This is a genomic window from Proteus sp. HMSC14B05, assembly GCF_001808035.1.
GTDB classification, from domain to species: Bacteria; Pseudomonadota; Gammaproteobacteria; order Enterobacterales; family Enterobacteriaceae; genus Proteus; species Proteus mirabilis.
This window is the reverse complement of the sequence record NZ_KV791989.1, coordinates 1-57,671: the sequence shown is the minus strand read 5'-3', so window position 1 is coordinate 57,671 and position 57,671 is coordinate 1. Positions and strand designations below refer to the sequence as shown.

Genomic DNA, 57,671 nt, shown 5'->3' with positions numbered 1-57,671 from the left:
AGCTGCCCGTGGTATCTGCACACTGGAAGATCTTGCCGAACAGGGTATCGACGACCTAACTGATATTGACGGTTTAAATAGTGAGCGCGCAGGCGAACTCATTATGGCTGCTCGTAATATCTGCTGGTTTGGGAATGATGCGTAACAACTGAGCAGGAAGGAACAGAATGACAGATGAAACAGTAAAATCACTTGCAGAAGAGATTCAGACACCGGTTGAACGTTTGGTACAGCAGTTTGCTGATGCCGGTATTAAGAAAACCGTCTCTGATTCTGTCTCCCAAAAAGAGAAAGAAACCTTGCTGGCTTGGTTGAACCGTGATAAAGAGTCAACCAGCCAACCAGAAAAATTAACGTTACAGCGCAAAGTGCGTAGTACGTTAAGTGTTCCTGGTACAGGTGGCAAAAATAAATCAGTAGCCATCGAAGTCCGCAAAAAACGCACTTATGTGAACCGTGATGCAGTTGAAAAAGCACAAGCGGCAGAGCAAGCTCAGCGTGAAGCGGAAGAAAAGGCGCGTCGCGAAGCAGAAGAAAAAGCACAGCGCGAAGCACAAGAGAAAGCACAGCGCGAAGCTGAAGAAAAAGCAAAACGTGAAGCTGAAGAAGCCAAGAAAAAGGCTGAAGAAAAGGCAAAACGTGAAGCTGAAGAAGCAAAACGTGAAGCAGCGGAATTAGCTAAGCGCGAAGCAGCGGAAAAAGACAAAGTGAAACAAAACGAGAAACCAAAAGCTGATAAGGCTGATCAGGAAAAAGCACGTCGCATAGCCGAACAGGCTGAACTGAAACGTAAAACAGAAGAAGCTCAGCGTCGTAAAGCTGAAGAAGAAGCTCGCATTGCAGCAGAAAAAGCGCGTCGCTTAGCGGAAGAAAATGCTGAAAAATGGACTTCAGATACGTCATCTGAAACAGAAGGTACTGACTATCATGTGACGACATCTCGCTATGCGCGTGATGCAGAAGATGAAAGTGATGCTGAGGTTGAAGGTGGCCGTGGCCGTGGTCGTGCAGCAAAAGCCCCTCGTCCAAAGAAAAATAACCGTCACTCTGAAAAAGCAGATCGTGAAGAAGCTCGCGCTGCTGGCCGTTCTAACAAGAAAGGCAAAGGACGTAAAAACAGCACATTACAGCAAGGCTTCAATAAGCCAGCAGCTGCTGTAAACCGCGATGTTGTCATTGGTGAGACTATTTCAGTTGCTGATTTAGCAAACAAAATGGCAGTGAAAGGTTCTGAAGTCATTAAAACAATGATGAAAATGGGTGCAATGGCAACCATCAATCAAGTTTTAGACCAAGAAACGGCACAACTGGTTGCGGAAGAAATGGGTCACAAAGTTATCTTACGTCGTGAAAACGAGTTAGAAGAACAAGTGATGAACGACCGTGATACTAGCGATGAAATGGCTGTATCTCGTGCGCCTGTTGTGACTATTATGGGTCACGTTGACCATGGTAAAACCTCTTTACTCGACTACATTCGTTCAACGAAAGTGGCTTCAGGTGAAGCAGGTGGTATTACTCAGCATATCGGTGCTTATCACGTTAAAACCGACAAAGGTGAAATTACCTTCCTAGATACTCCAGGTCACGCCGCATTTACTTCAATGCGTGCCCGTGGTGCTCAGGTAACGGATATCGTTGTTCTGGTTGTTGCTGCTGATGATGGTGTGATGCCACAAACTATCGAAGCTATCCAACATGCCAAAGCAGCAAATGTGCCTGTTGTTGTTGCCGTGAACAAAATTGATAAACCAGAAGCTGATCCTGATCGTGTTAAAACTGAGCTGTCTCAATATGGCATTCTGCCAGAAGATTGGGGTGGTGAGACTCAGTTTATCCATGTGTCAGCAAAACAAGGCTTAGGTATTGACGAGTTGCTGGATGCTATCTTATTACAAGCGGAAGTTCTTGAACTGAAAGCAGTAAAAGAGGGTATGGCAAGCGGTGTTGTTATCGAATCTTACCTCGATAAAGGCCGTGGTCCTGTTGCGACTATCCTTGTTCGTGAAGGTACCTTGAATAAAGGTGATATCGTTCTGTGTGGCTTTGAATACGGTCGTATTCGTGCAATGCGTAACGAATTAGGTAAAGAAGTACAATCTGCCGGCCCATCAATGCCTGTTGAGATTTTAGGTCTGTCTAATGTACCTTCTGCGGGTGATGAAGCAACCGTTGTTCGTGATGAGAAAAAAGCGCGTGAAGTTGCCTTATATCGTCAAGGTAAATTCCGTGAAGTGAAACTGGCTCGTCAACAGAAATCTAAACTGGAAAACATGTTTGCTAACATGGAAGAAGGTAAAGTTTCTGAACTGAACATCGTACTGAAAACGGATGTTCAAGGAACTTGTGAAGCCATCACTGATGCATTAGTTAAACTTTCTACAGATGAAGTTAAACTGAAAATTATCGGTTCTGGCGTGGGTGGTATCACTGAAACAGATGCGACTTTAGCGGCTGCTTCTGATGCTATCATTCTTGGTTTCAACGTTCGTGCTGATGCTTCTGCACGTCGTATTATCGAACAAGAAAGTGTTGATTTACGTTACTACTCCGTTATCTATAGCTTGATTGATGAAATTAAATCAGCAATGAGCGGTATGTTAGAGCCTGAATACAAACAAGAAATCATGGGTCTTGCTGAGGTTCGTGATGTATTTAAATCACCTAAATTCGGCGCTATCGCGGGTTGTATGGTGGTTGAAGGTAATATCAAACGTAACAATCCTATTCGCGTATTACGTGATAACGTGGTTATTTACGAAGGTGAGCTTGAATCACTGCGTCGCTTTAAAGATGATGTCAACGAAGTCCGTAATGGTATGGAATGTGGTATCGGTGTGAAAAACTACAACGATGTCCGTGTTGGCGATATGATTGAAGTGTTCCAAGTTATCGAAATTAAACGTTCTATCGATTAATCGAGTACGTCTGATTTAAAAAGGAAGGGAGCTTAATGGCTCCCTTCTTATTCCTCTCTTTATGCTATTCCCCCTTTATTCTTTTCTGTATTTTTCAATATAAGCGAAATAGATTGGCTTTCAGTAATTTATGTCATTAAAAGAACAAGGTAAGATAACGCTAAAGAGCAGATTTATTGCTAAAGAGAAAAAAAGCGTAAAGCGGTTGTGAAACGTGACTTTATGTATACTCTTTAGATATCATCGATTTTAAAATTGGATCAATAATGACAATAGAGTGATAACGACATTGTCAGGGAGAGATAAAATGGCAAGAGATTTTAGCCGTGCTCAGCGTGTTTCTCAGGAAATGCAAAAAGAAATCGCCATCATTTTACAGCGCGAAGTAAAAGATCCACGTATTGGAATGGCCACCGTATCCGGTGTTGAAATTTCACGTGATCTGGCTTACGCCAAAGTATTTGTCACCTTTTTAAACCTATCAGCAGGTGAAGAAAGCGATGAAGAAATGGTAGAAAATGGCTTAAAAGCCCTTAACGAAGCAGCAGGCTTTATTCGCTCTTTATTAGGTAAAGCGATGCGCTTACGTGTTGTTCCTGAGCTAACATTTGCTTATGACAATTCATTAGTTGAAGGTATGCGTATGTCTAACCTTGTGTCAAATGTTGTCAAAGATGATGAAAAACGCCGTCATAAAGAGGAAGAGTAATGGGGCGTCGTCGTAAAGGGCGTGAGATTAACGGCGTATTATTGCTTGATAAGCCTCAAGATATTTCATCGAATGACGCTTTGCAAAAAGTACGCCGCATGTTTAATGCAAGCAAAGCGGGGCATACCGGCGCTTTAGATCCTTTAGCGACAGGTATGCTTCCTATCTGTTTAGGTGAAGCGACAAAGTTTTCACAGTTTTTATTGGATTCAGATAAACGCTATCGAGTGATTGCCAAATTAGGTGAAAGAACAGATACCTCTGATGCTCATGGACAAGTGATCCAGCAACGACCTGTACAGTTTAACCAGCAAGCGCTCGATGCTGCGTTAGAGAGTTTTCGTGGTGAAACATTGCAAATTCCTTCAATGTATTCAGCCCTTAAGCATCAAGGTAAACCACTTTATGAATATGCAAGACAAGGTATTGAAGTTGAGCGAGAAGCAAGACCCATTACCGTGTATGAATTGCAATTTATTCGCTGGGAAGACGATGAATTAGAACTAGAAATTCATTGTTCTAAAGGTACTTATATTCGCACTATCATTGATGATCTGGGTGAGAAATTAAACTGTGGTGCCCATGTGATTTTCTTACGTCGTTTAGAAGTCGCAGATTATCCGAAAGAGCGTATGGTGACGCTTGAGCAATTGCGTGCAATCATTGATGATGCTCAGCAACAAGATGAGTCACCATTTCCTGCGTTAGATGCCTTATTATTGCCTATGGATACTGCGGTTGCACATTTCCCTGTGGTGCATTTAACCGCCATTATGGCGGGTTACTTAAAACTGGGGCAACCGGTTCGGGTAAATCACACCTTGGATGAAGGGGAATGGGTCAGAGTCACCGAAGGCGATGAGAAAAAATTTATTGGCCTTGCGATCATCAAAGATGGTCTAGTTGCACCGAAAAGATTAGTCGTGGATTATAAGGCACTCAATCACCCTGAATAGCAATTCTTGCGCTAAGTGTGTTTGAAGCGTAGAATAATGCGGCTATCTGTTTAGGTGGCTGAGTTGGATAGCTGAATTAGAGATTGGCTATCTGAAAATTTTACTTTTATTGGAGTTTTATTATGTCTCTAAGTACTGAAGCGAAAGCAAAGATCGTTGCTGAATTCGGTCGTGATGCTAACGATACTGGCTCAAGCGAAGTTCAGATCGCACTGCTGACTGCAGAAATCAACCACCTGCAAGGTCACTTTTCAGAGCACAAAAAAGATCACCACAGCCGTCGTGGTCTGTTGCGTAAAGTTTCCAGCCGTCGTAATCTGCTGGACTACCTGAAACGTAAAGATGTAGCTCGTTATACTGCACTGATTGAACGTTTAGGTCTGCGTCGCTAATCAAGTGAGTTTCAGTGAAAAGGGGCCCGTAGGCCCCTTTTCTACTAGAAAGTGCTATTTTTAAGAAAGTGGTATTTCAAAAATGAGTCGTTATGTTTTAATGTGGTGATGGTTATTTAGTCTCTCTAGTTGCGACAATTCGCGCGGCTAATGAAAGTGTTTAAACGTGGTTAAGTTAAATATTTCCATTAGTCGCGAGGGGACGTAGCGGAGAAAAGATTATTCATCGTCGCTAAATATCATGCGACAATAAGATAAAGGATATTATTTTGCTGAATCCTACAGTTCGTAAATTTCAATACGGTCAACATACCGTTACGTTAGAAACGGGCATGATGGCTCGCCAAGCAACGGCTGCTGTAATGGTTGACATGGACGGCACTGCTGTTTTTGTTACCGTTGTTGCTAAGAAAAAAGTGAAAGAAGGACAAGACTTCTTCCCACTCACCGTTAACTATCAAGAGCGTTCATACGCAGCTGGCCGTATTCCAGGAAGTTTCTTCCGTCGTGAAGGTCGTCCTGGCGAAGGTGAAACTTTAATCGCGCGTCTTATCGACCGCCCTTTACGCCCACTATTCCCAGAAGGGTTCTTAAACGAAATCCAAGTAGTTGCGACTGTGGTTTCTGTTAATCCACAAGTTAACCCAGATATCGTTGCTATGATTGGTGCTTCTGCAGCACTGTCATTATCAGGTGTACCTTTCAATGGTCCTATCGGTGGTGCTCGTGTTGGCTTTATTGATGGTCAATATGTACTGAACCCAACCGTTGATGAACTGAAAATTAGTAAATTAGACTTAGTGGTTGCAGGTACTGCGGGTGCGGTACTGATGGTTGAATCAGAAGCTGATTTATTATCAGAAGAACAAATGTTAGGTGCAGTGGTATTTGGTCATGAACAACAACAAGTTGTGATTGAAAATATCAATGCATTAGTTGCCGAAGTCGGTAAAGAAAAATGGGATTGGGCACCAGAGCCTATTAACCAATCTTTACATGATCGTATTGCTCAATTAGCACAAACTCGTATTGGTGATGCGTATCGTATTACTGAAAAACAAGAGCGTTATGAGCAAATCGATGCTATTCGTGATGAAGTGATCAGCACATTATTAGCAGAAGATGAGTCTTTAGACGAAGGCGAAATCATTGAAATTTTCTCTGGTTTAGAGAAGAAAATTGTTCGTGCTCGTGTATTAGCGGGTGAACCTCGTATCGATGGCCGTGAAAAAGACATGGTACGTGCTTTAGATATTCGTACAGGTTTATTACCACGTACACATGGCTCTGCGCTATTTACTCGTGGCGAAACGCAAGCATTAGTAACAGCTACTTTAGGTACTGCACGTGATGCACAAACCATTGATGACATCATGGGTGAGCATACCGATACCTTCTTACTGCACTACAACTTCCCTCCATATTCTGTCGGTGAAACAGGTATGATGGGTTCGCCAAAACGTCGTGAGATTGGTCATGGTCGTTTAGCAAAACGTGGTGTATTAGCCGTTATGCCAACGATTGAAGAATTCCCATACACAGTACGTGTAGTGTCTGAAATTACAGAATCCAATGGTTCATCTTCAATGGCATCTGTTTGTGGTGCTTCTTTAGCACTGATGGATGCGGGTGTACCAATTAAAGAATCTGTTGCTGGTATTGCAATGGGTCTGGTAAAAGAAGGTGAAAACTTCGTTGTTCTTTCTGATATTTTAGGTGATGAAGACCATTTAGGTGATATGGACTTTAAAGTTGCGGGTAGCCGTAACGGAGTCAGTGCATTACAAATGGATATCAAAATCGAAGGTATCACTCGTGAAATTATGCAAGTTGCATTAAATCAAGCGAAAAGCGCACGTCTGCATATTTTAGGGGTAATGGAAAGTGCAATTAGCCAGCCTCGTGCAGAAATTTCTGAGTTTGCACCACGTATTCACACTATCAAAATCAATGCTGATAAGATCAAAGATGTTATCGGTAAGGGTGGTTCAGTTATCCGTGCATTAACGGAAGAAACGGGTACCACTATCGAAATCGAAGATGATGGTACAGTGAAAATTGCAGCTACTAGTGGCGAACAAGCAAAACAAGCTATCGCTCGTATCGAAGAGATCACGGCAGAAGTCGAAGTTGGCCGTATCTATAACGGTAAAGTAACACGTATCGTTGATTTCGGTGCATTTGTTGCTATCGGCGGTGGTAAAGAAGGTCTGGTGCATATTTCTCAAATCGCAGACAAACGCGTTGAGAAAGTAAGTGATTACCTGACTATGGGTCAAGAAGTTCCAGTGAAAGTACTGGAAATTGACCGCCAAGGCCGTATCCGCTTAAGCATGAAAGAGGCTCAAGCAACCCAGCAGGAAGCAGCTGAAACTTCTTCTGAAGATCCTGCAAATTAATGATATTCTACTACCGATATCTAGACATAGGTATCGGTAGAGACTTATTATGATTGACAAGTAGGACGTCATAAAACGCTTTTTGTTGAAAGAGTCTGACTTTGGGAGTGAGAAATGAAAACATTTCTGCGCGGTTGTTCTATTGCTGTTTTCATCTTTATTTCCGGGTGCAGCACTAGTCCAGAATGGCGTAAGAATGCTATTTTTGCTACTCCACTACAGCCTTCTTTACAACAAGAAGTGATATTGGCTCGTATAGAACAAATTCTGGCGAGCCGTTCATTAACCGAAGATGAATATGCACAGCTTTTATATGAGCGTGGTGTGCTGTATGATAGTCTCGGTTTAAGAGCATTGGCGCGCAATGATTTTTCAATGGCGCTGTCAATGAGACCAGATATGCTAGAAATTTTTAATTTTCTAGGTATCTATTTTACGCAAGCAGCGAATTATGATGCTGCTTATGAAGCGTTTGATTCTGTTTTAGAGCTTGATCCAACTTACAATAATGCGCGTTTTAATCGTGGTATCGCTTTATACTATGGTGGCCGATTGAAATTGGCGCAGGATGATCTGCAGGCGTTTTATCAGGTCGATCCAAATGATCCCATTCGTTCGCTTTGGTTATATCTTGTTGAAAAAGAGATAGACTCTGATTCTGCTAAAAAACAGCTGAAACAGCGATACCTACAGGCGAATAAAACGGGACAATGGGGATGGAATATAGTTGAGTTTTATTTAGGTGACATTAGTGAAAAAACATTAATGGAAAGGCTAAATGAGACGTCAACCGATAACACTTCGCTCGCTGAGCATCTTAGTGAAACTAACTTCTATTTAGGTAAATATTACCTAAGTCTGGGGGACATGGATAGCGCTGAAGCGTTATTCAAGCTGACGGTTGCCAACAACGCACATAACTTTGTTGAGCACCGCTACGCATTGTTGGAATTAGCACTGTTAGGCCAACAAGAAGACCTAGCGGAATCGGACCAGCAATAGCTGACGAACATTTCTTTGATCAGTTTGAAAGCCATCATCTGCATAGGATGAGGGCTTGTTTGTTCGTTTAATAATATAATTTGAGCCAGTTCACATTTTAGATGATAAAGACCGACAAACCATGCGGTATGTTATGTCAACTGGCCGCCATAATGAATGAGGCACAGTGACATGACTACTGAAACCGATATGACTTTTGCTGATCTAGGTTTATCAGCACCTATTTTGACTGCACTGAATGATTTAGGCTACGAGAAGCCTTCTCCAATTCAGCAACAATGTATTCCTTTCCTTTTAGATGGCAATGATGTTCTAGGTATGGCACAAACCGGTAGTGGTAAAACCGCTGCGTTTAGCTTACCGTTATTACACAATCTAGATGAATCATTAAAAGCACCACAAATTTTAGTGTTAGCACCAACCCGTGAACTTGCGGTTCAGGTTGCCGAAGCCATTGAAGATTTTTCTAAACATTTACCAAAAGTGAATGTCGTTGCTCTGTATGGTGGCCAACGCTATGACGTTCAACTACGTGCATTACGCCAAGGGCCACAAGTTGTTGTGGGTACACCGGGTCGTTTATTAGATCACTTAAACCGTGGCACATTAGATTTATCTAAACTAAAAGGTTTAGTATTAGATGAAGCTGATGAAATGTTACGTATGGGCTTTATTGAAGATGTTGAGAATATCTTGAGTAAGATCCCAGCAGAGCACCAGACCGCATTATTCTCTGCGACGATGCCAGAAGCTATCCGTCGTATTACACGTCGCTTTATGAATGATCCAAAAGAAGTACGTATTCAAAGCAGTGTAACTACACGCCCAGATATTAGCCAAAGCTATTGGATGACTTATGGTGCACGTAAAAATGAAGCATTAATCCGTTTCTTAGAAGCAGAAGATTTCGATGCAGCTATTATTTTCGTTCGTACAAAAAATGCGACCTTAGAAGTAGCAGAAACCTTAGAGCGTAATGGCTATAACAGTGCGGCATTGAATGGTGACATGAATCAGTCTCTGCGTGAGCAAACATTAGAGCGTCTGAAAAACGGCCGTTTAGATATCCTTATCGCAACGGATGTTGCTGCGCGTGGTCTGGATGTTGACCGTATCAGCTTGGTTGTCAACTATGATATCCCTATGGATTCAGAGTCTTATGTACACCGTATTGGCCGTACTGGCCGTGCTGGTCGTGCGGGTCGTGCAATTCTATTTGTTGATAATCGTGAGCGCCGTTTACTGCGCAATATCGAGCGCACGATGAAGATGTCTATTCCTGAAGTTGAGTTACCAAACGCAGAGCTGATTAGTCAGCGTCGTCAGGAAAAATTTGCTCAGCAAATCGCTCAACAGTTAGAAACAAGTAACCTTGACCAATATCGTGCATTGTTACCAAAATTAGCGCCACAAGGTGAAGAAGCGTTAGATATGGAAACATTGGCGGCGGTATTACTGAAAATGGCTCAAGGTGAGCGTGCACTTATTCTGCCACCTGATCCAGTACGTCGTCCTCGTCGTGAATTTAACGATCGTGACGATCGCGAACGTTCTCCACGTCGTGAGCGCCGTGATGCGGGTGAAATGGATCTTTATCGTATTGAAGTGGGTCGTGATGATGGGGTTGAGGTTCGTCATATTGTTGGTGCTATTGCCAACGAAGGCGATATCAGTAGCCGTTATATTGGTAATATCAAATTATATGGCTCTCACTCAACCATTGAGTTACCAAAAGGGATGCCAGGCGATTTATTAAGCCACTTCACTCGTACTCGCATTATGAATAAACCATTGAATATGCAGTTAGTGGGTGATGCACAACCTTACCGTGAGCGCCGTAATAGCAGCCGTCGTGATGGTCAGCCACAAGGTGGTCGTCGCTTTAGTAAAGGCGATCAACCACCACGCCGTGGTAATGGCGAGCGTGGTAACTTCCGTGGTCGCGGTAATAACGAAAATGCACCACGTCGCCGTAGTAGTACTCATAATCAATAAGAAACTTAAAGTTTATTCAATTTTAAGCTGAATTGATAAAAACCAGTCCATACAATGGACTGGTTTTTTTATAGTATGCTGAGCATGGTGTTTGGCGCCTTATATGCAGCCGTAAGTAGGGCGCTGTTAGAGGACGACAGGAGTGATCCCATCTCCTACTAGACAATAAGTAAATCTTATTATTATTTCTTGCTTAAATTTCTTAAATGCTTATAAATTGTTGCTGAGCTTATGCCTAATTCGGCGGATACTATTTTATGTGTTGCTGAAAATTCAAAAAGTCCACTTTCATTTAATTCTTTAATTATCTCTAAATTCTTGTATTTACTTGGAATATTTTTATTTCCGTAAACTCTCTTTTTAATTGGTTCTAGATGATTCTGTACAAGATTATTCACATCTTGTGAAAAATTTTCATGTTTTAAATTATTTGTATCAGTAAAACTATCTATTAATGCATTTAATGGCATATCGAGAGCAAAGTTCATACAAATCATACCAATAGGTGTACCTGCATTATTTACAATTAAAGTAGATGATGATTTAAATGGCCGAACACTTTTTGTATTGAAATAAACCTCCCACATTTGATCTGTTCGATTAAATTTTGAGAGTTTTTCTAAAGCAATATTTGTTACGGGGGCACCTAATCCACGACCAGTAACATGTCCATTAACTATGTGGATAACGGAATGGCGTAAATCCTCAAAACTATGTAGCACTATTTCACAATAATCACCGAGAAATTGCCCCAAATTATCGAGAAAAGGAATATAAGAGCGGAGTAGATGCCGATCTTCTTCAGTAATCTTTTGGTTTGTAGGAAGGTCCATAAGAAATTTTACCCATAATTACAGTTAAATAATTCTAACGTTAAAAGTTGTCGAAATCCATATTTAGTATACTCGGATAATACTGAGTAAAATATTTTTATACTAAGTTAAGTTTTATGATCCTAAGCACATACTTTATTTTCTTAATATGGCTAAATACGGGTATAGGAATTCGAGGAAGAAATTATGAAACTAGGTATTGAAACAGAGTCCTATCACCTATTTTTTCAGCAGGGTGTAATGGATGTTTTTGATTTTATAAATAAAGCAACTGAATTAGGGCTGGATGGGGTCGAATTAAATATCATTCCTGATGAAGGATTACACCCAGAATTTGGTGTGTTAACAAGTGATAGCCCTGAATATTTAGCAAAAGTACGTCAGGCAATTGAAGATAAAAATCTTTATTGTGAATTAGATACACGTTTTACAACACCAAAGGCATTAACAAAAGCAATTGATATCGCTCGAGGAATTGGTGCTGATGTGATACGTACTTATATGTTTCGTCGAGGACAATACAATCCGAAACAATACCCTAAAATTATTCAAGATATTAAGTCTATTGTTCCATTATTAAAAAAATATCGTATACGTCTTGCAATAGAAAATCATGAAGATGAAACGGCTGATGAAATCTTAAATATTGTAAAAGATATTGATTCTATTTGGGTTGGTGCACATTGTGATATTGGTAATGGCATGATGGCGTGGGAAGATCCTATAGTAACAGTGAGCAAATTAGCACCTTATACATATAGCACTCATTTTAAAGATCATATTGTTACACATGATGATGAAACACTGGTAATTACAGGAATGCCTCTTGGTGAAGGGAGTATTGATATCGATGAATGTTTTCGTTTATTAGTTGAACATTCGCCTGTAACACGTATTAACTTAGAAAACTGTTTTCCCTATACATCTCATTTTGCTAGAGATAAAGGAACGGGGGGAGTATTTGAATTAAGTGGAAGCTTTGAAGTTAAATCACCACCTTTTGATACGCAATTAATTAACCCCTTGGAATATTATTATCCAGCTAAAATTTCTCCTGTTGCATTAAAAACATTAATGGACGCACAAGAGCGTTGTGTACAAGTTTCTGTTAATAAATTAAAAGAACTAAGAAAAAAATATTGTTATTAATATATAAAAATAGTTATCAAATATTGGAGTGATCTCATGATTATTAATACTACATCAGCACCAGAAGCTATTGGTCCTTATTCACAAGCAATTAAAGTTGAAAATCATATTTATATTTCAGGTTGTTGCCCATTCAATACTCATGATGGTTCTGTTATGGGAAATGATATTGAAACACAAACATTAAAAGCTATGAATAATTTAAAAGCTATTATAGAAGCTGCCGGTGCATCAATGGATGATATTGTTAAAACGACTTGTTTTATTAAAGATATAAAAGATTTTCCTATTTTTAATAATATTTATTCTTCTTTTTTTACATCAGGAAAATACCCAGCTCGTTCATGTGTGGAAGTTTCTCGTCTACCTAAAGATGTTTTAATTGAAATAGAAGCTATCGCTTATAAAAAATAGGAAATATGATCATGAATAAATGGGGAAAATTATGTTTTCTTATTTTGGGTGGTGGGACTATATTCAAACTATCCAGCATGAAAGATGTATTTTATGTGCCAATGCAACAAGATTGGGGATTATCTAACACCCAAATTGGTTTTGGCTTTACTATTTATGCCATTATTCAAACAATCGGATTATTTTCATCATTGTATATTGCCGATCGTTTCTCTAAGAAAATTTTATTACCAGCGGGCTTAATTGGAGTAGGTTTATGTGGTGCTTATTTAAGCACATTGCCTCCTTTTACGGGTTATTTAATTGCATTTGGTGCAATGGCATTTTTCGGCGAGGTTGTTTATTGGCCTGTTTTACTAAAATCGGTACGTTTATTAGGAAATAAAGAAGAACAAGGACGTATGTTTGGTTTTCTAGAAGCTGGGCGAGGGGTTGTTGATGTTCTAGTAGCTTCGGGAGCTCTTTATATATTTGTTTTATTTGGTGAAGGTAAAACAGGTATGCAAGCAGGATTAATTTATTATACGCTTGCTACAATAATAGTAGGTATAATTACATATTTTATTGTGGATAATGACGATAAGAAGGAAACCTCCTCAGCAAGTGAAGCTAATCGCCAAGTTTTGGAAGGGATTAAAAATGTCGTAAAATGTCCTAACTTATGGTTAGCATCAATGAGTATCTTCTTTGTTTATTCTGCTTACTGTGGGTTAACTTATTTTATTCCTTTTTTAAAAGATATTTACGCACTACCAATAGCCCTTATCGGTGCCTATGGCATTATTAATCAATATGCACTAAAAATGATAGGTGGTCCATTAGGCGGATTTTTAGCTGACAAAGTTGCAAAATCGCCAACAATATATCTGAAATGGACATTTTTATTATCTGCGATTGCAATGGCTATTTTCATTATGTTGCCTCATGACTCAATGAATGTCTATTTAGGTATGACTGCAACATTAGGTTTCGGTGCAATCATTTTCTCGCAAAGAGCTATTTTCTTTGCACCAATGGATGAAATTGGAACACCAAGACAATATGCAGGTTCAGCGATGGCGTTTGGGTGTATTATTGGTTATATGCCTTCCATGTTTGCTTATGCTCTCTATGGGTCATTATTAGATAATTTTGAGGGCATTCAAGGATATAACTATGTATTTAGTATTATGGTCACTTTTAGTTTGCTTGGTTTTATTTGTGCAACCATATTAGCTAAGCGTATTAAAATGATAAATAACACTTTAAATATAGCTTAAAAATAGACACCGCTTAATTGTGATCTAGCAAACACTGCTTCATCGATTGGCATTAGCTAAATACGGCTATACCTAGTACAAGGAATGCACTTTAAGCGTTCTTCTGGTGGCGATAATAAATCAATATTTTGTTTATTGCCTTGGCGTAAACGACTTAATGTTTTGGCTAAACGCTCTTGCTCTAATGGATTAAGCAAATTGTTCAGGTAAATGGTGAGCGAGGGCGGTAATAACGAAAATGTACCACGTCGCCGTAGTAGCACTCATAATCAATAAGAATATAATTCACTCAGTATTCAATTGAGTTGATGATATAAATTGAAAAACCAGTCAACAAAAATTGGCTGGTTTTTTCTATATAAAGTAGAAATAAATAATTACTCAATTGGGTACATTTTATTGGCATATTCCAAGAGTGCATTAATTTCTATATTGATGGTAAGGGATTAGACAAATGGTTGGGGTTTGATCGGCAAACGGATTGGCGGTTTTTAGATTTTGATTTTGATATTTTTATTGTTGATAAAGATAACTTTCCTAATTACAATCGTAATAAAATAATTTACAGTAAAGCCGAACAATATTTAGGTATTAAACCTGTTTATAGTCAATTAGAGAATAATCGATTAGTGCTTTATCGTTGCCATTGTGGTAGTGATTATTGTTCTGTGATTTCTTGTACTTTAGATATTACAGAACATTAGGTGAAATGGAATAATATTGCATATAAGGATGGATTAGATAGAGAGGAGGCTTTAGATTTGGATAAGCATGGAATAACACCTATTAAACAATTTATATTTTCTAGAAAACAATATCAGCAGGTTTTTAATAAGTATTTAGACACTTATTTGTAAATGGTTAAATACTGATTTTATATAGAGTTATGATTTATTGATTAATTCAATCACCTCTGCATCCATAAGTGGTGTGAGTTTTGCACTAATAACGATTTTTTTGTATTTGTTATTCAACCCACCGGCAATGACTTCATTGAATAATCGAATTTCTACTTGGGATAATCCATCTTCGGTACGTTCTAAAGGATGAATTACCACATTTCTTTTTCGACAAAAAAAGGATAATGGGTTAATACCTATTTGAGTAAGTGCTGTTCGTATCGCTTCAATAGCAGGGTAAAAATCACCAATTAACATTCGGCTATGAGTAAAATGACGTTCTACAGAAAATTCTTTTTTGGTGTGAAGATCACGAACTTCGATGCGATTAATATAAACTTTAATATAAATGGGTTCCATCTAGCTTATTCCTTTTTACTGATTAAATTAAGCCAATCGCTTCTTTTAAGGGTTTAAGGTAACGTCGACTGACCGGAATTTGTTTATTATTATGTAAAATAAGTTCTGCTTGTCCATTATCACCAAATACAATTTCATTGACATAATCCATATTCACTAAATATTGACGATGGCAACGTACCAGCGGGGTGCGTGTTTCTAAAGTACGTAATGTAAGCTCAGTAAAACCTTCTTGCCCTTGATTATTGGTGACATAGACACCGCTTAATCGTGATGTAGCAAACACGGCTTCATCGATTGGCATTAGCCAAATACGGCTATGCCCAGTACAAGGAATGCACTTTAAGCGTTCTTCAGGTGGTGATAATAAATCAATATTTTGTTTATTGCCTTGGCGTAAACGACTTAATGTTTTGGCTAAACGCTCTTGCTCTAATGGTTTGAGCAAATAATCAAAAGCATGCTCTTCGAATGCTTGAATAGCATATTCTTCAAATGCCGTTAGAAAGACAATATAAGGGCGATGTTCAGGATCAAGCATTGAGACCATTTCTAAGCCAGTAATACGTGGCATTTGAATATCAAGAAAAACCACATCAGGTTTTTTACGATGTATTTCCCCTATCGCCTCAATAGCATTACTGCATTCACCAATAATATGAATATCTTTTTCTTCTTCGAGTAAACAACGTAAATTTTCACGAGCAAGCGGCTCATCATCAACGATTAATATATTCATTGTTATGCTGCGTTATCCATATTTTTTTCTAAGGGTAAACAGATTTTTATTTTGGTATAGTTATCAGGCTGACACTCCACAAGTACACCATATAGATCACCATAGCGTAATTTAATCCGCTTATCGACAAGTCTCATTCCTAAACCGAGCTGATGTGATGCGCCTTGCGAATGATAAAGCCCTGCATTATCACTAATTTCGATCACTATTAAGTGGTCTTCTTGATGCGCTCTAATTGTAATCTTTCCGATGCCTAATAACTGTGATGTTCCATGTTTAATTGCATTCTCAACCATAGGCTGAAGCGAAAATGCAGGAAGGCGCGCAGTGGCTAAATGTTCAGGTATCTGAATATCTATCTGTAAACTTTCTTGAAAGCGCGCTTTTTCAATTTGTAAATAAGCCGTGACGTGTTCAATTTCATCACTGAGTGTCACTATCGCTTCGGGTCTTTTTAAATTCTTACGAAAAAAAGCTGACAGAAATTGCACTAACTGTTTTGCTTGATCACTATCACGACGAATAACGGCTTGTAATGTATTTAATGCATTAAATAAAAAGTGGGGATTGACTTGTGCGTGTAGTAATTTAATTTCTGATTCTAATAGTGATTGTTTATTTCTTTCGTATTGTCCGGCAAGAATTTGTGCTGATAATAGACTGGCGATCCCTTCTCCTAAGGTTCTATTAATGGAGCTAAATAAGCGATTCTTTGCTTCATAGAGCTTTATGGTGCCAATAACGCGATTATTTTCTCCTCGTAAAGGAATAACCAGTGTCGAGCCTAATTTACAATGTGGAGAAAGGGTACATCGATAAGGTGTCTCATTGCCGTCCGCATACACGACTTCGTTATTATTAATGGCTTGTTTAGATTGTTCTGAGGAAATCGGTGTACCCGGCAAATGATGATCAGCGCCAATACCAATAAAAGCGAGTAGTTTATCTCTATCCGTAATGGCGACAGCACTGACTTTTAATTCTTGGTAGATAACTTTTGCAACACGAGTACTATTATCTTGGTTAAAGCCTTTACGTAAAATACCTTCAGTGCAAACCGCAATTTTTAATGCTTGAGCGGAGAAAGCACTGGTATATTTTTCAAAAATGGCACGTCTATCTTGTAATATCCTAATAAACATCGCAGCACCTATTGTATTTGCTACAATCATAGGAGCGGCAATATTTTTTACTAAAGAAAGTGCTTCATCAAAAGGACGAGCGAGTAATAAAATAATACTCATCTGTATTATTTCGGCAAAAAAGGTGACGGTAGCCGCTGTCCAAGGATTAAATATGCGGTGCATTTGTCCATGTTTTACATAATAACGATGAACTAATCCACCAATTAATCCTTCTGCGATAGTGGATACCATACAACTTAACGCTGTCATCCCGCCGAGGGAATAGCGGTGTAAGCCACCCGTGAAGCCAACGAGAAAGCCTACATACGGGCCACCTAATAATCCGCCTAATACGGAGCCAATAGCACGGGTATTAGCAATAGAGTCATTAATATGCAATCCAAAATAGGTGCCCATAATGCAGAAAATGGAGAAAATCACATAGCACATTAATTTATGTGGAAGTTTGATAGTCACTTGTAAAAGAGGCGTAAATAGCGGCGTTTTGCTGAGAAACCACGCAATAATGAGATAAACGCACATTTGCTGTAATAACAGCAAAATTAAATCAAATTCGTACATAAGTTGTGTGTACCACTTTCTGTGTTTATTTAATAAATTAAAAAAACGTAGATAAAATGAGGCTATTCATGGAGTAATAAAATTTGGTATAAGAATAACTTAATCGCACTATCAAAGAAAATCTTCCTCTGAGTCAGTGATCTAGCGCACAAAATTCTTAAAGAAATAGCCAGTTATTGTGTAAGATAACGCTATCAGTGAGTGTTCTACTTCACTATTAAGGTCTAATCGTTATATGAAAAAAAGAGCCATCTATCTTATTTTATTAATGCTAATACTTATTGCATTAGCCGTTCTTTTCCGCGCGCATAATCAATATTTATTACTGCAAGGTGAAGTGGATGCACCTGAAGTTATTGTGGCCTCTAAAGCCAAAGGACGTGTTATAGAGCGTCATATTGAGCGGGGTGATGATGTTAAAGCGGGGCAATTGATGATCACCTTAGATAGCCCAGAACTCAATGCTCAAGTGGCTGCACTGGAAGCGGCAAAAGCCCAAGCTCAAGCTCAATTAGATCTCTCTATTCACGGTACAAGAGAAGAAAGCATTCGCAATTTACAAGCGATCTTATCTCAGGCGCAAGCACAAGCCACCAATGCAACGAAAGATTACCAACGTCTTAGTGCGGTCGCCAATAAAGGTTATGTCTCTGCCAATGAGCTTGATAGTGCTCGTAGTCGTCGAGATGTTGCCGTGCAGCAAGCCAAAGCCGCTCAAGCTGAATTAGATGAAGCGAAAAACGGTGATCGTATTGAATTACGTGAGAAATACCGAGCCGCACTACAACAAGCAGAGCAGCAATTAATTGAGCTGAAAGTTCAGCAACAAGATTTACAGGTAAAAGCTCCGGTTGACGGCGAAGTGGGGCCTATTCCTGCGGAAGTGGGTGAGCTTTTTAATGCCAATAGCCCATTAGCTACGTTAATTCGTCTCCCTGAAGCCTATTTTGTATATAACTTGCGTGAAGATATTTTAGCCGATATCCGCAAAGGCGATCGTATCACCATCACTGTTCCTGCGTTAGGCAATAAAGAAGTGGAAGCAGAAGTTCGCTATATTGCTCCTATGGGAGATTACGCAACGAAAAGAGCGACGCGTGCAACAGGAGATTTCGACTTAAAAACCTTTGAAGTTCGACTGTATCCAACGGCACAAATTGAAGGACTACGTCCTGGTATGAGCGCATTATGGCGTTGGGATAAGTAAGGGCGAATAATGAGAGTAAAGGCAGCTTGGCGTGGTTTTAATAGCGCATTCTCACGAGAAACCCATATGGCAGTGCGAAGTCCAGTGTTCCACTGGCTAAGCTGGCTGTTTCCATTAATGTTATTCACATTAATTAGTGCTAACTTTTCAGAAGGTACTTTGCTGAACTTGCCAGTTTCCGTTATCAATAATGATAATAGTCCACTATCAAAAACGTTGATCCGAGATTTAAATGCAGGCTCTCATGCAAAATTAAGTGCACTAGATACAAATCCGCGAACCGCCTTAGAGCAGCTAGGAAGTGCAAAAGATTACGCTATTTTAATGATCCCCCGCCATTTTGAAAAAGATGTATTAGCAGGTAAACAGCCGACAACCCGAATGTATTACAATGGGTTGTATTATGCTGCGGGTAGCTATGCTATACAGGATTTTAGCGGGTTAATTGCTGAGCTTAATGCTCAATATCGCACTGTTTTAGCGCAAGAGATGAATAAGCCGGTGCCGCCTTTAGCCAAAGTAACACTCTCTTATGACAGCCTGTTTAATGCCAGTGGTAGTTATATCTACTATCAACAATTTGCTGCAACCATCCATATGCTGCAACTCTTTGTTGTCACCTGCACGATTTACTCCTTATCACGGGGTAATATGCTATTAAACTTAAAACCTTTCACTTTTGCCCTAATAGGTAAATTAGCACCTTATACGCTGTTTTTCTTAACATTATTAATGGTTGAATTAGCGGCGTTAGTGCATTTTTCAGGGGCAAAAGTCAATGGTAATCCGCTTTATATGATATTGGTGGGGTTCTTTTATATCATCGCGGCACAAAGTATTGGGTTGCTGTTGTTTACATTTACCAATAGTGCGATAACCGCATACAGTATGATAGGTATGCTAGTGAGTATCGCCTTAGCTTTTTCAGGGATGGCAGTGCCTGAACTGTCGATGATATTACCTGCTCGAATCATTTCTAATCTAGAGCCGTTAACGCACGCCTTAAATGCTATGTTTGATATCTTCTTAAGGGAAGTTTCGTTACAAGGTATTCTTTATGTGTGCACGCTTTTGTTGATTTATCCTTTTGCGATTGCGCTTTTAGTTCGCAAACGCATCTTTAAAAGATTGGAATTACAGGTAGGTGTCGTATGATGCAGATGTATTTCCAAACATTTAAGCGTGTTTTATTAGGCATGTTAGAAAAACCGATGTGGATGTTATTATTGGTTTCTCTTTGCATTATGAGTTTAGTCTACGCTAAACCTGTATTGTGGGATCTGCCTGTGGCGGTGATCAATCAAGATCATAGTCCCGCCAGTTATGCCCTTATCCGCTCATTAGATGCCACACCTAAATTAAGCTTAAAGGGATATGATAATTTAGATGAAGCTCGTCATGACATGATCATGCGTGAACTGTTTGCCATTATTATCATTCCAACAGATTTTGAAAAAAAACTGCTTAATGGCAAAAATGTTACCGTTCCTGTGTATGGGGATGCGACCAACCGCCTTGCTAGTGGACAAATTCAGCAAGAATTAATGCAGGCGTATCAGCAATTATTAGATAACTATAACGGCCGTATCTTACAAAATGCGGGTTTTAGTGCGACACAGTCAAAAATATTATTAAAACCGATCCAAAGTGAAACTATCGCCATGTATAACCCTGGGGTCAGTTTTGCCGCCATTATTTTCCCAGGCTTGTTAGTGATGTTATTGCAACACTCATTATTAATTGCTTGTGTACGAGTGAGTATCGCCGTCAGAGGAACGCCAAAAGGGAAGCCTCCGTTAGCGGTATATTTAGGCGCGCTATCTGCACTTATACCGATTTGGCTCTTTTTATCTTCGGTGTTCTTTGCACTATGGCCGTGGGTATTAGGCTATCGTCAAGAAGCACCACTTTATCAAATTTGGATGTTGACCTTCCCATTCTTATTAGCGGTATTAGGATTAGGTAAGTTGATCACCGAATGCTTGCGCAGTGTTGAGATGATTTACTTAACATTGGCATTTGTGACGACACCTGTATTCTATATTTCGGGAACTATTTGGCCATTACAAGCTATGCCGGATTGGGTATTGGCAATATCCTCTGCATTACCTTCTACATGGGCTGTAAATGCTATGGCCGGAATTAACCAGATGGGATTATCATTCCAAAGCATCCTAGGGGATATCGTGATGATGCTGGTTTTAGGCGTGATATATACCATTTTGGGGGTGTTAGTGGGGATGTTGCGCAATGGTGAGTTAAGGAAAATTACTCATCAATTTAAGCATTGGGTGAGACATTACCACCGTTCAAAGTAAATAATATCTGTAATATGCTAGGTAAATAGGACGGGATTACTGAAAAGTTATCCCGTATTTTTTATTTTAGTGTGAATTTTCTATAATAGTCTATTAATAACAAAATTTTGTTTGAATTATTTTATTTTTATGCAATCTCTATCTAAAGATATTATCTTAATAATAATAATGTTTTTTAATAAGCTTAAATAATTAATGTTATTGTTATAATAATTAATGTGAACTATTTTAAGTGCTTTTCCTTATCTTAATATATAAAAAATAAATTAATTACTTTTTATATAAACATAAAAAACAAACAATTATATAAAAACCAGTAATGACACTTAATTAAAATAAACTAATCTTATTATAATGAATTTAATTTAGAAGGGCTAAATTAAATAATCAAAATAAAACATTCAATTAAAGTAAGAATAAAAATTTTAAAAAATTAATTGTTAATTTTTAATTAAGTATTATTATATCGATGTCAATTTAATTTCTTAGTAACTTTTATCTTATTATCTAAATAAGATAAAAGTCTATGAAAAATCGTAATTAAATGTGTTTATTATTTTCTAGGAATTAAGGTAATTTATATGAAACTTAATTATTTGAAACTTTTTGTGATCTCTGCATTATCTGTAGGTTCTGTTTTTGCTGTTTCAGCTGAAGATCCTGTAGGAAATGGACCTGTAACCGTGAATGGTGGCGAAATATTTTTTAAAGGTGAATTAGTAAATGCAGCATGTGCTGTTGACTCTTCATCTGATGGCCAAATAGTTAAATTAGGTCAAGTGAGAACTGCAAAATTAGCGAAAGCTGGTGATTTTAGCGAAAATACTAATTTTACTATCCAATTAAATGATTGTGACTCTAAAGTAGCTAGTACTGCAAAAGTTGCTTTTACAGGGGTTTCTGCTGCAGGACAAGATGACGTATTAGCAGTATCTTCTTCTTCTGCTGGTGGTGCTAAAAATGTCGGTATTCAAATTTTAGATAGTAAGAGTGCACCAATGTCTTTTGACGGCGCTGGATTCGGTAATGCAACTAAATTACATGATGGAAAAAATATTATTCCATTCCAAGCAAGATATTATGCTTTAGGTGCAACTGAACCTGGTATCGCAAACGCGAACGCAACCTTTGCTGTCCAATACGAATAATATATAGCCTTATACTATTTTTTAGTATAAGGCTTTTTACTTTTTTGTGGGTTATTTTAATAAGACATACACCAAGATTAGCTATAGTGGATTATAAAAATGAATAGTATTCTAACTTTTTCTAAAATAAAGCTTCTTTTTTTAATGCTCTTAACTCTATGTGTCATTAACCAAGCATATGCTGCTGTATCATTAGGGGCAACTAGAGTCATTTATTTTGCAGGTGAAAAGCAAGTAAAATTACCAGTAATTAATAATGATGAAAAACGTTATTTAATACAGTCTTGGATAGAAAATAGCGAAGGAAAGAAAGATAACTCTTTTGTTATTACGCCTCCTCTATTTTCTATGCAGGGTAAAAAAGAGAATACTTTAAGAATTATAGATGCAACTAACAATAAATTACCGAAAGATAGAGAAACTTTATTTTGGTTGAGTGTAAAATCTATCCCCGCTGTAGAAAAATCACTTGCTAATGAGAATATGTTACAACTTGCGATTATTAGTAAAATAAAATTCTTTTATAGACCAAAAGATCTCACCATATCTCCAGATGAAAATTATAAAAAACTACAATTTAAACGTAATAATGACACACTTATTATAAAAAATCCGACACCTTATTTTATTACGATGACTGAATTAGAACTTGGTGGTAAAAAATTAGAGAACACTATGGTTCCACCTTTTGAAGATAAGTCTATCTCTATTCCAACATCAGCTTATGGGAAACTCTCGTTTCAAACTATTAATGATTATGGTGCCATCACACCAAAAACAATCGTCGACGTTAGATAATCATTATTTAATATTGTAGAATTGAAAGAGTGATATTATGTCATTTTCAACAGGTATAAATAGCTTAAGCGGCATAAAAATAAATAACGTAAAATTATTTATTTTTATACTTGCGCTACTATTTTCAGTTGACTCAAAGTCTGAGGAGGAGTTTTATTATAACCCCTATTTCTTATCAGATAACCCGGAGTCTGTCGCTGATCTATCTTCTTTTGAGAAAGGATTAGAAGTACCTGAAGGTAATTATCTGGTTGATATTTACTTAAATGACATATTCTTAAAAACCCAATATATCAATTTTATTGAGAATAAAGGGCAGCTATCACCATGTATCACAAAAGCAGAGCTAAAAAGTTGGAATGTTAATTTAAATCTCATAACGGATGAACAAAATAAAGATAAAAATAATGTTGAACAGAAAAATGAGCTCGATGAACATTGTCAGTCACTTACTTCATTAATTGCTCAAGCCACAGCAAATTTTGATGTTGGTTCACAAAAGCTCAATCTCACTATACCTCAAGTATATTTAGTCAATCAGTCTCGAGGCTTTATTCCACCAGAGTTATGGGATGATGGTATTGTGGCTGGATTTATTACCTATATTTTAAATGGGAGTAAAACTCGCAACGATGGTAGCCCAGATACTCATTTTACTCATCTCAATTTACAAAGTGGGATCAATCTTGGGCCATGGCGTCTTCGTGATAACTCTATTTATTCTTATGATTCTATTAATAAATCAAGTTGGAAACATCTGAATACTTATATAGAACGTGGTATTAATAAATTATATTCTCGTCTTATTATTGGTGATAGCTACACACAAAGTGAAGTTTTCGACAGCATCAACTTTAGAGGCTTTCAACTGTCATCTGATGAAGTTATGTTACCGGATAGCCAAAGAGGTTTTGCTCCGATTATTCGAGGTGTCGCCCGGACTAATGCCGAGGTTACTATACAGCAAAATGGTTATGTGATTTACCGTAACTCTTTTCCACCGGGTCCTTTTGTTATTGATGATCTCTATTCAACAAGTAACAGTGGCGATTTAGAGGTAACCATTACCGAGTCTGATGGTTCAACACAAACCTTTACTGTGCCATATTCATCAGTCCCTTTATTACAAAGGGAAGGGCATACCAAATATTCAGTGACTGTAGGTAGTTACCGTTCGGGTAATGATGAGCAGGAGCGGCCTTATTTTTTACAAGGATCAGTGATCCACGGCTTACCTGCGGGTTGGACCATTTATGGAGGAACCCAGTTATCCAAAAATTACCAAGCGGCAAGTATTGGGGTAGGTAAAAATATTGGGCGTTTTGGGGCTTTATCATTTGATATTACCGAAGCGAGATCAATACTACCCGATGACTCTACACACCGTGGGCAATCGATACGTATTCTTTATAATAAATCTATCAATGAATTAGGCACAAGGGTGCAACTTGCCGGTTATAAATATGCGACGAGTGGTTTTTATACTTTAGCAGAGACTACTTATAAAAAAATGAGAGGAAATTATATACAAACGGAGGATGGTGTTGTTGAAGTTAGTGGATTGCCACAAAGTTACTACGATCTTATTTATAATAAAAGGCAAAGGATACAACTCAATATTACTCAAAAAATAGGTGATCAATCTACGTTATATATTATTGGTACTAATCAGCGTTATTGGAATTCTAAAAAACAAGATAATCAATTACAGATAGGCCTTAATACTATTATTAAAGGTATTAATTTAGGCCTAAATTATAGCTTATCTAAAACATCATGGAATGATAGTAAAGATCAGATGTTAGCATTTAATACTAGTATTCCTTTTAGTAACTTTATGCGTTCTGATAATGATTCTATATGGCAAAATGCGAGTTTAAGTACTAACTCCTCGCATAACATGAAGAAACGTTTTAACAATACTATCGGATTAAACGGTACATTATTGGAAGATAAAAACTTAAGTTACAATATTCAAACAGGTTATTCTCATGAAGAAGAATCGGACTCAACAGGATATGCCTCATTAAGTTATAACGGTTCTTATATGAATAGCAATATAGGTTATAACTATACCGATACATCACATCAAATAAATTATGGTATGAGTGGCAGTATTTTAGCTCACTCAGGTGGTATAACACTTAGTCAGCCTATATATCAAACAGCGGTGTTAGTTAAAGTACCTGAAGTTAAAAATATAAAATTAGAAAACAATAGTGGCATCACGACAGACAGTAATGGTTATGCGGTTTTACCTTATGTTTCTGAATATAAAGAAAACCGTATTGCATTGGATACCAATTCATTCTCTAACAATATTGAAATAGATAATGCGGTGAAAAGCGTAGTTCCTACTCGTGGGGCCATTAGTGCGATCACATTTGAGCCTAGTGTTGGGATAAAAGCAATTACGACATTAACCCATAAAGGGAAACCAGTACCTTTCGGGGCTATCGTTGATTCAGGTAATAATACTGGGATTGTGGCAGATGAAGGAAAAGTTTATTTAACAGGGTTATCACCTTCAGGGCAATTAAAAGTGAATTGGGGTAGTAAGAAAGAGCAACAATGCTTAGTAAATTACACATTACCACCACAAGATCCAGATAAACTTTATGTTGAATATAGTGCAGAGTGCCACCCTATTAAGGAATAAATAATGACTAATAATATTAAGGGTATTTTGACAACACTATGGTTATTTTTCTTATCATTATCACCTAGTGTTGCATATTCTGCCGATAGCATTATTCAAATAACAGGTTATATGAGAGATAACACCTGTGCAGTTGCACCAGAATCACAATACCAAACTATTGATTTATTAAATAATGAAGTTAAGCGGTTATATAAAGTGGGAGAAACAACACCCTTTATTCCTTTTCATATAATACTGGAGCCTTGTGGAGAATCAGTGATTGCTGTGAAATTCTATTTTAATGGTATTTCAGATAGAAATAATCCTTCATTATTAGCGTTAGATCCGATAGCAACATCTGCTTCTGGTGTTGGAATACAAATATTAGATAGTGAAAGGTCACCCATTCCTATTAATCCAAGTAGTGACCAACTTAAATGGATCCCCTTAGTTGCAGGAAAAAGTAACACCGTTTTTTTCTATAGTCGATTAATGGCATCTGATATGCCTGTCTTAGCTGGAAAAATTAAAGCCAGTGCCACTTTTACACTCGAGTACCAATAGAGATAAAGAGAATCAATGATGAAATATAAATGGCGAGGAGTAAAAAACGTAATATTTGCTATTTTATGCTGCAATACTTCATTCGCTATGGCTGCAGATGCAACAATTACTGTTAATGGAAGTGTAATAGCAAGGCCTTGTGAAACAATCACAAAAACAGCCAATGTGGACATGGGCGACCTATATACATTCGATTTTATGATCCCAGGCTCTACCTCTAAATGGTATCCCGTTGATTTGGAATTAAGAAATTGTCCTATTGGTACAACTTCTATTGAAGCGACATTCACCGGTCTTGATGATAGTACTGGATACTATAGAAATCAGGGCTCAGCTAAAAATCTTCATTTAGAATTACAAGATACTGCAGGTAATAAATTAAGAAACGGTTCGAAAAAAGTGGTTGAAGTTGGTGAGTATTCGTTTGCTGCAATTTTTCCTTTACGAGTAAGAGCCATCTCTGTGAATGGTAGACCTACACAGGGATCAGTACAGGCAATAATTAATGTTACCTATGTATTTATGTAATTGTTATTTAATTAAATTATAGAAAAAACATTATGATAAGCTATAAAAAAACAATGCGTTTTTTATTGTATTTAAGCTTCGGTTTATTTTCAAACCCAGTACTATCATTTACTTGTAAAGTCGCTTCAACGGGACAAATTGTTGGTGATGGTGCTGCTAATATACGCGTTAATTTAACGCCTCGAGTTGAAGTAAACCAGAATTTGGTAGTGGATTTATCTCAACAAATTCTTTGTAAAAATGATTCTTATGGTGGACCTAGAGATCCAATAGACGTTGACCATGTTAATTTAGTTAGTGGAACGACTTTTGGAGGCGCGCTGAATAATTTTGACGGCTCTTTATTATGGTATAACAGTTATTATCCTATTCCTCTTTATTACGATACAAAAGTTATTAATATTAAAGACAGAAATTTTATCCCACTAAATCTTAGATTGTATTTGAAAAGTATTGGTGCTGCGGGAGGGAAGCAAATAAATAAGGGGGATTTAATTGCAAAAATAGAAATGTACAAAATTGCAGATTGGGATGGTGGGCACCCTCGTTTTTTTACATGGAATATTTACGCATTAAATGATGTTATTATGCCTACTGGGGGCTGTGATCTTTCTAGTAGAAATGTCACGATTAATCTTCCTGAATATCCGGGTAATGCGCAACCTATTCCTTTATCTATTTTTTGTCCTAGACAACAAAATATTTCTTACTATTTAACAGGAACAACGTCTGATGTGAATAATACGGTCTTTACCAATATATCATCTAACTCTCCTGCTAAAGGGGTTGGAATTAAAATATCAAATAATAATGGTGTTATTCCTGCTAATACACCGGTCAAATTAGGCAATGTGACGAATAATAGTGTGAGTTTAAGGCTATCTGCTTCGTATGGTGAAACGGGAGAAAGAGTAAGAGCGGGTAATGTAAAATCCGTTATCGGTGTGACCTTTGTTTATGAGTAGATGTTTATTAAAATAAAGTGGAATAATAATTTTATTTTCCACCTTATTTAGATTTCAAAAAATATCTACTTATTCAACTAATTCTAAACCAGCCAGTTTACGCCAATAACCATTACAATCATGATGATGGATGGTGTTAATAGGGTGTGCGCCTTGTTCATTTTGGCGAAATTGTTTTAAGGTAGTAAAAACTTCATCAGACTGCGGTGAAAGACGGACGATATCGACTAAACCTGCCATTGAAGTTAAATCATTACCTAAATTGTAACAGTAGCCACTTTGCGTTTGAATACCATTTAAAACAAACACCTGTTGGTTTTCTTGTGACAATACCTGACGGCCTTGTGGGTATTTTTGACAGCAAGTTTCACAATCATCTTTAGCACGATTTTCTGAGCGAGCAGTAAAACAACGCGCTGAATAAGCCAAAGGAAGATGACCATAAGCGAATACTTCTACTTCAAATTTATCTCTAATCGCTAATTCTTCACATTGAATTAAAAGATTATTTAACCACTCACGAGACAGTTCAACGGGCATACACCAACGTATCATGCCTTGTTTCTGTAATAAACGTAGTGCATAAGCGTTATAGCAGTTTAATCCATGGCCTGCTACAAAAGGTAAATGACGCTCATAAAGCATATTGATCACACCAAAATCATGAGCCTCAACTAAAAATTCACCGTTATCCACCAGCTTTGCTATCTCTTTTAGTTCAGAAGGCGCTTGTAGTAGTGCTAAGGTAGAAAGGATCACTTGTTTACCACTTTTAGCCACTTCTTTGGCCAGATTAATCCAATCTTGTGGTTTAGTCTCACGGCGCTTACTACAGACTGTTTCGCCTAAGTAGATAATATCAGCATCGCTCTGTTTTGCTTGCTGATAAAATGTCTCAAGTGTTTCTTTTTGCCAATAATAAAGTACAGAGCCTAATGCGTATTTCATATTAATATCCCTTATTATTGCCATTTCCGGTGGTAAGCACCTAATGTTGTTTGTGTTCCTTCAGATATTTTTCCTAATGCACTCATCCAACGCGGTTGGGTTTTAAAACCTTGAGGATCTTTTTTACATTGGTCAATAGCTGCACGCCATACTCTTGCAACTTCAGTAACATACGCGGGGCTACGTTGGCGACCTTCAATTTTGACAGAGGCAATATTCATAGCCATAAGTTCAGGTAGTAGCGCTAGTGTATTTAAGCTGGTTGGCTCTTCTAAGGCGTGATAGCAGTGTTTATCAACAAAATAACGTCCTTTACATAAAGTAGGATACCCTGCATTTTCATCAGGAGCATAACGGTCTATTAAGACATCATTGAGGCGAGATTCCATACCTTGTGGTGTTTGCTGCCAACGGACAAAACGAGCTGGGGAACAGGCTCCGACAGTATTAGGCGATTCACCAGTTAGATAAGAGGAAAGATAACAGCGTCCTTCAGCCATGATGCACAAACTACCAAAGGCAAAGACTTCTAAAGGAACAGGACTACTTTGAGCCAATTGTTTGACTTGATGAATAGAAAGAACGCGTGGTAGTACAATACGTGCAACATCAAAATTGCGTTGATAAAATGCGATTGCCTGAGTATTAGTGGCCGACGCCTGTACCGATACATGACGCTCTATCTGTGGATAGCGTTCAGCTGCGTATTCTAGCATAGCAATATCGGCCAAAATTAATGCATCGGCACCTAAATGAGCCGCCATATCAATGGCTTTTTGCCAACGTTCAAATCCATCAGGATGAGCAAAAGTATTAATGGCAATATGCAGTTTTCGCTGATGGCGATGTACGTAATTGACGGCTTCTTGCAATTTCTTTTCTGTGAAGTTTAAGCCAGCAAAATGGCGAGCATTGGTGTCATCTTTTAAGCCGATATAAACGGCATCTGCACCATTATCAACAGCGGCTTTTAATGCGGGTAAGTTACCTGCTGGGCACAACAATTCCATCTTCACTTCCCTTTAGAGATTAAAAATGATCAGAAATTGTAATAAGCAGGATAAAAAAAGGTTTTGATTTAGGGCAGAGAATATTGAGTTTTACTTAAGTAAAATTAAATAACTCAAAATATGAACAACCGATTAACGGAATATTGATGTAGGATCGCAGAATCGCTATCTATATCTGGCACAATAGCCGCAATTAAATGTTAAGGAGTCCGAAAGTGTTTAATAAAATTCGCACCCGCCTAGTTAAAGATGGCCCTCGTTTCTTGCGTTACCCTTTGCAAATCACACCATTTGCTTTGCAACGTGATATTTTAGAACAGTTTTTAAGTTGGCAATTCCGCGAAGCATTAGCTGAGGGGGATTTACACTTCTTAGAAGATAAATGGCTAAAGGTAGAAATTAAAGATTTACATTTGCAGTGGTTTATCAGTGTTTGTGATGATAAATTAATCGTAAGCCGTTCTGAAAAAGAAGATGTAAGTTTTAGTGGTAATGCTAACGATCTTATTTTAATTGCCGCGCGTAAAGAAGATCCGGACACCTTGTTTTTCCAACGACGCTTACAAATTGAGGGCGATACAGAACTTGGGTTATATGTTAAGAACCTAATGGATGCAATTGAGTTAGACTCTATGCCATCTGTATTACGTTTTGGTTTACTACAATTGGCTGATTTTGTGAAAAGTGGCCTTCAAGATGAAGTTGAAGACACCGCACACAGCCATGAACTGAGCTCAACTTCATGCTAATACGTGTTGAAATTCCTGTTGATATTCCTGCTATTGATGATCTTTTACGCCAATCATTTCCAACAGGCGCAGAAGCCGATTTAGTTGGTCACTTACGTGAAGAGGGATTATTAACCTTAGGTATGGTGGCAATCAATGACGAAGGCCGGATTGTTGGTTATATCGGTTTTACACCTGTAGATATTGAGGGAAAAGATTGCCAATGGGTAGGTCTTGCGCCATTAGCTGTGGCGCCACAATACCGTGGTCAGGGCATCGGTCGTCAATTGATTAATGAAGGGCTTGATAGCCTTAATGAGTTTGGTTATGGCGCTGTTGTGGTATTAGGTGAGCCAACTTATTATCAAAAATCAGGTTTTATACCGGCAAAATCACAAGGCTTGCATTGCAAATGGCCGAATACAGAAGAAGCATTTCAATTTTATGCTTTAGATAATGGCAATGTTGATGATATTCACGGCTTAGTGAACTTTTCGCCGTTATTTGATGAGGTTTGATAATCGCATCTTTTCATTATGCTAAATACTGTGCAACGTCTGAAGGCTGATCAATGATCAGCTTTTCTTTTTGTATTTTTTTTAACTGTTTTAAACGATATTCAAGTTGAGACGCTTGTTGCCTATCGCCAACTTGGCAATAAAACTCCAATGATAATGGGCCTTTCCCTCTTAGTGCTTTCGCGCCAGTTCCATTTTGATGCTGATTAAATCGTCGCTCAACATCCGTTGTTATTCCGGTATAAAGAGAGCCAAGACGATTTCTGACAATATAGATTGACCATTGAGTATCAGCCATCTTTTTTCCTTTTTGTGCTACTTATGATTTTAATAAACAAAATTTCTTAATTTCTAACGGTAGTTATTAACAAACCACTAAGTTTCAAATCTTGTAATTATATCAACACGTTGTGAAAAATTTATGACGTAAAAAACGTTTTTCTAAAAAAATACATTCAATTATTTTGAAAAAGAACAGCAATAATTGCTAATTTTAAAGTTAAATTAAAATGCATAATATGATCCACATCACAGAGACACACTCCGCGATAGATAACAAATTTAGAATTTAATTGGAGTTCATCATGAAAAAATCTACATTAATCGCTGCAACATTAGCTTTAAGTGCTATTTCATTCGGTTCAATCGCTGCTGACAGCGTAGCAACTAGCCATACCTCTACTGGTGAGTATATCACAATTACAGGTAACGATACTTTAGATGGCTTAACAACTAAAATTGCACAAATCGCAAAAGATGAAGGCGCAACTGGTTATAAAGTTATCGGTGCTACAGGTGACGATTATCTGACTGTAAATGCGGAAATTTATCGTTAATTTATAATTATTCTCGATAAGTTACCTGCACAAAGAGACACGCGGTAAGACGCTTGTTTTGGTGATATAATTATCACCTAAACAGCGTCTCTTTTAGTTTCTATGCAGGTAAATTATGTCTACGCCAGACTCGATCAAAATAATTAAACAATATATAGCCAGTCACCATGTGTTTACCTTATGTACAACTCGTGCATTAGGGGATATTTGGTGCGCGAATTGTTTCTATTGGTTCGATGAAAGCAACATGCGACTTGTTTTTCTCTCAGAAAAATATACACGACACGCACAAATGATGCAGGAAAATTTATTTGTTGCGGGCAGTATTAGTACTCAAGAGGTTTCTGTCGCCAATCTGCAAGGCGTTCAATTCACCGGTACAGTGTCTTTATTAACCGCTAATGACGACATCAGAGCAAGAAAACAGTATTGCTTACGTTTCCCTGTGGCGCTAGCCGCCATCCATGTGCCTTTATGGCAATTACAATTGCAAGAAATTAAAATGGTGAATAATCAGCTCGGCTTTGGTACTAAGCTCTTTTGGCAACGTCACTAAGTTACTGCTTATTGCCAAAAGTAGTAATTTTTTTGTTCCCAACCTTTTAAAGACATACATGAGGTATAGAATGTTTTTCTATCTTCTTGATTAATATCTGCTACATAGCTTTCTGTCATCGGAACACGTTCTGTATAGGTCTTTTTATCCCCACAACGCTCTTTGTCGTCTTTACGGCAGGTTTTTTCTACATCACGATAAACGGTGTGTTGTAGTACCTCTTTACGAATAGGGTAACGTGTATTCGCATCCAAATCACAAATTAACTTTGCTTCTTGTAATGTGTAATCGGGTACCCCTTTTGGCTCCCATTTACTACTACACCCAGTTATTAAAACGATTGAAATTAAAGGTAAAAAAATAAATTTCATATTAAATATTGTCATAAAAAGAAGAATTAAGAATACTAATCATAAAACAAAACTAATCACTTTGACTATTGTTTTTGAAAATGATTCGCATTTGATAACGGAGGTGACTAAATAGGAGCGCTTTATAATAGTGAAGTGATCCCCAGTAGTAAGGTGATTTATCACTGGGGATCATGAGATATTACTCAAATAATGAAAGATTTTTTTCTATCTCTGCATCTATTTCAGTATGTTGGAGATGTTTAACATCAAGTTTCTTTTTCAATTCACTGCCTAGCTTCACGAGTTGATCTCGATTGGCTTTCGATTGCTTTTTACCCCATTTTTTTAAATGGTAGTTCAGTTCATGATCTTCAGAAAAGCTTACATATTTATTATCACTTAAAGGCATATATCCTCCAGTTAATTCAATGTGTATTACTTCAATTTATGGATCACCTGATTACTACTACCGCGCCACAGTAATGCGGGATCATAAAGTTCTTGTACGAATTTGCCGTCAATCAGTACGTTAATATAGCTAACGACTTCTTGTTGCTCTGGGGTTAAGTCAGCCAATAAATAGCCTGTCCAAACCCAAATATCTTTCTCAGGGCATTGCGTTTTAACACGTTTTACCAATTTTAATATAGCAGAAAGATTTTGAGGGTGCAGGGGATCACCACCGGAAAGTGATAGTCCTTGTCGTTTAATACGAGTGTCTTGTAAATCAGCAATGATCTGATCTTCCACTTCTTGGGTAAACGGCTTGCCAGATGTTAGTGACCAAGTTGATTTATTATAGCAACCACGACATTGGTGTACGCACCCTGCAACAAACAGGGTGCAACGTGTTCCTGGGCCATTGACAACATCAACAGGGTAATATTGATGGTAATTCACAGTATTAACCTAACTGACCATTAGCCAGATGTTTAACTCGACGTTTAACTTCTTCTTGTTTACCGGCATTAAATGGACGCGAATCAGGACTGCCTAAATAGCCACATACACGGCGTATCACCGAGACTCTTGCAGGGTTGTGATTACCGCATCGAGGGCAGGTAAAACCTTTACTGGTACAAGAAAATTCGCCGGTATAACCACAGTCATAACATTCATCAATAGGGGTGTTTGTGCCGTAGTAAGGGACACGGGTGTAGCTATAATCCCAAACGTCTTCTAATGCTTTTAGGTTATGTTGTAAGTTTGGATATTCGCCATAGCATATGAAACCACCATTGGCTAATGGCGGGTAAGGGGCTTCAAAATCCAACTTATCATATGGATTCACTTTTTTCTCTACATCTAAGTGGAAACTGTTGGTGTAATAACCTTTATCAGTCACCCCCGGTATAATACCGAATTCCGCTGCATCTAAACGGCAAAAACGGTCACATAAGTTTTCACTAGGTGTACTGTAAAGACTAAAACCATAGCCTGTTTCTGCTTTCCATTGATCTGTCGCTTCACGTAAACGCTGAATAATTGCTATTGCTTTAGCTCTCAATGTTTCATCATCAAAGACGTGTTTTTGCGTACCAAATAAGGCATTAATCGTTTCATGAACACCGATATAACCTAATGAAATGGAGGCCCGGCCATGTTTAAAAATTTCAGCAACACTGTCATCCGCTTTTAAACGTACGCCACAAGCACCTTCCATATAAAGAATAGGGGCAACACGTGCTTTGACGTTTTCTAAACGAGCAATTCGGGTCATTAAGGCTTTTTTAGCCAATTCAAGACGTTTATCAAGCAGCGACCAGAATGCGGCTTCATCTCCTTTGGCCTCAATGGCAATACGTGGTAAGTTTAAACTGATCACCCCTAGGTTATTGCGCCCTTCGTGGAGCATCTCGCCATTTTCTTCATAGACGCCTAAGAAGCTACGACAACCCATTGGGGTTTTAAATGAGCCAGTTACTTTTACCACTTGATCGTAATTTAAAATATCAGGGTACATCCGCTTGCTTGCACATTCTAAAGCAAGTTGTTTGATGTCGTAGTTAGGATCACCAAATTTATGGTTTAAGCCATCTTTAATAGCAAAAACCAGTTTGGGGAAAACCGCCGTTTTGCGGTTTTTACCTAAACCCGCCATGCGATTTTCAAGGATTGAGCGTTGAATTAAACGTGCTTCTTTTGATGTGCCTAGGCCAAAGCCAAAGGTCACAAAAGGCGTTTGACCATTAGCCGTATGTAGAGTGTTAACTTCATATTCTAAAGATTGAAAAGCGTCATAACACTCTTTTTCTGTACGTGCGTTGGCGTAAGCTTCTTTATCCGCTATTTGCCATTCTTGCGCCACTTTATAGTGTTTGTCGTAACTGGCTTTGACAAAAGGTGCAAGGACTTCATCAATACGGTTGATTGTCGTGCCACCATAAATATGACTAGCGACTTGAGCAATGATCTGTGCAGTCACCGCAGTGGCTGTTGAAATGGATTTTGGCTGTTCTATTTCTGCATTACCCATCTTGAAACCGTTGGTTAACATACCATTGAGATCAATCAGCATGCAGTTAAACATAGGGAAAAAGGGTGAGTAATCGAGATCATGATAATGAATTTCACCGCGCTCATGAGCGAGTACCACATCTCTTGGCAGGATATGTAATTTTGCGTAATGTTTAGCCACAATTCCCGCAAGTAAATCGCGTTGGGTTGGGATAACTTTACTGTCTTTATTCGCATTCTCGTGCAAGATAGAGACATCACTCTGTTCGATAAGACCGCGGATTTCCTGAGTTAATCGTCCTCGTTGCTCACGAGCAACATCTCGGTCATGACGGTATTCAATATAAGCTCTGGCAATATCTTTGTGCTCGCCAGCCATCAGCTGATTTTCAACGGCGTCTTGGATCTCACGGATATCGACATTCGAACGTCCTGCGAGAGATTGTGAAACAGATTGAGCGACAAACTCACAATAATCATCATCAGTGATCTGACAAGCTTCGGCTGCTCTTTTGATAGCATCGCTGATGCGGGTTTGGTCAAAAGAGACTTTACATCCGTCTCGTTTTATCACTATGGTTTTCACAATCTGGCTCCTTAACTATTTATCCACAGGCTCTAATCCCATAAAAACAGGTGATGGCGTAGCATTGAGACTAATTGTGGATAAGGTGTGTATAATTACTATATGTTGTATCTGTGTATTTATTAAAGCACAATATATAGTAATTGGAAGCGAAATAATCTTGAGTAAAACTGATCTAAATCAAGGTATTTTTGCTACATCAGGCTTGGAGAGGGCTTGGCTGAATTGTAAATCTGAGATAAAAATGGCAGTAATAAATGATTGCTCATTTATTGAGAATATAAAAAAAGCAAAGTGCTCATAAAGAGTACTTTGCTTCTTTGATATGACAGGTAGAAAAATAAATTAGCGGATCGCGATAACTTCGATTTCTACTTTGGCATCTTTCGGTAAACGAGCAACTTCAACACAAGAGCGTGCTGGGAATGCTGCATTATGCTCTTTAAAGAAAGCTTCATAAGCTGCATTAATAGTACCGAAATCATTTAAATCTTTTACGAAAACAGTCGTTTTAATGATATTAGCAACGGTTAGACCTGCTTTTTCAATAATTGCTTTGACGTTTTCTAAAGATTGACGTGCTTGCTCTGCCGCATTGTCAGACACAAACTCACCCGTAGCAGGATCAACAGGTAATTGGCCTGATGTGATCACTAAATTACCTAAATCAACACCTTGTACATAAGGGCCGATTGCTGCAGGGGCTTTTTCGGTATTAATTTCGTAAGACATGTAGAACTCCTGTTTTTATAAGATTCATGCTAACGCTTGATTAGCTCAGCGCTATTATAGCCAGCGCAGAAGACGAGCAATATGATAGATATCAGGCTTTATCATAAAGTCTATAGGTATAAAAAGAAAATAATCCTAACGCTTTCTCGCCTTTTTATACGATATTTAGCCCATCTAAATCCCCCATTTATAGCAATTTTTTTTCTAAGATAGTGCTTATTAGCTATTTCTATTTTTTCATAAAAAGGGATCAACGCGATTGAGAGGGGATTATTCTATTTTTAGGGTAGGTGTTTATTATCTGCCCTATCAAGCAGGGCAGATAGCCAATAAGAAATCAACGAATAACGGCGTGGCGCTCAAATTCTTTTTCGCAATATTTGCAGGTTAATACTACGTCAGACGCGAATTTTTTCACGCGAAAGCTACTTTGTACCGGCTCATTATGGCTAATACAGTTGCTATTAGGGCAGGGTACAACATCTTCGAGTAATTCAGGTAAACTTAGCGCCATTTTATTGACGACTTGGTAGTCATCAATAATATTAACCGTCGCTTGAGGGGCATACATTGCTAAGCGATTTGCTTGCTCTGCGGTTAAAAAGACATTTTCAATTTTGATTAAATCTTTTTTACCTAGGTTTTCAGAAGGAAGATTAAAACCTACCGTTATTCTTTCGTCTGTTTCGGTTAAACGAAATAGAGATAGGATCTTAAAGCCCACCTGCGCCGGAATATGATCAATAACAGTCCCACGTTTGATAGCTTCAACTTTTAGTTTGTGATCATGAGTCATGGTGTGCTCCTTATTAAAGAACTAAGTTTTTATTTAGAACTAAGGCAAGTAGTGCCTGACGCGCGTAAATACCATTACCTGCTTGTTGGAAATAGTAAGCATAAGGGGTGTTATCAACATCGGTGGTAATTTCATCGATACGTGGCAGGGGGTGTAAGATCTTAAGATTATCTTTTACATTCACCAGATCAGCACTGGTTAAGATAAATTGGGCTTTGACATTGGCATATTCAGAAGGATCAAGGCGCTCTTTTTGTACCCGAGTCATATACAGGATATCCAGCTCTGACATCACTTCATCTACAGTTTCATGCTGACTATATTCAACACCATGCTCTTCGAGTAAATGCAAGATATGCTCTGGCATGGCCAGCACTTTGGGAGCAATAAAATAGAGGTGATTTCCTGTAAATTTTGCTAATGCTTGGGCTAGTGAGTGTACTGTGCGGCCATATTTTAAATCACCTACCATCGCGATATTGAGGTTATCTAATCGGCCTTGTGTTTCTTTAATGGTAAACAAGTCTAGTAACGTTTGGCTTGGGTGTTGGTTGGCACCGTCCCCAGCATTAATAACGGGGATATCCCCAGCAAATTCAGAGGCCAAACGTGCCGCACCTTCTTGAGGATGACGAATAACAATGGCATCAGCATAAGTACGTAGTACGGAAATAGTATCAGCTAAGGTTTCCCCTTTTTTACCTAAAGAGGTGTTACTACCATCTGCAAAGCCAACCACAGACGCCCCTAAACGATGGATTGCTGTTTCAAAAGATAAGCGAGTGCGGGTGGAGGCTTCAAAAAAACAACTGGCAATCACTTTGTCTTTTAACAATTGGCTATTGGGGTGCTGTTTTAATTTGTCAGCAACATGGAGAACAGACTCCAGATCGTCTCGGTTCAGATCATTGATGGAGATAATATGCTTATGATAGAGCGGATTAGTCATTAGAGTTCTCCTTTGATGATACGATAAATGGTGCGATATGTGTTTTTCTACAGACCAAAAAAAACCCCTCAATGAGAGGGGTTTTAAAAAATAGCTTTTTGGAAAAAAGAGAGCGCTTACGACCGGTTAGGGTACGTAATGTGACAACAACTTGGCATTGGCGCTGTTTCATCTTTCCTCCTGACAAATTGTGGCGCATTATACGCATCTTAATCTTACACGCAAGCGTTTGCTTTTAATTTTTTGCAAAAAAATTTTTTTAATTTAAAAATCAATTAGCTTAAAGAAAAGGCAAAAAAGCACCGTTTGTTTAATCATTAAAAAACGTTGCTTTTGCATGAATATGTATTTTTAAAAAGGATTTGCTAAGGTCGCCACCATAACCGCTTTAATCGTGTGTAGACGATTTTCTGCTTCATCAAACACAATACTGTGTTTTGATTCAAAAACCTCGTTAGTGACTTCAAAACCACCATATAAGCCAAATTCTTCCGCTAATGCTTGCCCCATTGTTGTCTCTTCATCATGAAAAGCCGGTAAACAATGCAGAAATTTAACGTCTGGATTACCCGTTAGTTTGATTACATCCATATTAACCTGATAAGGTTTGAGTAACGTAATACGCTCTTTCCAAACTTCTTTTGGCTCTCCCATAGATACCCACACATCCGTGTAGAGAAAATCGGCGTTTTTAACGCCTTCTGCGACATTTTCAGTTAAGGTAATTTTTCCCCCATTTTGCTGAGCGATATTTTGGCATTCAGCGACTAATTCTGCTTGTGGCCAACACGCTTTTGGTGCGACTAGGCGTAAATCCATTCCTGTTAAGGCAGCCGCTTCGAGTAGGGTATTGCCCATATTGTTACGAGCATCACCAAGATAAGCAAAAATGGTTTCTGATAATGGTTTTGTTTGATGTTCAGTAATAGTGAGCAAATCCGCTAATAATTGTGTGGGGTGAAACTCATCGGTTAATCCATTCCAAACCGGTACATCAGCATATTTTGCCAGCATTTCTACTGTTTTTTGGCCATAACCACGATATTGAATACCATCATACATACGTCCTAACACGCGAGCGGTATCTTTTATCGATTCTTTATGACCGATTTGGCTTCCTCCGCCGAGATAGGTTACATTCGCACCTTGATCAAAGGCGGCCACTTCAAAGGCACAACGGGTACGGGTGGAATCTTTTTCAAAAATCAGCGCAATATTTTTTCCTGTGAGATACTGCTGTTCATGGCCTGATTTTTTTGCTTGTTTGAGTTCTAGTGATAAAGCCAGTAATTGTTGTATTTCTGCTGATGAGAAGTCGAGCAAACGTAAAAATGATCTTTGGTAGAAAGGGTTCATAGATAAGTATCCTATAATTGAATTTATATTCAATTTAATACAATAAATATTCATCATCAACCCTTAAACGTCACTTTTGAATGAAAAACTCTGCGATATGAGCCTTATATTAACTATGGAGTGTTTATTCCCCCTGTGGGAGAATAACCAAGATATCTTTCAGACTATTGCGGAGCGGAATTATGGCGGACAGCAAAGAGCTAGCAGAACAACGTGAAGAAACACGTCTTATTATTGAAGAATTACTCGAAGATGGCAGTGATCCCGATGCACTGTACGCAATTGAACACCACATTTCATGTGAAAATTTTGAAACGTTAGAAAAAGCGGCTGTTGAAGTTTTTAAATTAGGTTATGAAGTCACCGAGCCTGAAGAAATTGAAATTGAATCAGGTGAGATCTTAGTCTGCTTTGATGCGGTTAGTGAAAGTGGTCTAAATGCTGAACTGATTGATGCGCAAGTAGAACAGTTAATGAATTTAGCGGAAAAAATGGGTGTCTATTACGACGGCTGGGGAACTTATTTTGAAGATCCCGACGCTGAGTACGATGACGAAGATGGCGAAAATGAAGATGACGAAAGCGAGTCTGATAAGTCATCACGCCTGCACTAATTGGCGCTATATGTTGTCCCAATGTACCAGTCTTTAGGTGCAAAAAAGAACACCCGCCACAAATTCTTTTTGTGACGGGTATTTTTTAAATGGCTAATCCATCATACCAAACTTACCATTGTCATAGTCATCAAAAGCTTGTAATAACTCTTGTTGTGTATTCATGACAAAAGGCCCTTGTCCTACTACTGGCTCATTAATGGGCTCACCCGTTAATATTAATACGATAGCGTCTCCCATGGATCCTAATGTTAGGGTATCACCGTGGGTATCTAATATTGCGATTTCATGTTGACGTACAATATCACTGTTATTGAGATGTATCGCACCTTTAACGACAAATAGCATCGCATTATGTCCCTCAGGGATAGCATAGTGTGAAGTACCCGCATGATTTAAGCGCACATCCCACAGGTTTAAAGGGGAATAGGTCATAGCAATACCAGATGTATTTGCATAGTCACCGGCAATGACTCGGACATAGCCCTGTGCATTAGGTAATTGCACATGAGGAATATCTTGCGCTTTTAGTGCTTGATAACGGGGTTGTGCCATTTTATACGCGCTTGGCAAATTAACCCACAGTTGTACGACTTCAAGCATACCTCCCTCTTTCGTCATTTTTTCAGAGTGATATTCTTTATGTAAAATACCTGAAGCGGCTGTCATCCACTGCACATCACCTTCAGCAATTGTACCGGCATGACCGGTAGAATCATGGTGAGATACTTCGCCTTGATAAGCTATAGTGACCGTTTCGAATCCACGGTGGGGATGAGTCCCAACACCACGCGCATTAGTAACAGGCTTAAATAATGTAGGCTCAGCATAATCCATTAATAAGAATGGGCTATATTGCTCTGCATTCTCTTTATAAGAGAATACTGTGCTCATAGAAAAGCCATTACCAACCCAATGTGGATTAGGTGCTGAATAAATTTGTTTTACCTGTCTCATTGTCATGATGTTTCTCCTGATTAAGGAAAGAAACCGCAATAACCCAGACACAGAAGGAGGTAATACAGGTTATCGCGATTTCTTAATGAGTATGATCATAAATTGTTCGCTCTATAAACAAAATAGGGGGAATTTGTTGATGGTATTCAAAAAAAATGAATGATCTTTTTAAGGTAAAAAAGTCAGGGATGATAAGTAGAAAAGCCTAACAGTAAAAATGATTTTAAAATTATTATTAATTATTTTCCAAAATAAAAACCACATTCTGCTTTATAAAAATAACTCAGAATGTAGTTTATTCATAAAACTATATATTATTTATTAGTATCGCCGCAACCGCCGATAATTTTAGAGATAGATACTGCTGGGTGTAATAAATAGTCGTAGTTACAATCTTTTTCTTTGTTGTAAACACTACCAGTACAACCAGTCATTACGGTAACAAAAGAAGCAATAAGTGCAATTTTGACAAAGTTTTTCATAAGAAATTCCTTTTTAATTTTAGAATGTTAAAAGCCACAGCATGACTTTCTGTGCATAAAGATATTAAATTATCTATAAATAGCAATATAAAAAAATAGGAATTTTAAAATAGAACAGAAACTAAAAAATATTTTATTTAAGATGTGAAATATGATTATCTAGAGTAAAATGAGAAATAAATTAAACTTGTGTTTTTTTATTAAATTTAAGATAAATATTTAATGTGAAATAGATTGCTAATAATTTAAATATAGATTAATCATTAAAAATAGCTGTAAAATATCGCTCTTTTATACCATTAAGATAAATTCATTTTATATTGATAAGTGCTATTGTGAGATAACAAAAAACCCGCATTAAATATGCGGGCGTTTATATCTATACAGCATGTAGATACATGGTTATGAGAAATATCAAAGTGATTTCAGCATACGAATTTCACAGTCGCTGTGGCCTGTATTACCTAATGCTTTATCAATAAACTCAAAGCCTAATTTTTCATATAGACCAATTGCTGCTTTTAAAATATCAGTAGTTTCTAAGTAGCAGCGACTAAAGCCTTGTTGCTTACCAAACTCAAGAGATTGCTGAACAATTTTTTTCGCAATTCCTTTTCCTCGTAACTTAGAAGAGAGATACATTTTCTGTAATTCACAAGTCTCCCCATCGCCACCTGCAAGAGGTGCGACACCACCACCACCAACAATTTCGCCATCCATTTCTACCACCCAGTAAGCGCTGCGAGGTTGATGATAAACTTCGAATAAGGTATCTAAAATCGGATCCGCTACTGCAAATCCTTTATCCGCTGTTAAGCCATGCTCGGCGGAAACTTCTCGAATAACGCGTGCAATGCCGGCGTTATCTCTTTTTTCAATGGCTCTGATAATAATATTTTGTGTTGCATTAGGGTTTGCAGTCATAGTTGCACTCATCGTTTTACTTATTAGTAGAATATTTTTTGATAATGTATTGAGAGAGCACCGGAAAGGAACTTCTTCATTGAAAGTAGCACTGAGGGCCACTGAAAACATCTTAATTGATTAAATAGGATTGTAAACTGTTATGCCTGTTTATTTATATGATTAGGGTATTTGTTGGTAGAGATATATTTCAAATATCTATTTCATTAGAGAGAGAATAATAGAGAAAAGGCACTATAGAACACTATTTCACTGCAAAACGAGTCACAATATAGTGAAAAAATGTTTTATTTTTAGGTTTAGTGATCAACCTATATCTTAAGTAGTAACGATATTAGGTGTTAAAAATAAACTAAAACCCGCAATCAATGCGGGTTTTAGTATTAATGGTGCAATAACTTATAACGCAGCAATAGAGACTTTTTGGGCAATCAGCTTCTCTTTAGCATTTAAACAAGATGCTAAACGCTCACGCTCTTTGGCGACAACAGCCTCAGGTGCGCGATTAACAAAGCCTTCGTTTGATAATTTGCTGTCTAATGTAGTGATATCTTTCTCTACTTTTTCAAGCTCTTTATCTAAACGGGCAAGCTCTGCATCTTTATCAATAAAGCCGGCCATTGGGATCAACAGCTCTGCACCGCTCACTAGTTTAGTTACCGATAATGGTGCTTCTTCACCTTCCGCTAATGGGCGAATATCCGCTAAGCGACCCATTGCTTTTAAGAAACCAATGTTATCACTGACGCGACGTTTAGCCGTTTCATCCGCACCACGTAAAATAACATCCAGTGGTTTACCTGGCGCAATATTCATTTCTGCACGGATATTACGAACTGCGACGATAACCTCTTTGATCCATTCCAGATCGTTAAGTGCTTGCTCGTCGACTAGTGACGCATCAAATTCAGGGAAAGCTTGAAGCATGATGGTTTCGCCTTCAATGCCTTTCACCTCTTTAACGCGTTGCCAGATAGTTTCTGTAATAAATGGAATAATTGGATGAGCAAGACGTAACAGGCCCTCTAATACTTCAATCAAGGTATGACGAGCAGCACGTTTTTGAGCATCATTACCTTTATGAACCGCCGGTTTTGATAACTCAAGATACCAATCACAGAATTGGTTCCAAGTGAATTCGTATAAAATACCGGCAGCAATATCAAAGCGATAATTATCTAACGCTTCACGATAGGCTTTTATGGTGTTATTGAATTCAGCTAAGATCCAGCGATCAGCCAATGAGAATGTCATCTCACCACCTTGATAGCCACAGTCTTGATCTTCTGTATTCATCAGCACAAAACGACTGGCATTCCATAATTTGTTACAGAAATTACGGTAACCTGACAGACGTTTCATATCCCAGTTAATATCACGCCCTGTAGAAGCTAACGCCGCTAAAGTAAAGCGCAGAGCATCAGTACCATGTGCTTCAATACCTTCTGGGAACTCTTTTTTGGTGCGTTTAGCAATACGCTCAGCCATTTGTGGTTGCATCATATTACCAGTGCGTTTTTCTAACAGTTTATCTAATGTGATACCGTCAATCATGTCTAAAGGATCAAGTACGTTACCTTTAGATTTTGACATTTTCTGACCTTCTTCATCACGGATAAGGCCTGTCATATAAACGGTTTTAAATGGAACCTGTGGTTTACCTTCATCATCTTTAATAAAGTGCATGGTCATCATGATCATGCGGGCAATCCAGAAGAAGATAATATCGAAACCGCTCACTAACACATTCGTTGGATGGAATGTTTTCAGTGCTTCGGTGTTTTCTGGCCAGCCTAAGGTTGAGAATGTCCACAGTGCAGAAGAGAACCACGTATCGAGTACGTCTTCATCTTGGCGTAATGCTACATCGGCAGCAATGTTATTTTCACGACGCACTTCTTCTTCGTCACGACCGACATAAACATTACCTTCGTTATCATACCAAGCCGGGATACGATGACCCCACCACAGTTGACGAGAAATACACCAATCTTGAATATCATTCATCCAAGAGAAGTACATGTTTTCGTACTGTTTAGGTACAAATTGAATATCGCCATTTTTAACCGCTTCTACCGCAGGTTTCGCTAAAGGTGCTGCACGGACATACCATTGGTCAGTTAATAAAGGTTCAATAACCACACCACCACGATCACCGTAAGGTACCGTTAAATCGTGAGGTTTGATCTCTTCTAATAATCCTAAACGTTCAAATTCAGCAACAATAGCTTTACGTGCTGCAAAACGTTCCATACCTTGGTAGGCTTCTGGGATCTCTGTGCTATATACATCAGATTCAACACCGTTAGTGTCTAATACTTCTGCGCTAACACGAATGTTGCCATCAAAATCCATGATATTAATCATTGGTAGTTGATGGCGACGACCTACTTCATAGTCATTAAAGTCATGGGCAGGGGTGATTTTTACACAACCGGTGCCTTTTTCCATATCCGCGTGTTCATCCGCTAAAATAGGAATACGACGGTTCATTAAAGGTAGAATAACCTCTTTACCAATCAGATCTTTATAACGTGGATCTTCTGGGTTAACCGCAACGCCAGTATCACCTAACAGTGTTTCAGGACGAGTCGTGGCAACAATCAGATAATCTTTACCCTCTGCCGTTTTAACGCCATCAGCTAATGGATAACGCAGATGCCACATTGAGCCTTTTACTTCGCGGTTTTCAACTTCGAGATCGGAAATGGCAGTGTGTAATTTAGGATCCCAGTTAACAAGACGTTTGCCACGATAGATAAGATCTTCTTTGTGTAAACGAACGAAGGCTTCTTTTACTGCTTTAGATAAACCTTCATCCATGGTAAAGCGTTCGCGATCCCAATCTACGGAGTTACCTAAACGGCGCATTTGGTTAGAGATATTACCGCCGGACTCTGCTTTCCACTCCCAAATTTTATCGATGAAAGCATCACGGCCATAATCATGGCGGTTTTTACCTTCTTCAGCAGCAATCTTACGCTCAACAACCATCTGTGTTGCGATACCTGCATGGTCAGTACCCGCTTGCCACAAGGTATTTTTACCCTGCATACGTTGATAGCGGATCATGGTGTCCATGATGGTTTGTTGGAAAGCATGACCCATGTGCAGGCTACCTGTCACATTAGGTGGTGGGATCACAATACAAAAGCTTTCTTTGGATGTATCACCATTGGCTTTAAAGTAGCCATTTTTTTCCCAATGTTGATACAGAGGTTGTTCAATCTCTGTCGGATTATAAGTTGTATCGAGCGATGGCTCTTTCGGTGCGGATTTATTTTCCATATTCTTTACGTATTCAATAGGTTGGCGGCGTAGCCATTGTCAAAGTAAAGCCGACGCTACGATAAATTTTATATCGTTCTCGCGCCAACTGTTTTAATTGTTCATCGATAGGTACGAAGTCTATCACTTCATGGAAAGCTGTGGCAAAGTCTGCAAATTGTGACTGCAAATTAATCAGGAGATCACGGGGGGCATTGCCCCGTTTGCCCGGCCAACATAATTCAACAGGCGCACCATAACGAGGCCCTTCACCTGCTAGGTTATGAGGCACAAATTGATGTGGCTCTCTTGCCCATAGTGCTTCATCCAACAATTCAGCTTGTGGCTGTGAATCACAGACGAGCAAAACACGTTTGCCTAAACGCCAATGTTCTGCGGCAAGTTGACAAGCAAGCCATTCATGGGCTTGTAAATCTTGATGTATTGATGGATGTTCCATTAAATAAAACGTGGCGTTTTTCATGATATCCCGATAATAGAAGGGTATTGCATTGCAATACCCTTCTATGAGTCTGCTCTATTTACCTTAATAATTATGCGGTATTACTCGTCGCTATTCAAACCTGCGCGGTTTAATAAGAACTGCGACAGTAAAGATACTGGGCGACCCGTAGCACCTTTTGCTTTACCAGAGCGCCATGCCGTACCTGCGATATCTAAATGTGCCCAGTTATATTTGCTTGCAAAGCGCGCTAAGAAACAACCTGCGGTAATGGCTCCCCCTAAACGTCCACCCGTATTGGCAAGATCGGCAAAATTAGATTCAATTTGCTCATAGAACTCTTCGCCTAAAGGTAAGCGCCATGCGCGATCGCCCGCTTGCTCTGAAGCATTCATTAATTCATGGGCTAATGGGTTATGGTTAGACATTAATCCACTATAATGATGACCTAATGCCACCATACAAGCCCCTGTTAATGTGGCGATATCAATAACTAATTCAGGCTCAAAGCGCTCAACGTAGGTTAATGTATCACACAGCACTAAGCGACCTTCAGCATCCGTATTTAATACCTCAACAGTCTGGCCTGACATAGTAGTAAGAATATCACCAGGACGATAGGCTTTACCACCCGGCATATTTTCACAGCCAGCCAATACACCGATGACATTAATAGGTAGTTGTAACTCAGCAACGACGCGCATCACACCATATACTGTTGCTGCACCACACATGTCGTATTTCATTTCATCCATGCCATCAGCAGGTTTAATTGAAATACCACCAGAATCAAAGGTGAGCCCTTTACCAACCAGTACGATTGGACGGGATTCAGGATCTTGATTACCTTTATATTCAATAATCGACATTAAAGATTCATTTTGTGAACCTTGACCGACCGCTAAATAGGCATTCATATTTAGCTCTTTCATCTGCTCTTCACCAATGACTCGGGTAGAGACATTCGCGGATGAGTCAGCGAGTTGGCGAGCTTGAGAGGCTAAGTATGCCGCATTACAGATATTAGGTGGCATATTAGCTAAATCTTTACAGGCTTTGATCCCTGATGCAATAGCTAAGCCGTGGGCAATAGCACGTTCACCGCTTGGTAATTCACGTCGAGTAGGGACATTAAAGACCATTTTACGTAATGGACGACGTAATTCGGTTTTATTACTTTTCAGTTGATCAAAGGTATAGAGGCAGTCTTTTGCAGTCTCAACCGCTTGACGTACTTTCCAGTAATTATTACGGCCTTTAACATGTAGCTCAGTCAGAAAACAAACTGCTTCCATTGACCCTGTTTCATTGAGCGTGTTAATTGTTTTCTGAATAATTTGTTTGTACTGACGTTCATCCAATTCACGCTCTTTACCACAACCAATCAGCAAAACGCGCTCAGAGAGAACATTTGGCACATGGTGCAGCAGCAATGACTGGCCGACTTTACCTTCCAGTTCACCACGGCGTAATAAGGCGCTGATGTAACCATCGCTGATTTTATCAAGTTGCTCCGCTATCGGAGATAAACGACGAGGCTCAAACACCCCCACGATAATACAAGCGCTGCGTTGTTTCTCTGGGCTGCCGCTTTTTACATTAAACTCCATGCGTTCTCCTGAATATTAAAGACAAAAACGGAAAGTATCGTTTAGAATAGTGATCCGCATTAATCTACCCCATAGAAAGTTTACTTTTTATGTTAAGCTAAATGCATTAATTGAACACAACTAATTTAGCTAACTTATAAGCTTGTTCTGATTGGGAACCTGTTTATAGCATGTTTTGATATCATTTGGGCTGCAAGAATGTCTAACTGAGATGCACAAATGATAGATATACAACGAAGTTAGCGATTTTCCTGCAAAAAGACAAGTTTTCACAGGCATAACTAGCGTGATTATAATTCGATATTTAGCTCGGGAAACCCTTAAAAGTCAGATAGCCATCTTATTTATCTTGATGCTTATCTTCTTTAGCCAAAAGCTGGTTGAAATTTTAGGGGCTGCTGTAGAAGGTAATATTCCTACAAACCTTGTGGTTTCTCTGCTGTGGCTGGGGATCCCCGAGATGGCACAGCTTATTCTACCATTAAGCCTTTTTCTTGGTCTTCTGATGACTTACAGCAAACTTTATGTTGAAAGTGAGATAACCGTCATGAATGCCTGTGGAATAGGTAAAAAAGCATTAGTGCAAGCAGCACTATTGTTGTCATTACTTACTAGCGTCTTGGCGGCAGGGAATGTGGTGTGGTTGATACCATGGTCGTCTGTACATCAAGAGCAAGTGCTGGAAGATGCAAAAGCCAATCCAAGCTTAGCGGCATTAATGGAAGGGCAATTTAAAATGTCCAGTGACCGTAATATGGTGCTTTATCTCGGTAGCGTAAAGGGCAACCAATTCCAAGATGTTTTCTTGGCTCAATTGCGTCCAACACAAAACCAACGCCCATCTGTTGTGGTGGCGGATAAAGGGTATACCAAAGAGCTACCAAACGGTAACCAAGTCGTGGTACTTAGCGAGGGTACGCGGTATGAAGGTACGGCGGTACTACGCGATTTTCGTATTACTGATTTTACCGATTACCAAGCGGTGATAGGCCATCGAGAGTCTACTATTAGCCGTAATCGCGTCGAACAAAAAACCATGAATGAGTTGTGGCACTCAACAGAGCCTGAGTCTATCGCTGAATTTCATTGGCGTTTAACCTTAATTTTCTCTGTGGTGATCATGGCGTTAATGGTTGTGCCGTTAAGTGAAGTCAACCCACGTCAAGGGCGAGTATTAAGTATGTTGCCGGCGATGTTACTTTATTTGGTGTTTTTCCTATTACAAAGCTCCTTGCGTTCAAGCGGTGAAAAAGGAAAAGTTGACCCACTTATTGCTATGTGGACAGTGAATGGGATTTATTTTGCTTTAGCGCTGTTATTGAATGCGTGGGATACCTTACCAATGCGCAAACTACGTGCTCGCTTTAAGAAAGGAGTTGCCTGATGTTTGGTGTATTAGATAAATATATCGGGCGTACGATTTTGCAATCGATTTTGATGACGCTATTTTTACTGGTATCACTGTCTGGCATTATCAAATTCGTCGATCAGCTGCGCAAAGTAGGGCAAGGTGATTTTACGACCTTAGATGCGGGGATTTATGCGGTTTTAAATATCCTCAAAGATGTGCAAATCTTCTTTCCGATGGCGGCCTTATTAGGGGCTTTATTAGGGCTAGGGGCATTAGCGACACGTAGTGAGCTGGTGGTGATGCAGGCATCGGGTTTTACTCGTTTGCAAATTGCCGGCTCCGTGATGAAAACCGCGATCCCATTAGTACTGTTAACGGTATTAATTGGCGAGTGGGGGGCACCGCAAGGTGAACAATATGCACGTAATTACCGTGCAGAAAAGATCATGGGTAACTCTTTAGTGTCCACTAACCGTGGAATGTGGGCTAAAGATGGTAATCAATTTATCTATATTAACCGTATTAAAAGCCAAAATGAGATGCAAGGCATTACGCTGTATAATTTCGATAATAATCGAAAACTTGAAACTGTGCGTTATGCATCCAGTGCCACTTATGATCCAGATAAAAAAGTGTGGTTACTGAAACAAGTTGAGCAATCTGATCTTACTTCGCCACAAAAAATCACGGGTAAAAAACAGGTATCTTTAGAGTGGCAGACTCGCCTAACACCTGAAAAACTGAGTGTTGTGGCATTAGATCCAGATGCCTTATCCATAAGTGGCTTATATCAATATGTAAAATACCTCAAACAGAGTGGGCAAGAATCAGCCAATTATGAGCTGAACTTCTGGAAAAAAATCTTTGCGCCTATTTCTGTTGCAGTGATGATGCTAATGGCGCTGTCATTTATTTTTGGCCCATTACGTACTGTACCTATGGGGCTGCGTGTGGTAACAGGAATAGCCTTTGGTTTTCTGTTCTATATTGTGAATGAAGTCTCAGGCCGATTAAGTTTGGTATATGGCATTCCTGCCGTAGTGGCAGCCTTAGTTCCTGGTATGCTCTTTTTAGTATTAAGTTTATGGTTATTAATGAGGCGTAATCGCTAAGTAGTATTAACGATTAACAATGCTTAAAGAAAAAGCGCCTTCAACAATCAAGGCGCTTTTTTATCGGTCTATAAGTTGATTATTTCGTTTAAAAACTTTGTGCTAAAGCACGCACAAGGGCATTTGTACCTCGAGTCACTTCACTAAACTTGGTGCCATTAGCTTTACGGGTGATGACAACAAAAACACCGATATTTAATTCAGGAATGGTTGCCATATAGGTATTAAAACCACCGCCACCACCGGTTTTTTGGTAAATAGCAGGCACACCATTGGCAGGCGCCATATAAACCCATCCTAAGCCAATGCCATCCGCTCGCCCTGCAACATCCATCCCTTCAATAGAAGATAGTCGTTGGCGCGGAAAATAAATAGACTGCTCTTTACTGGCCGTCGCTTTTCTCATCGTATTATTTGAGTTTAAAAAGCCTTGCATCCAACGTTGCATATCTGCAGGCGTAGAATAAACCCCCCCACTTCCGGCGGCGGCGATAGTCTCAGAACAAGGGCTGGGTCTATAACCAATTAATAATCGCTGACATTGTGTGCTACTTGGCGTTAACGTGGTATCACGCATTCCCGCAGGTTGTGTCACATACTGTTTTAATAGTTGAGGATAGTTTTTACCAGAGGCTTTCACTAATGCATCTGCTAATAAATCATAAGCCAGATTAGAATAAGAGGCAGATTGTCCCGCCGGTGTTGTTAAAGAGGCTTTTTTTAGCCAGTTCCAGCGATCGCCATGGGTTGGCCAAATAAAAACCGGTCTACCCCATTTTCCGCCGGGTTGTTCACGAGGAAAACCACTGGTATGGGTAGCTAAATGATAAAGACGAATAGGAGATTGATTGTTCACTAATGGAATATCGACACCATAATAACTATATTTTTGCAGAGGATCAGTAACCAACAACTTGCCATCATCTTGTAATTTTAACATCACTTCACTCGTCATTAATTTAGTAATAGAAGCAATACGTATTAATGAGTTCATTGACGGGGTTTGACGGCTATCGGGGCTTGTAGTACCAAAAGCACGATTAAGAGATTGCGTATTGTTAATCATGACAATCACCATTCCTTGAGGGTTACTCTTTTGATAAATCTGCTGAGCATACTTATCAAAAATCTCCCGACTATTATTCGCCTTTGGTGATAAGGTGGTTGGCCATTGTGACAATTCAGGCACATTATGTTGATTAAACTTAGCGGGTAACGTTGGCGTTACCGTTGCTCGTTGACTACAGGCATTGAGCGTAAGTAGTGCAACAGGAATGAGGAGATATTTTAGGAGATGTTTTTTCATTTTATGATCAACATAACGAGTAAGGTGAAAGAAAAGGGAACAAAATAAATCAGCCATAACATAAATGGATGATTGTTTTATCGCGTTACTTTTTGTTTTTATTTATCATTTTTAGTACAGCACCTAAAACAAGCCCAATAAAAATACCGGCCATGATCCAGCTAACAATACCCATACCATCCCCTTTATAGCAGATTTAAACCAAATTTTGATTATATTATCAGAAATAAGAATGTCTATCAGAGCAATAGTGGGTTAATGAAAAGTTGATGTAAAATAGGCTGAAGGACTTCTACAAAGAGATTTTTTGTGAAGGACATCATAAAAATCTTATTATTGGTTATTTTTTGTACATAAAAAGGGTGAAAAAAACAGGAAAGTATTACAAAGGTGTTACAATCCCCCCTAAATTTTGCCTATTTTTACTTTATTATTAGCTTTTCTTTATTATTCGGTTAACAGTTGTTTATCAAGTAAATGTTAATTAATGGATTTATATACTTTAAATTGATTGATTTTAGGTTTTATATTCTAAATCTATATTTAAATTATCCATTTTCAAGGTTTTTGTAAAGATACTCACTCTGCGTGTTATACTTTGTAATACTTTAATTGTTGTGAAACATACAAAGAAAACTTAATATAATCTCATCAAATCGACAGCTAAACACTAAATGAGAGTAAAGACGTATTAACAAAATTAACAAGGGAAAATGGTTAAACAGAAATAAAACATAACAAGATGAAAGGAAAGCGAATAAATAAAAAGAGAGTAAAAAATCGCCGTAATAAAATAATAATGAATTAATCATCAGTATAAATAAATCTATTTTAATAGAGGGCTTTTTATTTAAAGATAAGACTTTTATTTAACTAAGTATTATTATCTTAAAAATAAAATAGTTTAAATAACAGTAAGTAAATCAATGGATAGGGAAATAAAGCTATTTATTAACTATATAGTTAAAGAAATAGTTAGAGGCTATCTATTTTAAATAACAATATATATTAAATATAACACTCTATTTAGAATAAAAATTCTTCCTTACACCAGGGAAGAAAAGGGCAGTGACATTAAAAAAATAACGATAGTCATAAAAATAAAATTAAGCCCTTAAATTGCAGTACCGTCGGATCAAAACACTAACCCAGTTTTGATCCTTTTTTTATATCTCGTTATATATAGTTTAATATATCGATTTTATCTACTGCTCAGTTATAACGATGACAACAGAAGATAATCCATTATGCACAAATAAATGAAGTCAGTGTGCTAAGAGACTTAGGGATTGAGACTTGTTAAATTCAATGTTGCTTATCGATAGATGAATGTTACAAGTTTGCCCCATTCATAGAAGAACGATAAGATAAATGCACTTTTTTTCGCCAATCAAACTGAAAACCAACAATAATTGTTGCGAGGGTTCCTCACGCAAGTATAATGAGCCTGTTTTCCAAACACACTTCAGTGCCGGAGTGGCGGAATTGGTAGACGCAGTTGATTCAAAATCAACCGCCTTCGGGTGTGCCGGTTCGAGTCCGGCCTTCGGCACCATAAGAACATCAATGGACGTCAACGGACGTCTTTTTTTGTATCTAAAATCCAGTGTTTGCAAGGTTCCTCTCGCATTTTAACTCTACCAACGTATACTCAACTCAACCGATATCAAGTTAATGATGTGGGTACATTTGCGGGTATATGCCGATTCGATAAAGTTTTGTACCCGCAATTCGGCTGCGAGGATAGTTAAAATGGCACTTTCCGATACTAAGGTTCGTTCTGCAAAATCTGAAGATAAAGCATATAAGCTGACAGATGGTAACGGACTATTTCTTCTGGTTCATCCTAATGGCTCTAAATATTGGCGCTTCCGTTATCGCTTTGGCGGTAAAGAAAAGATGCTAGCATTTGGCGTTTACCCTGATGTCTCCCTAGCGAATGCTCGTGAAAAACGAGATGAAGCAAGAAAGTTTGTCGCCAGTGGGGTAGACCCTAGTGAGAAACGCAAAGAAGTTAAAGAAGAGCAACAAAAAGAATTCAATACCTTTGAGAAGGTTGCTCGTGATTGGCATGCAACTAATAAGAAGTGGTCTGAAGGGCATAGCCATCGAGTATTAAAAAGTTTTGAAGACAATATCTTTGCGGCTATTCCACAATGGTTAAAAATAGAATCCGTTATCTTTCACACCCTCGACCAATTATGTCCTGACTATCACGGGGTTTTTGGTCGTTTTGTACTTTATCAAATCAAGGGGCTTACCTTTACCCTGATTTATCGGAAGAGCACATGCTTTTAATCAACTCTCATAATAGGCATGAATCGCAGGTTTCTCCTCAAGTGATGGGTATTGTCGTGTGTTTATTGGTTTCTAGTGTGTGGTCATTTAAAACAGAAAGAGAGGTGATGTGCGAACGTTTTTATCAACTACAGGATTTTGCTTCACAGCACCCTGAAGCAGAGGCTATCTTCTACCTAATTGATTAATCTATTTTACGCATTTTACGCTTTCCTCGCTCCTATATTCACCCCATTGTTCTTATCTCTGTCTGCATTATTTCACTGTATTTAACGTATTTATCTAACTAATAAATTATTTAAGGATTGATGATGAGTCGATTAGCCTCACGCTTTGGGCGTGCCAACAGTATTCGTCGTGACCGGCCATTAACGATGGAAGAATTATTTTGTACCGTACCCAGTGTTTTCTCTGAAGAAAAACATGAGTCGAGAAGTGACCGTTATACCTATATCCCTACCATTACAGCCTCGTCGTTGGGAGGATAAGAAAGATGCTCTGTGGACTGTGTACCAACGTTTGCAGGAGAATTTAATCAAAGGAGGATTATCAGGTAGAAATGCAAAAGGTAAGCAAGCGCGGACGCGCTCAGTGAAAATGGTATTAATGGCGATATCAAATTGAATAAGGCACTGTGGGTTATGACAGAAGAGATGTATGAGCATTTTAGTAAATAAGAATTCATATATAAAAATAGGAGTCAGTCTATTCAAATACATTTTATGTTAATTGATACTAGAAGATATTTTATCAAGGCAATATTGTGATTATTTGGTGAGGAATTAGGAATGAAATTATTGAATGCTTGATAAGCTATTTTATAATTTGATTATTGTGAAATTAAATAAAAATAAGGAAGAGTATAGTGAAACTAACAGATGTAATAACTGATTGTATTAATCTTAAGTTAAGTGGTTCGGCTGTAGATAGTATGATTCAGTGTTTGGGAGGAAATGTACTACAGGAAAGAAAACCTGTTTTAACCATAGAAATGCTTAATAAAGAAGAATTACTTTGGATGATGCGCGATGCAAATGATGTTCATGTTTATATTAGTGCTGATGTTTTACATATAAATGCGTTGTATAAGCCAACAACTCATTTTCCAGCAGCTAGAATTTATTTTATGAAATCAAGTGACCTTTTTTTGTTTGCTCGAATAGGTAGCTATCTTGAAAATAATGGAGTTAAACTGAATCCTATAGATGATACTAATTTTTCAAAATTAATCGATGATGTTGGATATATGCAGAGTTATAAAGTGTGGTTGAATAAAAGAAATATGGATTCAAATTTGTTTAATGGTTTACTTGGTGGGAGGTTGAAGAATACGTCTGTAAATCAAGGGGTTTGGCTATCTTCCAATGGGAAATGTTTAGTTTGTGGTGTAGAAACAGATCGAGTAGCAACCAGTACAATTTATGGAGACTCAGGAATTATGATTGGTATGCAACTATGTCTGGAACATGAGGTAGCATCTCAGGATAAATCAACACTACTGAATTATCTCTCAGAACATTTGGGAGGTAGAGTCATATTTTCAAAAACATCCCCATTAACTATTGAAGAATGTCTCGAGCAGACTTGTGATGTTCTTAAAACAAGTCTTGAATGTTCGATTATTAAAGTTGATGGAAATACTGTAACCGCCCGTAGACATTCTGGAATTACTATAGTAATTAGACAACATTCTTTATCAAATTATGCCTATAATATTTTAAGTGCTGAAGGAAAGGCGCTATCTAGGGTTGATTCAGCTGATCATCATGATATTTTTTATGGGCCTGATCATGTTCATTATGATTTACGCAAATCGAAAAAAAATATTGTTGAAACTAGTTTTACATATGGTGATGTTGGTTTAGACATAAAGCTTCTTTTAAAATTAGTACAGGAAGCTGAAAAAAATTGTAAGATATGATGTATAGCATCTCCTAAAATAGCGTTGTATCAATTTATAATTTGCTAAAACTGATAATAAGAATGTTCTATTTATCATAACTATGAGTCTAACTCCCATGGCAAATCTCTTCTGCCATTCACTGCTTTAAGAGTACCATCATTTCTTAACTGCTGGGCTGCCCAACGAATATCATATTGCCATGTATATAAAATATTACCGGAAGCCTTCAACTTAGATTCATAGTGCTCCCAAACATATTTTGAGACTTCACGAGGCCAAGCTTTACCGCCTTTTTCTTGTAGGCATTCAATTATCCATTCTTTCATTATTTCTCTTGTTACTGTTACCATAATATTACCTACTAAATGAGTGAGTAACTATATAGTCTAAATAATAAATGTTCTATAGTTAAATAGATAGATAAACTACATGTTTCTATGAGATACAGCTAATCTAATGATAGATTTAAACCGATGAGAATATATTTAAGTATATAAAATTTTTTCTATTAATTTATTTTAAACAAAAACAATGCATTGCATATTAAAAGCGAGTCCGGCCTTCACACCATAAGAACATCAATGGACGTCTTTTTTTTATCTGAAATCCAATGTTTACAAGGCTTTTCCCCATTTTTCAGTCTTCCCAAGTATACTAAGGTCAAACCTACGCCCCTTTAAGCCGACAAACCATTGATATCTTAAAACAGGTCTATTAATTCTGTGGTAATCATTCGCTAGTCTTTATCGATAATGACAATCCGAGAGAAAACACGGTAAACAATGCATTACGTGTAGTGGGCTATGATATTAAGACCGAAGTCTGTGAACATGGTTTTAGAACAATGGTCTGTAGTTCATTGGTTGAGTCAGGCTTGTGGTCAAAAGATACAGTAGAAAGGCAAATGCGTCATTGCCCACTTCCCCTAAAATGACACAGCTATAATTAAATTTTGCCCCAAAATTTCAGAGACCATAATGAAAAAAGTTCGTTTTGCTAAAACTCAAATTGTGAATATCTTAAAGCTCGCAGATTCAGGTATGGCAGTTGACGATATTTGCTACCAAAATAGGATCAGCAATGGCATATACTAAATTTGAAAATAAAACTATGGCGCTATGTAATTCATTAAGGTTAACCATTAAAATTGCTTGAAGAGAAAATAATAATCTTAAAAATATTTGTAGAAGTCAGCCTCTAACACCATGCAATAAAAGAGTCTTTCGCAAAAAAGGTTGATATGGTCATTAGATTTTATATATCACCGTTTGTATTGTAATAACCGAGCCAAGATACAGTCTCTTCTTGATAAGAGAGTTGTAAATATTGAGTGATATTGGTAAACACTTAACATCAACTCGCTAATTCTATAGCTTAAACACTTGCTCACGATGCCAATGGATAAATGTATCCTTCGGATGTCCTTTTGTGTTTTTAGGTAGGCCAATTACCTTATTTGAAAATTGCCAAAATAATTGCTCTACCATTTGATTACCATTCACACCGCTAGAAACTAATAATTTCATATTATCATCAATACTGATTGCGCCCATATCAAAGGCAGAGTGGTGTAATGCGCATAATGCCAACCCATTATTGATAGTACATGGGCCGCCGAATTGCTTCCATTTTATCCAAAGCACCGTAAAACCCCGTCCTT

55 protein-coding genes, 1 tRNA gene and 4 pseudogenes (1 of these 60 running past the window's edge) are annotated in these 57,671 nt (G+C 38.2%); 34 read left to right on the top strand and 26 right to left on the bottom strand.

Going from position 1 to position 57,671, the window contains the following annotated elements; all coding sequences use genetic code 11:
- The 8 genes from nusA to HMPREF3129_RS10350 form a co-directional block, all read left to right on the top strand.
- A protein-coding gene (gene nusA, locus HMPREF3129_RS10385; RefSeq protein WP_070487027.1) for a transcription termination factor NusA crosses the window boundary here: on the top strand, positions 1–145 show its end. It extends 1,364 nt beyond the left edge of the window; only the last 145 of its 1,509 coding nucleotides appear in the window; the start codon falls outside the window, past its left edge; its stop codon occupies positions 143–145.
- 22 nt (positions 146–167) lie between these two features.
- Complete coding sequence (gene infB / locus HMPREF3129_RS10380; protein ID WP_004246237.1) at positions 168–2,918, top strand: translation initiation factor IF-2; 2,751 nt, start codon at positions 168–170, stop codon at positions 2,916–2,918.
- Positions 2,919–3,225: 307 nt separating this feature from the next.
- Positions 3,226–3,627 (top strand): 30S ribosome-binding factor RbfA, encoded by a 402-nt coding sequence (rbfA, locus tag HMPREF3129_RS10375; RefSeq protein WP_004246236.1) that lies wholly within the window; start codon positions 3,226–3,228, stop codon positions 3,625–3,627.
- Positions 3,627–4,583, top strand: coding sequence for a tRNA pseudouridine(55) synthase TruB (gene truB, locus HMPREF3129_RS10370; RefSeq protein WP_070487025.1), 957 nt, complete (start codon positions 3,627–3,629; stop codon positions 4,581–4,583). The genes rbfA and truB overlap by 1 nt, the downstream gene beginning before the upstream one ends.
- Positions 4,584–4,705: 122 nt before the next feature.
- Positions 4,706–4,975 carry a 30S ribosomal protein S15 gene (gene rpsO, locus HMPREF3129_RS10365; protein WP_004253005.1) on the top strand — a complete coding sequence of 90 codons (270 nt, stop codon included), beginning with the start codon at positions 4,706–4,708 and terminating at the stop codon, positions 4,973–4,975.
- Positions 4,976–5,244: 269 nt separating this feature from the next.
- Positions 5,245–7,374 (top strand): polyribonucleotide nucleotidyltransferase, encoded by a 2,130-nt coding sequence (pnp, locus tag HMPREF3129_RS10360; protein WP_004246234.1) that lies wholly within the window; start codon positions 5,245–5,247, stop codon positions 7,372–7,374.
- A 114-nt stretch (positions 7,375–7,488) separates the two neighbouring features.
- Entirely contained in the window at positions 7,489–8,376 is an 888-nt protein-coding gene (gene nlpI, locus HMPREF3129_RS10355; RefSeq protein WP_004249600.1) for a lipoprotein NlpI, read from the top strand.
- Positions 8,377–8,547: 171 nt separating this feature from the next.
- Entirely contained in the window at positions 8,548–10,371 is a 1,824-nt protein-coding gene (locus HMPREF3129_RS10350; RefSeq protein ID WP_036919633.1) for a DEAD/DEAH family ATP-dependent RNA helicase, read from the top strand.
- A 182-nt stretch (positions 10,372–10,553) separates the two neighbouring features.
- Here the strand turns inward: HMPREF3129_RS10350 and HMPREF3129_RS10345 are convergent, their stop codons facing one another.
- Positions 10,554–11,204, bottom strand: a complete 651-nt coding sequence (locus HMPREF3129_RS10345) for a helix-turn-helix transcriptional regulator (RefSeq protein ID WP_004246231.1) — start codon at positions 11,202–11,204, stop codon at positions 10,554–10,556.
- A gap of 186 nt (positions 11,205–11,390) precedes the next feature.
- Here HMPREF3129_RS10345 and HMPREF3129_RS10340 point away from each other — a divergent pair, with 186 nt between their 5' ends.
- From HMPREF3129_RS10340 to HMPREF3129_RS10330, 3 genes are read left to right on the top strand one after another with little or no spacing between them, the layout of a single operon-like run.
- Complete coding sequence (locus HMPREF3129_RS10340) at positions 11,391–12,353, top strand: sugar phosphate isomerase/epimerase family protein (protein WP_004249599.1); 963 nt, start codon at positions 11,391–11,393, stop codon at positions 12,351–12,353.
- 36 nt (positions 12,354–12,389) lie between these two features.
- Positions 12,390–12,767: a RidA family protein gene (locus HMPREF3129_RS10335; protein WP_004246229.1), complete on the top strand. Its 378-nt coding sequence runs from the start codon at positions 12,390–12,392 to the stop codon at positions 12,765–12,767.
- A gap of 11 nt (positions 12,768–12,778) precedes the next feature.
- Positions 12,779–14,026, top strand: coding sequence for an MFS transporter (locus tag HMPREF3129_RS10330; protein ID WP_036919636.1), 1,248 nt, complete (start codon positions 12,779–12,781; stop codon positions 14,024–14,026).
- A gap of 56 nt (positions 14,027–14,082) precedes the next feature.
- Here HMPREF3129_RS10330 and HMPREF3129_RS18540 read toward each other — a convergent pair whose 3' ends face one another.
- A complete protein-coding gene (locus HMPREF3129_RS18540) occupies positions 14,083–14,289 on the bottom strand; it encodes a hypothetical protein (protein WP_036919638.1) in 207 nt (68 codons plus the stop codon).
- 195 nt (positions 14,290–14,484) lie between these two features.
- Between HMPREF3129_RS18540 and HMPREF3129_RS10325 the strand changes: the two genes are divergently transcribed.
- Positions 14,485–14,730, top strand: coding sequence for a hypothetical protein (locus HMPREF3129_RS10325; RefSeq protein WP_004246226.1), 246 nt, complete (start codon positions 14,485–14,487; stop codon positions 14,728–14,730).
- Between the two features lie 180 nt (positions 14,731–14,910).
- Here the strand turns inward: HMPREF3129_RS10325 and HMPREF3129_RS10320 are convergent, their stop codons facing one another.
- Genes HMPREF3129_RS10320 through HMPREF3129_RS10310 form a run of 3 tightly spaced genes read right to left on the bottom strand, consistent with a single transcriptional unit; the run spans position 14,911 to position 17,730 of the window.
- Positions 14,911–15,285 carry a YjaA family stress response protein gene (locus HMPREF3129_RS10320; RefSeq protein WP_004246224.1) on the bottom strand — a complete coding sequence of 125 codons (375 nt, stop codon included), beginning with the start codon at positions 15,283–15,285 and terminating at the stop codon, positions 14,911–14,913.
- A 22-nt stretch (positions 15,286–15,307) separates the two neighbouring features.
- Positions 15,308–16,024, bottom strand: a complete 717-nt coding sequence (btsR, locus tag HMPREF3129_RS10315; protein ID WP_004246223.1) for a two-component system response regulator BtsR — start codon at positions 16,022–16,024, stop codon at positions 15,308–15,310.
- 2 nt (positions 16,025–16,026) lie between these two features.
- Positions 16,027–17,730: a sensor histidine kinase gene (locus HMPREF3129_RS10310; RefSeq protein WP_004246222.1), complete on the bottom strand. Its 1,704-nt coding sequence runs from the start codon at positions 17,728–17,730 to the stop codon at positions 16,027–16,029.
- A gap of 235 nt (positions 17,731–17,965) precedes the next feature.
- Between HMPREF3129_RS10310 and HMPREF3129_RS10305 the strand changes: the two genes are divergently transcribed.
- From HMPREF3129_RS10305 to HMPREF3129_RS10265, 9 genes are all read left to right on the top strand, one after another.
- Positions 17,966–18,937 carry an HlyD family secretion protein gene (locus HMPREF3129_RS10305; protein WP_004246221.1) on the top strand — a complete coding sequence of 324 codons (972 nt, stop codon included), beginning with the start codon at positions 17,966–17,968 and terminating at the stop codon, positions 18,935–18,937.
- Between the two features lie 9 nt (positions 18,938–18,946).
- Entirely contained in the window at positions 18,947–20,092 is a 1,146-nt protein-coding gene (locus HMPREF3129_RS10300; RefSeq protein ID WP_004246220.1) for an ABC transporter permease, read from the top strand.
- Complete coding sequence (locus HMPREF3129_RS10295) at positions 20,092–21,255, top strand: ABC transporter permease (protein ID WP_017827649.1); 1,164 nt, start codon at positions 20,092–20,094, stop codon at positions 21,253–21,255. The genes HMPREF3129_RS10300 and HMPREF3129_RS10295 overlap by 1 nt, the downstream gene beginning before the upstream one ends.
- 581 nt (positions 21,256–21,836) lie before the next feature.
- The gene (gene fimA, locus HMPREF3129_RS10290; protein ID WP_004246218.1) at positions 21,837–22,403 is read left to right on the top strand and encodes a type 1 fimbrial major subunit FimA; all 567 of its coding nucleotides are present in this window, start codon (positions 21,837–21,839) and stop codon (positions 22,401–22,403) included.
- Between the two features lie 99 nt (positions 22,404–22,502).
- Positions 22,503–23,201 carry a fimbrial biogenesis chaperone gene (locus tag HMPREF3129_RS10285; protein WP_004249595.1) on the top strand — a complete coding sequence of 233 codons (699 nt, stop codon included), beginning with the start codon at positions 22,503–22,505 and terminating at the stop codon, positions 23,199–23,201.
- Between the two features lie 37 nt (positions 23,202–23,238).
- A complete protein-coding gene (locus tag HMPREF3129_RS10280; protein WP_004246216.1) occupies positions 23,239–25,860 on the top strand; it encodes a fimbria/pilus outer membrane usher protein in 2,622 nt (873 codons plus the stop codon).
- Positions 25,861–25,863: 3 nt separating this feature from the next.
- Entirely contained in the window at positions 25,864–26,406 is a 543-nt protein-coding gene (locus tag HMPREF3129_RS10275) for a type 1 fimbrial adaptor subunit FimF (protein WP_036919641.1), read from the top strand.
- Positions 26,407–26,421: 15 nt separating this feature from the next.
- Positions 26,422–26,934: a type 1 fimbrial minor subunit FimG gene (locus tag HMPREF3129_RS10270; protein WP_004249593.1), complete on the top strand. Its 513-nt coding sequence runs from the start codon at positions 26,422–26,424 to the stop codon at positions 26,932–26,934.
- A 32-nt stretch (positions 26,935–26,966) separates the two neighbouring features.
- Positions 26,967–27,899, top strand: coding sequence for a fimbrial protein (locus HMPREF3129_RS10265; RefSeq protein ID WP_036919643.1), 933 nt, complete (start codon positions 26,967–26,969; stop codon positions 27,897–27,899).
- Between the two features lie 69 nt (positions 27,900–27,968).
- Here the strand turns inward: HMPREF3129_RS10265 and HMPREF3129_RS10260 are convergent, their stop codons facing one another.
- The gene (locus HMPREF3129_RS10260; RefSeq protein WP_004249589.1) at positions 27,969–28,847 is read right to left on the bottom strand and encodes a U32 family peptidase; all 879 of its coding nucleotides are present in this window, start codon (positions 28,845–28,847) and stop codon (positions 27,969–27,971) included.
- A gap of 14 nt (positions 28,848–28,861) precedes the next feature.
- Positions 28,862–29,857, bottom strand: coding sequence for a ubiquinone anaerobic biosynthesis protein UbiU (gene ubiU / locus HMPREF3129_RS10255; RefSeq protein WP_004246211.1), 996 nt, complete (start codon positions 29,855–29,857; stop codon positions 28,862–28,864).
- A 215-nt stretch (positions 29,858–30,072) separates the two neighbouring features.
- Between ubiU and ubiT the strand changes: the two genes are divergently transcribed.
- Positions 30,073–30,606, top strand: a complete 534-nt coding sequence (ubiT, locus tag HMPREF3129_RS10250; RefSeq protein ID WP_004249588.1) for a ubiquinone anaerobic biosynthesis accessory factor UbiT — start codon at positions 30,073–30,075, stop codon at positions 30,604–30,606.
- The gene (locus HMPREF3129_RS10245; RefSeq protein ID WP_004246209.1) at positions 30,600–31,103 is read left to right on the top strand and encodes a GNAT family N-acetyltransferase; all 504 of its coding nucleotides are present in this window, start codon (positions 30,600–30,602) and stop codon (positions 31,101–31,103) included. Before ubiT ends, HMPREF3129_RS10245 begins: the two co-directional genes overlap by 7 nt.
- A gap of 16 nt (positions 31,104–31,119) precedes the next feature.
- Here the strand turns inward: HMPREF3129_RS10245 and HMPREF3129_RS10240 are convergent, their stop codons facing one another.
- The gene (locus HMPREF3129_RS10240) at positions 31,120–31,401 is read right to left on the bottom strand and encodes a GIY-YIG nuclease family protein (RefSeq protein WP_004246208.1); all 282 of its coding nucleotides are present in this window, start codon (positions 31,399–31,401) and stop codon (positions 31,120–31,122) included.
- A 286-nt stretch (positions 31,402–31,687) separates the two neighbouring features.
- Here HMPREF3129_RS10240 and HMPREF3129_RS10235 point away from each other — a divergent pair, with 286 nt between their 5' ends.
- Both HMPREF3129_RS10235 and HMPREF3129_RS10230 read left to right on the top strand, forming a co-directional pair.
- Entirely contained in the window at positions 31,688–31,939 is a 252-nt protein-coding gene (locus HMPREF3129_RS10235) for a YdgH/BhsA/McbA-like domain containing protein (protein WP_004246207.1), read from the top strand.
- Positions 31,940–32,054: 115 nt separating this feature from the next.
- Complete coding sequence (locus tag HMPREF3129_RS10230; RefSeq protein ID WP_036919645.1) at positions 32,055–32,495, top strand: YhbP family protein; 441 nt, start codon at positions 32,055–32,057, stop codon at positions 32,493–32,495.
- An 8-nt stretch (positions 32,496–32,503) separates the two neighbouring features.
- Here HMPREF3129_RS10230 and HMPREF3129_RS10225 read toward each other — a convergent pair whose 3' ends face one another.
- The 9 genes from HMPREF3129_RS10225 to argF all read right to left on the bottom strand — a co-directional run bounded on the left by HMPREF3129_RS10225 (position 32,504) and on the right by argF (position 39,724).
- Positions 32,504–32,866, bottom strand: coding sequence for a hypothetical protein (locus HMPREF3129_RS10225; RefSeq protein ID WP_036900642.1), 363 nt, complete (start codon positions 32,864–32,866; stop codon positions 32,504–32,506).
- Positions 32,867–33,047: 181 nt separating this feature from the next.
- Positions 33,048–33,257, bottom strand: a complete 210-nt coding sequence (locus HMPREF3129_RS10220; protein ID WP_004249586.1) for a hypothetical protein — start codon at positions 33,255–33,257, stop codon at positions 33,048–33,050.
- Between the two features lie 26 nt (positions 33,258–33,283).
- A complete protein-coding gene (nrdG, locus tag HMPREF3129_RS10215) occupies positions 33,284–33,748 on the bottom strand; it encodes an anaerobic ribonucleoside-triphosphate reductase-activating protein (RefSeq protein ID WP_004246203.1) in 465 nt (154 codons plus the stop codon).
- Between the two features lie 4 nt (positions 33,749–33,752).
- Positions 33,753–35,891 carry an anaerobic ribonucleoside-triphosphate reductase gene (gene nrdD, locus HMPREF3129_RS10210; protein ID WP_004246202.1) on the bottom strand — a complete coding sequence of 713 codons (2,139 nt, stop codon included), beginning with the start codon at positions 35,889–35,891 and terminating at the stop codon, positions 33,753–33,755.
- A gap of 345 nt (positions 35,892–36,236) precedes the next feature.
- Positions 36,237–36,623: a RidA family protein gene (locus HMPREF3129_RS10200; RefSeq protein ID WP_004246200.1), complete on the bottom strand. Its 387-nt coding sequence runs from the start codon at positions 36,621–36,623 to the stop codon at positions 36,237–36,239.
- A 337-nt stretch (positions 36,624–36,960) separates the two neighbouring features.
- Complete coding sequence (gene pyrI, locus HMPREF3129_RS10195) at positions 36,961–37,419, bottom strand: aspartate carbamoyltransferase regulatory subunit (protein WP_004246198.1); 459 nt, start codon at positions 37,417–37,419, stop codon at positions 36,961–36,963.
- A 13-nt stretch (positions 37,420–37,432) separates the two neighbouring features.
- Positions 37,433–38,368, bottom strand: coding sequence for an aspartate carbamoyltransferase (gene pyrB / locus HMPREF3129_RS10190; RefSeq protein WP_004246197.1), 936 nt, complete (start codon positions 38,366–38,368; stop codon positions 37,433–37,435).
- A complete protein-coding gene (locus HMPREF3129_RS18770; protein ID WP_004246196.1) occupies positions 38,361–38,540 on the bottom strand; it encodes a hypothetical protein in 180 nt (59 codons plus the stop codon). The genes pyrB and HMPREF3129_RS18770 overlap by 8 nt, the downstream gene beginning before the upstream one ends.
- 179 nt (positions 38,541–38,719) lie before the next feature.
- A complete protein-coding gene (gene argF, locus HMPREF3129_RS10180; protein ID WP_004246195.1) occupies positions 38,720–39,724 on the bottom strand; it encodes an ornithine carbamoyltransferase in 1,005 nt (334 codons plus the stop codon).
- A 182-nt stretch (positions 39,725–39,906) separates the two neighbouring features.
- Between argF and rraB the strand changes: the two genes are divergently transcribed.
- Positions 39,907–40,338 (top strand): ribonuclease E inhibitor RraB, encoded by a 432-nt coding sequence (gene rraB, locus HMPREF3129_RS10175; protein WP_004246194.1) that lies wholly within the window; start codon positions 39,907–39,909, stop codon positions 40,336–40,338.
- 93 nt (positions 40,339–40,431) lie between these two features.
- Here the strand turns inward: rraB and HMPREF3129_RS10170 are convergent, their stop codons facing one another.
- The 6 genes from HMPREF3129_RS10170 to pepA all read right to left on the bottom strand — a co-directional run bounded on the left by HMPREF3129_RS10170 (position 40,432) and on the right by pepA (position 48,041).
- Positions 40,432–41,301 (bottom strand): pirin family protein, encoded by an 870-nt coding sequence (locus HMPREF3129_RS10170; RefSeq protein WP_004246191.1) that lies wholly within the window; start codon positions 41,299–41,301, stop codon positions 40,432–40,434.
- 308 nt (positions 41,302–41,609) lie between these two features.
- Positions 41,610–41,777 (bottom strand): YhfL family protein, encoded by a 168-nt coding sequence (locus HMPREF3129_RS10165; RefSeq protein WP_004246189.1) that lies wholly within the window; start codon positions 41,775–41,777, stop codon positions 41,610–41,612.
- A 414-nt stretch (positions 41,778–42,191) separates the two neighbouring features.
- On the bottom strand, positions 42,192–42,701 hold the full coding sequence (locus HMPREF3129_RS10160; protein WP_004249583.1) for a GNAT family N-acetyltransferase: 510 nt from the start codon (positions 42,699–42,701) through the stop codon (positions 42,192–42,194).
- 399 nt (positions 42,702–43,100) lie between these two features.
- Positions 43,101–45,989 carry a valine--tRNA ligase gene (locus HMPREF3129_RS10155; RefSeq protein WP_004252953.1) on the bottom strand — a complete coding sequence of 963 codons (2,889 nt, stop codon included), beginning with the start codon at positions 45,987–45,989 and terminating at the stop codon, positions 43,101–43,103.
- Between the two features lie 13 nt (positions 45,990–46,002).
- On the bottom strand, positions 46,003–46,452 hold the full coding sequence (locus HMPREF3129_RS10150) for a DNA polymerase III subunit chi (RefSeq protein WP_004246185.1): 450 nt from the start codon (positions 46,450–46,452) through the stop codon (positions 46,003–46,005).
- A gap of 80 nt (positions 46,453–46,532) precedes the next feature.
- On the bottom strand, positions 46,533–48,041 hold the full coding sequence (gene pepA, locus HMPREF3129_RS10145; protein WP_004246183.1) for a leucyl aminopeptidase: 1,509 nt from the start codon (positions 48,039–48,041) through the stop codon (positions 46,533–46,535).
- Positions 48,042–48,327: 286 nt separating this feature from the next.
- Between pepA and lptF the strand changes: the two genes are divergently transcribed.
- Complete coding sequence (gene lptF, locus HMPREF3129_RS10140) at positions 48,328–49,425, top strand: LPS export ABC transporter permease LptF (RefSeq protein ID WP_004249580.1); 1,098 nt, start codon at positions 48,328–48,330, stop codon at positions 49,423–49,425.
- Complete coding sequence (gene lptG, locus HMPREF3129_RS10135) at positions 49,425–50,504, top strand: LPS export ABC transporter permease LptG (RefSeq protein ID WP_004246180.1); 1,080 nt, start codon at positions 49,425–49,427, stop codon at positions 50,502–50,504. Before lptF ends, lptG begins: the two co-directional genes overlap by 1 nt.
- 88 nt (positions 50,505–50,592) lie before the next feature.
- Here lptG and ampH read toward each other — a convergent pair whose 3' ends face one another.
- Positions 50,593–51,810, bottom strand: coding sequence for a D-alanyl-D-alanine-carboxypeptidase/endopeptidase AmpH (gene ampH, locus HMPREF3129_RS10130; RefSeq protein ID WP_036900676.1), 1,218 nt, complete (start codon positions 51,808–51,810; stop codon positions 50,593–50,595).
- Positions 51,811–53,280: 1,470 nt separating this feature from the next.
- On the opposite strand from ampH, the gene HMPREF3129_RS10125 reads away from it, so the two are divergent.
- The 5 genes and pseudogenes from HMPREF3129_RS10125 to HMPREF3129_RS10105 all read left to right on the top strand — a co-directional run bounded on the left by HMPREF3129_RS10125 (position 53,281) and on the right by HMPREF3129_RS10105 (position 56,029).
- Positions 53,281–53,365 (top strand) — tRNA-Leu (locus HMPREF3129_RS10125).
- 197 nt (positions 53,366–53,562) lie between these two features.
- Positions 53,563–53,961, top strand: a pseudogene (locus tag HMPREF3129_RS10120) (Arm DNA-binding domain-containing protein); the annotation flags it as partial.
- Positions 53,962–54,083: 122 nt separating this feature from the next.
- Positions 54,084–54,296, top strand: a pseudogene (locus HMPREF3129_RS18965) (antirestriction protein); the annotation flags it as partial.
- A gap of 123 nt (positions 54,297–54,419) precedes the next feature.
- Positions 54,420–54,785, top strand: a pseudogene (locus HMPREF3129_RS10110) (hypothetical protein).
- 188 nt (positions 54,786–54,973) lie between these two features.
- Positions 54,974–56,029 (top strand): DUF6516 family protein, encoded by a 1,056-nt coding sequence (locus HMPREF3129_RS10105; RefSeq protein WP_036919651.1) that lies wholly within the window; start codon positions 54,974–54,976, stop codon positions 56,027–56,029.
- A gap of 80 nt (positions 56,030–56,109) precedes the next feature.
- Here the strand turns inward: HMPREF3129_RS10105 and HMPREF3129_RS10100 are convergent, their stop codons facing one another.
- Positions 56,110–56,337 (bottom strand): hypothetical protein, encoded by a 228-nt coding sequence (locus HMPREF3129_RS10100; protein WP_223302906.1) that lies wholly within the window; start codon positions 56,335–56,337, stop codon positions 56,110–56,112.
- Between the two features lie 347 nt (positions 56,338–56,684).
- Between HMPREF3129_RS10100 and HMPREF3129_RS18960 the strand changes: the two are divergent.
- Positions 56,685–56,924: pseudogene (locus tag HMPREF3129_RS18960) on the top strand (integrase); the annotation flags it as partial.
- A gap of 454 nt (positions 56,925–57,378) precedes the next feature.
- Here the strand turns inward: HMPREF3129_RS18960 and HMPREF3129_RS10090 are convergent.
- On the bottom strand, positions 57,379–57,671 hold a 293-nt coding region (locus tag HMPREF3129_RS10090; RefSeq protein ID WP_368072762.1), incomplete at its 5' end, for an HNH endonuclease.

Excerpts from the sequence above, each read along its gene's own strand:
- infB (WP_004246237.1), top strand. The coding sequence starts at position 168 with ATGACAGATGAAACAGTAAAATCACTTGCAGAAGAGATTCAGACACCG.
- rbfA (WP_004246236.1), top strand. The coding sequence starts at position 3,226 with ATGGCAAGAGATTTTAGCCGTGCTCAGCGTGTTTCTCAGGAAATGCAA.
- truB (WP_070487025.1), top strand. The coding sequence starts at position 3,627 with ATGGGGCGTCGTCGTAAAGGGCGTGAGATTAACGGCGTATTATTGCTT.
- rpsO (WP_004253005.1), top strand. The coding sequence starts at position 4,706 with ATGTCTCTAAGTACTGAAGCGAAAGCAAAGATCGTTGCTGAATTCGGT.
- nlpI (WP_004249600.1), top strand. The coding sequence starts at position 7,489 with ATGAAAACATTTCTGCGCGGTTGTTCTATTGCTGTTTTCATCTTTATT.
- HMPREF3129_RS10350 (WP_036919633.1), top strand. The coding sequence starts at position 8,548 with ATGACTACTGAAACCGATATGACTTTTGCTGATCTAGGTTTATCAGCA.
- HMPREF3129_RS10345 (WP_004246231.1), bottom strand. The coding sequence starts at position 11,204 with ATGGACCTTCCTACAAACCAAAAGATTACTGAAGAAGATCGGCATCTA.
- HMPREF3129_RS10340 (WP_004249599.1), top strand. The coding sequence starts at position 11,391 with ATGAAACTAGGTATTGAAACAGAGTCCTATCACCTATTTTTTCAGCAG.
- HMPREF3129_RS10335 (WP_004246229.1), top strand. The coding sequence starts at position 12,390 with ATGATTATTAATACTACATCAGCACCAGAAGCTATTGGTCCTTATTCA.
- HMPREF3129_RS10330 (WP_036919636.1), top strand. The coding sequence starts at position 12,779 with ATGAATAAATGGGGAAAATTATGTTTTCTTATTTTGGGTGGTGGGACT.
- HMPREF3129_RS10320 (WP_004246224.1), bottom strand. The coding sequence starts at position 15,285 with ATGGAACCCATTTATATTAAAGTTTATATTAATCGCATCGAAGTTCGT.
- btsR (WP_004246223.1), bottom strand. The coding sequence starts at position 16,024 with ATGAATATATTAATCGTTGATGATGAGCCGCTTGCTCGTGAAAATTTA.
- HMPREF3129_RS10310 (WP_004246222.1), bottom strand. The coding sequence starts at position 17,730 with ATGTACGAATTTGATTTAATTTTGCTGTTATTACAGCAAATGTGCGTT.
- HMPREF3129_RS10305 (WP_004246221.1), top strand. The coding sequence starts at position 17,966 with ATGAAAAAAAGAGCCATCTATCTTATTTTATTAATGCTAATACTTATT.
- HMPREF3129_RS10300 (WP_004246220.1), top strand. The coding sequence starts at position 18,947 with ATGAGAGTAAAGGCAGCTTGGCGTGGTTTTAATAGCGCATTCTCACGA.
- HMPREF3129_RS10295 (WP_017827649.1), top strand. The coding sequence starts at position 20,092 with ATGCAGATGTATTTCCAAACATTTAAGCGTGTTTTATTAGGCATGTTA.
- fimA (WP_004246218.1), top strand. The coding sequence starts at position 21,837 with ATGAAACTTAATTATTTGAAACTTTTTGTGATCTCTGCATTATCTGTA.
- HMPREF3129_RS10285 (WP_004249595.1), top strand. The coding sequence starts at position 22,503 with ATGAATAGTATTCTAACTTTTTCTAAAATAAAGCTTCTTTTTTTAATG.
- HMPREF3129_RS10280 (WP_004246216.1), top strand. The coding sequence starts at position 23,239 with ATGTCATTTTCAACAGGTATAAATAGCTTAAGCGGCATAAAAATAAAT.
- HMPREF3129_RS10275 (WP_036919641.1), top strand. The coding sequence starts at position 25,864 with ATGACTAATAATATTAAGGGTATTTTGACAACACTATGGTTATTTTTC.
- HMPREF3129_RS10270 (WP_004249593.1), top strand. The coding sequence starts at position 26,422 with ATGATGAAATATAAATGGCGAGGAGTAAAAAACGTAATATTTGCTATT.
- HMPREF3129_RS10265 (WP_036919643.1), top strand. The coding sequence starts at position 26,967 with ATGATAAGCTATAAAAAAACAATGCGTTTTTTATTGTATTTAAGCTTC.
- HMPREF3129_RS10260 (WP_004249589.1), bottom strand. The coding sequence starts at position 28,847 with ATGAAATACGCATTAGGCTCTGTACTTTATTATTGGCAAAAAGAAACA.
- ubiU (WP_004246211.1), bottom strand. The coding sequence starts at position 29,857 with ATGGAATTGTTGTGCCCAGCAGGTAACTTACCCGCATTAAAAGCCGCT.
- HMPREF3129_RS10245 (WP_004246209.1), top strand. The coding sequence starts at position 30,600 with ATGCTAATACGTGTTGAAATTCCTGTTGATATTCCTGCTATTGATGAT.
- HMPREF3129_RS10240 (WP_004246208.1), bottom strand. The coding sequence starts at position 31,401 with ATGGCTGATACTCAATGGTCAATCTATATTGTCAGAAATCGTCTTGGC.
- HMPREF3129_RS10235 (WP_004246207.1), top strand. The coding sequence starts at position 31,688 with ATGAAAAAATCTACATTAATCGCTGCAACATTAGCTTTAAGTGCTATT.
- HMPREF3129_RS10230 (WP_036919645.1), top strand. The coding sequence starts at position 32,055 with ATGTCTACGCCAGACTCGATCAAAATAATTAAACAATATATAGCCAGT.
- HMPREF3129_RS10225 (WP_036900642.1), bottom strand. The coding sequence starts at position 32,866 with ATGAAATTTATTTTTTTACCTTTAATTTCAATCGTTTTAATAACTGGG.
- HMPREF3129_RS10220 (WP_004249586.1), bottom strand. The coding sequence starts at position 33,257 with ATGCCTTTAAGTGATAATAAATATGTAAGCTTTTCTGAAGATCATGAA.
- HMPREF3129_RS10200 (WP_004246200.1), bottom strand. The coding sequence starts at position 36,623 with ATGTCTTACGAAATTAATACCGAAAAAGCCCCTGCAGCAATCGGCCCT.
- pyrI (WP_004246198.1), bottom strand. The coding sequence starts at position 37,419 with ATGACTCATGATCACAAACTAAAAGTTGAAGCTATCAAACGTGGGACT.
- pyrB (WP_004246197.1), bottom strand. The coding sequence starts at position 38,368 with ATGACTAATCCGCTCTATCATAAGCATATTATCTCCATCAATGATCTG.
- HMPREF3129_RS18770 (WP_004246196.1), bottom strand. The coding sequence starts at position 38,540 with ATGAAACAGCGCCAATGCCAAGTTGTTGTCACATTACGTACCCTAACC.
- argF (WP_004246195.1), bottom strand. The coding sequence starts at position 39,724 with ATGAACCCTTTCTACCAAAGATCATTTTTACGTTTGCTCGACTTCTCA.
- rraB (WP_004246194.1), top strand. The coding sequence starts at position 39,907 with ATGGCGGACAGCAAAGAGCTAGCAGAACAACGTGAAGAAACACGTCTT.
- HMPREF3129_RS10170 (WP_004246191.1), bottom strand. The coding sequence starts at position 41,301 with ATGACAATGAGACAGGTAAAACAAATTTATTCAGCACCTAATCCACAT.
- HMPREF3129_RS10165 (WP_004246189.1), bottom strand. The coding sequence starts at position 41,777 with ATGAAAAACTTTGTCAAAATTGCACTTATTGCTTCTTTTGTTACCGTA.
- HMPREF3129_RS10160 (WP_004249583.1), bottom strand. The coding sequence starts at position 42,701 with ATGACTGCAAACCCTAATGCAACACAAAATATTATTATCAGAGCCATT.
- HMPREF3129_RS10155 (WP_004252953.1), bottom strand. The coding sequence starts at position 45,989 with ATGGAAAATAAATCCGCACCGAAAGAGCCATCGCTCGATACAACTTAT.
- HMPREF3129_RS10150 (WP_004246185.1), bottom strand. The coding sequence starts at position 46,452 with ATGAAAAACGCCACGTTTTATTTAATGGAACATCCATCAATACATCAA.
- pepA (WP_004246183.1), bottom strand. The coding sequence starts at position 48,041 with ATGGAGTTTAATGTAAAAAGCGGCAGCCCAGAGAAACAACGCAGCGCT.
- lptG (WP_004246180.1), top strand. The coding sequence starts at position 49,425 with ATGTTTGGTGTATTAGATAAATATATCGGGCGTACGATTTTGCAATCG.
- ampH (WP_036900676.1), bottom strand. The coding sequence starts at position 51,810 with ATGAAAAAACATCTCCTAAAATATCTCCTCATTCCTGTTGCACTACTT.
- HMPREF3129_RS10100 (WP_223302906.1), bottom strand. The coding sequence starts at position 56,337 with ATGAAAGAATGGATAATTGAATGCCTACAAGAAAAAGGCGGTAAAGCT.